This window comes from Microcoleus sp. CAWBG640 (genome assembly GCF_020883015.1).
Taxonomy (GTDB): domain Bacteria; phylum Cyanobacteriota; class Cyanobacteriia; order Cyanobacteriales; family Microcoleaceae; genus Microcoleus; species Microcoleus anatoxicus.
Window position 1 is genome coordinate 1 of record NZ_JAHRFC010000007.1, and the last position, 57,671, is coordinate 57,671.

Below are 57,671 nucleotides of genomic sequence, written 5' to 3' on the forward strand. Positions count from 1 at the left end.
TCCACCAACTCCACCAACTCCACCAACTCCACCAACTCCACCAACACCAACTCCGGCAACTCCGGCAACTCCAACTCCACCAACTCCACCAACTCCACCAACTCCACCAACTCCACCAACTCCACCGACGCCAACACCAACACCAACACCAACACCAACACCAACACCAACACCGTCGGTGCTACCGGTAATCATGCCTCCGACGATACCTGCTGGCATTACTGTCGATCCGACATCAGGATTAGTCACCACAGAAGCGGGAGGTAAAGCAACATTTACAGTGAAACTAAATACTCCGCCAACTGCTGATGTCAGAATTGATTTAGAAAGTTCCAATCCAGCAGAAGGCAGAATTTCTCCACCCTCGCTGAACTTCAACTTTGCTAATTGGAATCAAACGCAAACGGTGACGGTAACTGGTGTTGATGACAAGGTTGTTGACGGTGATAAAACTTACAGCATTGTTACCAAACCTGCTGTCAGCAACGATCGCAATTATTCCGGTTTAAATGCAGCAGATGCGATCGTTACCAGCACGAATAATCGCAGCAACAATTCAGAATTTCCGATCGATCGCGCAACTGGCATAGCATATAAACCGGGCGAACTGTTGGTCAAATTGAAACTAGGTGCAGGGAACGAAGCAATCCAGAGTGCTTTTCAGGTTAATGGAGCGATCGAAATTGAAAATCTAGTACCCCCAACCGAACAGTTAAGCTCAAAACCTCGCCGATTAGATCGGTGGCGAGTCGTCAAGTTTGCAACTGATGCAGACTTGTTGCAAGTTCAGAAAAACTTAGCTTCAGAGCCCAGAATAGAAGCCGTGCAACTGAATTATCTGGAATCTATCAACGCAGTGCCCAATGATGCCCTGTTCAGCGAACTTTGGGGTTTGAATAATACAGGAGTCAGTGGCGGAACCTCAGATGCCGATATTGATGCGCCGGAAGCTTGGGACACCGCAACAGGTAGCAGCAGAGTCATCGTCGCCGTTGTGGACAGTGGCGTGGACTACAATCATGAAGATTTGGCTGCCAATATGTGGACTAACTCCGGGGAAATTGCCGGCAATGGTATTGATGATGATGGCAACGGCTACACAGATGATGTTCGCGGCTACGACTTTGCTAACAACGACAGCGATCCGATGGATGACAACGGTCACGGCAGTCACGTTGCCGGCACAGTGGGAGCCGTTGGTAATAACGCTCTTGGCGTTACAGGCGTAAATCAAAGTGTCCGGCTCATGCCTTTGAAATTTACCGATGCGGTAGGCACGGGTTCGGTAGCCAATACTGCCAGAGCCATCCGCTACGCTACTGATAAGGGCGCGGACGCAATCAACTACAGTGCCGGCGGTTCTCGTCCTTCTGATTTCGACCCGCGTAGGGATGTTCGGTATGATGCGATCGCAGATGCCAATGATGCAGGAGTTCTTTTCGTCGCAGCAGCAGGTAACAGTGCTAATGATAATGACACCAATCCCTTTTACCCCGCCAGCTTCGATTTGCCCAATGTCATCTCTGTTGCAGCAACTAACCGTAATGATGGTTTATGGATCTCCTCTAATTTTGGGGCTACTACCGTAGATTTAGGTGCACCCGGAAGCAGCATTTTGAGCACGGTTCCCGGTAATAACTACGCTGTCTATGACGGAACTTCAATGGCTGCACCCCATGTAGCAGGTGCGGCGGCACTGCTATTAGCTCACGATCCGACTCTGACTGTCACTCAACTGAAAAATTCTCTTCTGTCAAATGTTGACCGGCTTCCTTCACTTGCAGGAAGGACTGCTACGGGAGGACGTTTAAATCTTCGCAAGGCTTTCAACCGTCCGCCAGTTGTGAATCGTTCGGTGTTTTCCCAAAGCGCGGCGCTGGGTTTTTCTCAGGCGGGAAATACCTTTACTTTAGCTGCCAATACTGACACCGATCCCGATCCGGGTGACAGCATTAATTATGCGATCGCCCTGGCAAATTTTAGCGATTTAAGTTCCTCTGCATTTACCTGGGAAACCGATCTTAATGGCGGTTCCTATCGCAAGCCGATCGCGGGTTCAAGTTTTCCAGAAATTCTTTTACCTTCCTGGCTGACTTTTAATTCTGCAACTCGCACGATTAATTTAGGATCGAGGCGTCCCGACTCGTTCAACTATTGGCTGAAAGTGACGGGAACTGATGAATCTGGCGCGAGGGTCAGCGAAATTATTCGGTTCAAGAGTTATGCCCTTGGCGGTTTTGTAATTGACGGTTATATTGCTGGCGCTACGGTGTTTTTTGACGCTAACAAAAATGGAGTTCTTGATGCTAGTGAACCTTCTGCTACTACTGGCGATAACGGCGAATACGACCTCGATCTCGATTCCAATGTTTTCGATAAAAATCAAAATGGCGAGCTCGATCCAGAAGAAGGCAATATTGTTGCTTTCGGCGGCATTGATACTGCTACGAATTTGCCTTTAGAAACGCCCGTTACTGCGCCGCCATACGCTACGGTTGTCACGCTGTTAACGAGTTTAGTAGCGGATTTAATTGACAAAGGAATTGACAGCGATCGCGCCGAATCTCTCGTCAAATCTGCGCTTTCCATTCCCGCGAATGTTGACATTACTAGCTTAGATCCGATCGCAGCTACCGAAAATGCGATCGCGGGCGGGTTAGAAACTTTGACTGCAATGGTCAAAGTACAAAACTTCATTACCCAAACTGCTGCTTTCCTAGACGGTGGGTCGATTCTGGACAATACCGATACGGTGAAAGCAGTTGTAAGTGCGATTTCTTCTCAAATTCAATCGGGTACAATTCTCAATCTTAACGATGCCTCTCAATTACAGTCGATCGTCCGGCAATCTATAACTATTGCACAACAGTTTGACTCGACTTTTAACGCCCAGCAATTATCGCAAATTGCCCCCGATGCAGCTAAGGTAATAGCCGCAGCAAATCAGCGCATTGACCAAGTTGTATCCAACACCGCAACAGTTTCAATTAACCGAGAAATTGCCCGCGTGCAAAAAGTAGCCCTCGGCAACACTTCTGCCGATTTAAAAGCCGTCGGTGCCGGTACAAAATCGATCGCCCAAGTTGTTGCCGAAAATACTGGTATTGCGTTAGATACCAAAATCCAACAAACTACTTTACCAGAAGTGCCTGCCGTTCCCGTGATTGCAGGAGAAATAGATGCGATCGCAGCTAACTCGAATCTCATCGGTACTGACGGCGATGACAGCCTTTCTGGCGACAGCGGCAGTGATACCATCAGCGGCAAACGCGGCAGCGATACTCTCACCGGTTTAGGCGGTAATGACTGGATACACGGAAATCAAGGCAATGATTTCCTCGACGGAGGTGACGGCGATGACACGCTTTATGGAGGTAAAGGAATCGATAGTTTGTTCGGCAATAATGGCGAAGATATTCTGTTTGGCAATCGCGGTCAAGATAGCCTGACTGGAGGTGAAGGCAATGACAGTCTTTACGGCGGCAAAGCTGGCGATATTTTGTTAGGCGGTAACGGCGACGATTTCCTGAACGGTGAAAATGGAGATGACAGTTTAATTGGGGGAAATGGGGGAGATCGCTTCTTAATTTCCGCCAATTCTGGCAGCGATATGATTGTCGATTTTGCCGACGGCATCGACTTCATCGCACTTGCTGAAAATTTAAGTTTTTCGCAACTGTCTATTATCCCTAGCAACAATTCAACCTTAATTCGACTGACGGCAACTAACCAAATTTTAGCTACTCTCAATGGAGTATCAGCCAACCAAATTACCATCGCCGATTTCAGTTAAAATTGATCTAGTTGCGATCGAACTCCCATTCAAGTAGGGTAAGTTTCTCTGAAAAAGCTCGCGGCAACCTCTAAAATCGAATGACCTTCGTTATATTAATTACAATCCGTTACTGAACTTCCTTCTTGCCTTGAAATTAAAAATCATGAAATAGCTTTCAGGAGGACAATTGTATGGTAGTTATCTGCGGTGACAATTTCGATAATTTCCTAGTAGGTGGCATTGACGATGATTCCCTGTGCGGACTTGGAGGGGATGATATTTTATCTGGTTTCGCCGGCAACGATACTTTAGATGGCGGAACGGGAAATGATAATCTCGCAGGTGGAGTCGGTAGCGATCGCCTTCTTGGTAGCTTTGGTAACGACAATCTGAGGGGTGGCGAAGGCAATGACAAACTTGAAGGAGGTGCCGGTAACGACACTCTTAACGGTGGATCAGATGACGATTTACTCAGAGGAGAAGACAATAATGACAGTATCTTGGGAGGGTTTGGCAACGACTCTCTTGAGGGCGGTCCAGGCAATGATATACTGCTCGGAGAAGATGGGGACGATCGCTTATTGGGTGGCAACGATAACGATTTCCAAATTGGTGGCAAAGGTAACGATCGCCTGTTTGGAGACAATGGTAACGACACCTTGCAGGGTGACTTAGATAATGATTACCTCAATGGCAATGCAGGCAACGATTTGCTTCAGGGAAATCAAGGTAACGATACCATAATTGGCGGTCCAGGTAATGACACATTATTGGGTTACGGCTTTTCATCAACCACAGCACAAATTGATTATTTAATCGGACAAAGTGGAGCCGACTTATTTGTTCTCGGTTCGTTATCCCGCCCTTACCTTTTCTATAGCGGTGACGGCGCTCATGCCATTATTCGGGATTTTGACCGCAGGGAAGGGGACAAAATTCAAGTCGTTGGCTTTGTTCGAGATGGTGACATTTCTCGCTTCTTCTCTTATCGATTTGAATCCTATGATGACGGTACGAGACGGGGAACTCGGATACTTGTCGGGTTAGATTTAATCGCCGACGTTCAAAATATTACTGATGTGAATCTATCAGATTGTGAACTCATTTCGACAGGGTTTACACCACCATCGCGAGACATTCCATTCATCCCATCTCTTCCAGAAATTCCCTTTCCCATAACGCCATTTCCCGATCCTTTGTTGCCAGAGTTATCAGTTTTTAGGGAAAGTTTGCCTGCTTTCCAATTGTGATATCGTATTCGATCGACCGCAATAATATCGGACACCGCAGCCGTTGAAACGGACGATCGCACGCTCTCCTCCCGATCGCCCTGTTTCTAGATCGATCGACCCAAAAAGTGAAGTTTTACGATCGATATGAAATTTCGCCACCCCCGCACACCCCAGGGCGGATCGGACTGCTTTCTGGAACTCAGTTCTCGCCACATAACAGCTTGGGCGAATGTTGAGATTGCTGAACCAGTCTTTTAAGTACGGAAAAAGCGATCGCTCCGTGAAATCTGCACGGCTATTATGTTACATTTTTTATCATAGTCAGGAATTCGATCGGGCAACGCCAGCAAAGGGGAGCAAGCTAGGGCTCCGTTTCCCAGCGCTAACAGCGACCGCACCATCGAGTGCCTCAGTCAGCTCCCAATTTAAAAATAGCCAAAGTCAGTTGCTAGTAAAAGCTTACTGGCGATCGCGGGGCGACAAAAATCCTTGTGGCTGCTGCCCTTAATCTCAACCACAGCAATATTCTTTTAGGAATTCTGGCTCCATGTTTTCTAAACAAATCACCGAATCAAAAACCTACCAGTGGTTTGACGAACGCCTGGAAATTCAAGCGCTCGCCGACGACATCACAACCAAGTACGTACCCCCCCACGTCAATATCTTCTACTGCTTGGGCGGAATCACTCTGGTTTGTTTCATCATCCAGTTTGCCACCGGCTTCGCCATGACGTTCTATTACCGTCCCACGGTAGCAGAAGCTTTTTCATCCGTCCAATACATCATGAATGAAGTCAGCTTTGGTTGGCTGATTCGTTCCATCCATCGCTGGTCCGCCAGCATGATGGTGCTGATGATGATTCTCCACACCTTCCGCGTTTACCTGACCGGCGGCTTCAAAAAACCCCGCGAACTCACCTGGGTTACAGGAGTAATTTTGGCAGTCATCACCGTCTCCTTCGGCGTGACCGGCTATTCGCTACCTTGGGATCAAATTGGTTACTGGGCCGTCAAAATCGTTTCCGGCGTTCCCGAAGCCATCCCCTTTGTCGGTTCTTTAATGGTTGAGTTACTCCGTGGCGGCGTCAGCGTCGGTCAAGGCACATTAAGCCGCTATTACAGCTTGCACACATTTGTGTTGCCTTGGCTGATTGCAGTATTCATGCTGGCTCACTTCTTGATGATTCGCAAACAAGGAATCTCAGGCCCGTTGTAAGTTTTGAGTTGTAGGGGCAATATTTTTTTTGCCCCCCGCTAAGTTTTGAGTTGAAAATTCAGAATTCATCGCTCATCATATTTATTTACAGCCAACAACCAAAAGGAGAACACTGTCGTTATGTCTATTCTCAAAAAACCGGATTTGAGCGATCCAGCGCTCCGCGCTAAACTCGCCAAGGGCATGGGCCACAACTATTACGGCGAACCAGCCTGGCCCAATGACTTGCTCTATGTTTTCCCTGTAGTAATCATGGGAACAATTTCTCTGTGCGTCGGTTTGGCTGTGCTTGACCCGGCTTTAGTTGGGGAACCTGCTAATCCTTTTGCTACTCCGCTAGAAATTCTGCCGGAATGGTATTTGTGGCCAGTGTTCCAACTCCTGCGCGTTTTACCTAACAAATTGTTGGGTATTGCTTGCATGGCTGGCGTTCCCCTGGGTTTGATTTTGATTCCGTTCATCGAGGGCGTTAACAAGTTTCAAAATCCGTTCCGTCGCCCTGTGGCTACTACTGTTTTCCTATTGGGAACAGCAATCACTCTGTGGTTGGGTATTGGCGCTGTTTTCCCGATCGACAAATCTTTCACTCTTGGTCTGTTCTAAGATTTAAGCTTGGTTGATTTTGACGCCCGCAGGTTTTCTAGAAGTGCTTTTGTACTTAAGGGAAACTTTTGCGGGCGTCATTTTATTTGGGATTAATTAAAAATAAAATTTTGCATTTATAGTCGATCGCATTATCGATACCAAAAAAAATGACTCTAATCCTGATACCACATCATTAGAGTCGGAAATCGATCGAGTGGTTTATATAGTCGAGATGACTTGAGCCACTTGTCAGCAAAGTAAGTCAGTCTCTCTTCCAGGCGATCGCACCCTTTCTTTTTCTTGACTTACGGATGGGGGATAACAAACCGGGTTTTTTACGAAAATAGTTCGTTGTAGCCCCGAGATTTGGTAAAAAACCCGGTTTCTTTGGTCGAAGTGCGTTTAGGATTTTTCATAACGGACTAGAAGATGCCAGACAAAAATATCCGGGTCGTCATGGTCGATCATCTCTTTAAACATGGAAACAAAAGGCTCATAGTCCAAAAACTCCATCTCCAAACTGAGTTGTTTTAATCCCGCTTCTTTAAAGATGCGATTTAACCGCAACGGAGTGTAATAAATTTGGGCAGTTTGCCACTCAGCATCCCAAACTTTATTGCCGTAGACATCGATAAATCCCTCTGTAACACAGTGAGCGTGTTTGCGACTAAAATAGGCAATTTCTAAGAAGCATAAGGTGGTTGGGAAATATCCGTATATCTTGCCACCTGGCTTGAGAACTTTTCCAAATTCCCGAATCATGTGGCGGTTGGTTTTATCTTCACTGGAAACCACGGAATTTGCGAGGAGGACGTAATCAAATTTATCGTTCCACTCCGGTTTTTGTTCGGTGATTCGCGTGGAGTCTACTTCCTCAAACACGATTTGCTGATTGTTGAGTCGGGAATCTCCATCTGCTTTTTCCCAATCTGCTCGTGCTTTTTCAATCGCTGTTTTGGAAAAATCGGTACAGTAGATTTGTCCAATTTGGGGGCAAAATTCTAGTAAGGTTTTCTGAAGATAAATTTCCGAGCCACAACCGGGAATTAGGACTTTGATGTCAGGCGAGTTGGGAATATCATAGCCGGGAGAACGCTCTGGACGGATTAAGTTTTTGCAGATTTTGGGGTCTTGGGTGATGCTGAAAGCGGTGTTGGTATAATCTTCGTGGTTTTTATCCCAGAGAGCTTTCTCTTCTTCAATAGATTTCGAGCCAAGGCCATGAGAAGAGGGAATGAGCCATTTGTAATCATTTGTGCCGGTCATAATTTTTAACTCCAAAATATTCAGTACAGGTCAAATCTGCGTATCAATCACTCACCACCAAGCCGCCGTTTTCCATCACGTAAGTCACATCCGCACGCAACGCATTAGCCATGCGGTGGGTGATGAAAATAACGGTGCGTTCTTTGGTAATACGCTCGATGGTGGTGAGGATTTTGGCTTCCGTGGCGGGATCAAGTGCGGATGTGGCTTCATCGAGAATCAGAATTGCTGGATTTCTCACCAACGCCCTGGCGAGGGCGATTCTTTGGCGTTGTCCCCCTGATAGCTGTCCGCCCCTGTCACCAACGGTAGTGTCATAACCTTGAGGTAAGGTCAAAATAAATTGGTGAATTTCTGTGGCTTTGGCTGCGGCTTCGACTTGTTTGTCAGTGGCTTCTAGATAGCCCATGCGGATGTTTTCTCGCACGGAGCAATTAAAGAGAATTACATCCTGAGAAACCAGTCCAATTTGAGAACGGAGGGAGCGTACTGTTGCATGACGCAAATCAACTCCATCAAACAGAATGCGTCCTTTATCTGGGTCATAAAATCGCGTCAGCAAGTTGACAATTGTACTTTTGCCTGCTCCACTTTGACCCACAAATACCGCGAAGTCTCCTTGGCGAATCTTTAGGGATAGATTTTTAACTCCTCCTCTATCTTGGGAGTAGCTAAAGCTAACATCGTCAAAGTAAATATCACTGGAAAAGTGAGGTAAATCAATCGCATCCGGTGCATCCTGAATCGCCGGAGTTTCTGATAAGATATCGCTGATGCGTTGCAGCCCTGCTACTCCATCAATAAATGCAGGTATTGACGAAGTTAAACCAAGTATATTGAGATTCAAACCTACCAGTAAAACTTGAAAGGAGGTAAGAGTTCCTACAGAAATTATATTCCTGTAGGTCATCACTGCACCAATACTTAAAACGATAAGCTGCGTCATGACAAAACCAATCATGGGGACTTTCTGCACTAAGTAGGAGAGAAAGGTTGCCCGGACATAAACCTGTTTTAAGTCATTCAAATCGGTGGAAAAATCCTTAGTCATTTGGTTTTCCAGCCCGAATATCTTGACAACGGTTTGCGAGAGGATATTCTCTTCGACAACGCTGGCAATCTGTCCTTCTTTTTGCAGCAACTTATAGCCGACTTCGGTGGCAAGGCTGGCAATTTTTGCTGGAGCAAGGGTACAGATAGTTAAACCAATTAAACTGAGCAGGGCTAATTGCCAGTTGAGGAAGAAGAGGAAAACCAGAGAAAATAGGAAGTTAGACAGTTCTAAAACAACGACTGTCAGCCCCATTGTAATTACACCATTTTCCACCTTTTGGACATCGGCGATTAGACAATTGACAATATCCCCGGCTGAACGTCGCCCAAAAAACTCCATTGAAAGGCTTTGGAGATGCTGGAATAGAGAGTGTCGGATATTGTTAGTTATCAAAATGCCCAAACGCGCTCCTAGGAAAATTCCTAGCAAACCGATGCAGGCATATAGAATTGCTCCAACAACTAGCAATGACAGGATTAGAACCAGAAGACTATAGTTTTGGGGAACGATGGCGGCATCGATGATAAATTTTAAGCTGGCTCGGAAGACTGAATCGAATGCTGCGTCGAATATTAGGCAGAGAAAGAGTAAAATGAATTGCCATTTGTAGGAGGCAATGTATTTGTTGAGGGTTTTAAAGAACCAAATAAGTTCCATGAGTTATGGGAGTTTGTCTACAGGCACGATTTATACTTTTACTTTTACCGTTATAATCTGGATAGCTTCTTACTAAGCAGGGTGATCGGTACCCAGTTGAAATCAATTTTTAATCACATTTCATCAGCTTAACAATGTAATTATGATGATTTAGTTGTTGATTTTATAGCCAGGGTCTGTAAAACATAATTACCCTCCTGTTTGATGAGTATATTTATTGTTTTTGATGGTGTTTTTTCTCAATCTTTTTGTAGATTAACCTATATAGAATTGAGTTGTCAAGTAAACAAGTAAGGTTTACATTAACTTTAACTTAAAATTATTTTATTTTAAAATTTAAATTAATTCAGTTGAGTGAATCTTAGATATTAGTTTGATAACTAGAGAAATATGTGCTTTTAAATGAGTCTAAATAAGTAAGCCTTGTCTTTATTAATAAGACAAGGCTTGACACCGAGTTGCACGGTTGTTTGCTACAAGGTGAAAATATCTGTATTAAGCATTCTGTTGAATTTGTTAGCTTCACTCCTGATCAACGCGGAGGCTTGTGTGAGAGATCGTAGGAATCACTTAGTTCAGGCATCAGAGACAAACGGGCAAGCTGAAACAACTCGCAGTAGTACTTATAGTTATCCGCGTTAACGAGTTTGTCTACATCAGAGAGATTGATGGAGCAACTGTTCATTCCGTATATCTTGTCGTCCGTCCCAAGTACTAGATGAGACAACTCATGGATTATTGTTCCAGCAGCAGAGTTGGTGCCGAGTACACTGTAATCTGCGATGAGCGGTTGACAGAAGTGCATGACAGGGTTGTAGTTTACGCTTTTACTTGTGGCACAGTCTTTACAGAATACATAAGCTTTCGACGAAGTGTCTTTTGGATCGTATTTGATTTGTATTGGCTTAGAGATTAATGCTTCTTTCAAAGATTTAAGTTTCTTGGCTACGATTTCTGGCTTATTATCTCCCCAAAATCGCTTAAACGCAGTTAATACATCTTTATATGCGTCGCTTGCTTTATTCATTGTCTGTAAAGAGTTGGCACTAGAGTAGGCTTTAGAGACAATGTTTTTGGCTTGGTTGAATGCGGCAATGTATTTATCCACATCCTTAGAGTTGAAATCAATTAATTCAGGCTGCATCTAAACATCTCCTTTATACAAAATAGGAATACAAGCGGTGAATAGTCATTCCGAGTTCGCGAGGCTTTACAACTTGCCTTGGTGTCATCAGATGGGAAAAATCTTTCTTAAGAGGCGGAAATTCTCGCCTTTGAGATGTAGGGTGAGCAGTGCCCACCCTACATCTATAAATCACATTTAATCAGCTTACAAATGTAGTTTTGCTGAAAAAATATTGGTTCTACCAGATTCTTCTTACTTTAAACATGATTAAGCTCCGTTGAGAGTTGTTTATTGTTGAGACAAACTTTTATTTTTGTCTCTATAATAAGACGAATCCAGAGGTCAATTTCTGAATTTTTCGAGTTAGAGGCTGTTTTTTCCTAACTCAATGCACTCTGAGAGGTTCAGATCCCCGACTTCCCTAAGAAGTCAAGGATCTAGGCTTTAGCCCGATCGCCCTTTCGCCTCTTACCTTTCAGCCGTTTCACAGCCTCCTCAACCTCCCCGCGAAAAGGGTAGAGCAACCGCCGACTCAGCGCACTTCGATAAGCCTCCACAGCCTCCGTCACATCCCCCAACCCCAACAACGCTCTCCCTTGCCAGTAACCAGCCATAGCTGGGTCAAACTCCATCAATTCCCGGAACTGACAAGCCTTTTCCAACCATTTCCGACTCGCCACCTCATCCCCCAACACTCCATAACTTTCCCCCAGCCACACCGCAGCAGATACAGATTGCAGATAACCCCCATCTTCTGGTAACAACTGCCATCCTTGCGCCAAAGCCTCCACCGCCTCCCGGTGTTTAAGAGCCAGCGCCAACACCCGCCCATAACCAAACCAAGCATCAGGTAACTGCGGCTCAAGTTGCGTCCCCTTCGCAGAGAGACTGCACCCCCGATCGATTTCCTGAAAACTTTCCACCAACACCCGCCCCGCCGTCGTCCAAACACTCCAGCGATCGGGAAAACGATCGAGCATCTCTTCTACTATTGATGTAAGGGTTACTTGAGGGTTCGATCCCCCTAAATCCCCCTTAAAAAGGGGGACTTCCAGAGGAGTTTCCCCCTTGCAATTAGAAGACTTCGCCTGCTCTAGCTCCCCCCTTTTTAAGGGGGGCTGGGGGGGATCTAGAGAGGCTGGGGGAGAGATAACAGACAAAATTTCACACAACGCCCGATAAATTTCACAATCCTGCGGATACAGACGATAAGCCTTCAGCATCGCCTCAGCCGCTTTCTGATATTCCCCCGTGTGGAACAAGTAACGCCCGTAGGAATACCAACCCCTAGGATGATTCGGGTGTTCCTCAGTAAACCGTTCCAACACCCCAACCCCGTTAGCCGACTCCCCCCGGAAAAGGTGATAATATGCCAGCAACTCGCGGGCATCCGCCGCATCAGGAGCCAGTTGCAGCACAGAAGCGATCGTCTTTTTAGTCTGCTTCCCCTCCTCACCCGATACCAATCTCATCCGGCAACGAGTATCCGCCAGTCGTTTGAGTACCCCGAAATCACTCGGAGCCACCTCTAGCGCTTTGCTCAACCGTCGCTGCGCTTCCCGCACATTCCCCCCCGCCACCAGAGCGTCATAGCAGCCGATCGACGCGACAATATCCTCCGGGTGCAGCGACAAAACGGCATCAAAGGCTCGCAAAGCTGCAACCGCATCGCCTCTCCCCACCTGCACCTGCCCCAACGCCAGCCAGTGAGCGGCATTGTGAGGTTCAAGGGTTGCCGCCGACTCAAAAGCCAGTATCGCTGCCTGAGTATCACCTCTACAGAGTGCGATCGAGCCGCTGATATGCTGTTGAGTCGCCTCATTGCGTGCATTGGCCAAGGCACTTTCATAAACCGCTACTGCCTCAACCTCTCGTCCCATAAGCTGCAAGAGTTTTGCCAATTGCAAGTGGACGGCGATCGATGGTGGTTGCTGTCGCTCGATCACTTGGCGATATTCCTCAACCGCCTGCTCGATATGACCGATTTCATACAGCAGATTCGCCAATTCCAACCGTTTCTTCCATCCAGATGGATACTGCTGCACGTACTCACTTAATGTTTTCAGCTTCTGCTCTTGTCGGGTTGGCTTGGAGTCTGCAACCAAGTAAGCGTTCAGTTCCACCCCAGAGGACTGAGTGAGGGATACCACCCGGAGTGTAGTGTTTCTAGACATATTGCTGTTACCTGATAATTAATTGTCTCGCCAATGTTCTGAGGGATGGGGGCGATCGAGTCGGATTGTAGGGGCAATCCCCCCGCGATCGCCCCACCCGCGATCGCCCCAACCGCGATCGCCCCAACCGCGATCGGCCCACAATCTTGACGGGGTAGGCACGGGGGCACTACCCCTACAGTAAAATCATTTGCGATCGAGGCAACGTCCCCCTTTTGAGAAGACTCGGAGGAATCTAACAGAGCATCATCCAACCCTGACAAATACCCGCTCAAACGCTTTTGCAGAATTTCTCGTGCCTGTTGGATGCGCTTGTAAACGTTATTGAGCGAGAGAGCAAGTTGTTGGGCAATATCTTGATAGGCAATCTGGTGGCAGTAACGCAGGATAAACGGATTGCGCAGTCGAGAAGGCAGAGTATCAATAGCGCGGCGAATGTATTTCCCTAACTCATGATGCAGAAGTGCCTCTTCAGGAGAGTCCAAACCAGAAATAAATGCTGAATTTCCTGTAGCAGCTATTTCTTCAATATCCTCGATCTGCATTGCTTTCCGGCGACGTTCTCGGTGTATATCTATACATAGATTATGGGTTAAGCGAATCAGCCAAGCTCGGAGGTTGGTGATTTGTGCGGCATAGTCTGGTAATTTATCCCAAGCTTTGAGCATGGCGCGACTGAGCACTTCTTCGGCATCAGTAGTATTCCCCATCCACTTGACACAGCAACGGTAAAGATAATCTCGGTTCTGTTCCCATAGCTGCCAAAATGCTTTCTCTATATCTTCACAGCCACCCCAAATGTCTTGTGCAATAACGGATTGAGAACTTGACATGATTTAAAAAATGGTGAAAGATAAATGTGAAGGAACATTCCTCTGTTCCTTTTTTCGTTGCACCCCAATCCCGCAAACATCTAGCTCACTGTGGTCTCAGTATTTATGCGGATAAAGATTGGATTCAGTTGCTCTTTTTTTGAGGCTGTATCTTTTCCATGTCTTTATCATGGCTCCCCTACCCTGTCCCTGTCAGTCGGAAAAGTCGGATCGTAAAGTCGGAAAAGTCGGATAATAGTTCTTAGAGCTTTCCCCACCGACTTACTTAACGCCAGGGATCGGCTTCAAAGTATGGTGCTGAATCGCCTACAATCAAAACTACGGTGCATAACTCAAAACTAGGGTGCAAAACTGGAAAAACCTTACCCGATGAGATGGATTTGTACATGACTTTTCAAGAAGCCCTAGAATTTATCGAAGCAGCCTTAGAGTTCAAGACCAGTAAAACGTTAAGTTTGCTTGAAAAAGAAATCTTAAAAGCTGCTTGGGAAAACGCAACTTATAGTGTCATTGCTGACAGCTTGTACCTCAGCGTAGGACATATCAAAGATTTAGCGGCCCTCCTGTGGCAGCGCCTTTCAGACGTAATGGGAGAAAAAGTTACTAAGAATAACTTCCGCTCTCTGGTAGAGAAGCAAAGCACCACAAGTGCGATCGCCCATGCCAAAGTCGAACCTATGACGATGACTGCGGGAGGAGGAAGAGACATCGATGAATTAGAAACTCCCAAAGGCAACATTTTAATTGTGGATGACCTCCCAGAAAATCTGCATTTCCTCACAGAAATTCTGACTAAGCATGGGTATAAAGTTCGCTGCGTCACCAATGGTGCGATGGCATTGAGGACAGTTCGCAATCATCCCCCCGATGCTATGTTGCTGGATATTAAAATGCCAGACATGGACGGCTATCAAGTCTGCGAAGCCCTCAAATCCGATGAAAAAACCTCAGAAATTCCGATTATTTTCTTAAGTGCACTTGACCAAGTTTTTGATAAAGTCAAAGCTTTTAAAGTAGGGGGAGTTGACTACATTTCTAAACCTTTTGAGCCGGAAGAAGTGCTAGTTCGCCTCGAAACTCACCTCACTATCGGGCGTCAAAAACGCCAGCTTAAAGAAGCAATCGAGCGACACCAGCAAACCGCTGAAATTGTCTACCAATCTCGCACCATGCTGGCAAATTTGCTAAACTCATCTCTGGATGGAATAGCCGCGGTGCAGGCGGTGAGGGGGGATATCGCTGGAGAAATTGAAGATTTTCGCTGCTTGGTAGTTAACCCTGTCTTTGCCAGAATCTTAGGGAAAAAACGAACCGAACTCGCAGGCGCACCCCTCATGAAAAAACTGCTTAATCAATTGAATCCCGGATTGTTTGATTTATTAGTAGAAGTTGTTGAGACTGGAGAATCGCTTGAAGGAGAGGTTCATCTAGAAAGTGATTACCTGGGCAAATGCTATTATTTCACTGCTGTTAAATTGGGAGACGGTTGCTCAATTACTATCCGCGATCTTACAGACTTAAAACAGTCGCCATTAAGGTCAATGATGGAACTGAACCAACCGCATACTAGCATCAAATAGGATAAACAGTGCTTACGCAATCTGACCCAAGAAACCTCGCTTTTAGCTGAGTCTCGATCCCCCTAAATCCCCCTTAAGAAGGGGGACTTTGAAATGCCTGAGATTTATCGCTTTTAGCTGAGTCTCGATCCCCCTAAATCCCCCTTAAGAAGGGGGACTTTGAAATGCCTGAGATTTATCGCTTTTAGCTGAGTCTCGATCCCCCTAAATCCCCCTTAAGGGGGACTTTGAAATGCCTGAGATTTATCGCTTTTAGCTAAGTCTCGATCCCCCTAAATCCCCCTTAAAAAGGGGAGTAGGGGTTAACTTTGAATACTCTTGTCCCCCCCTTCTTAAGGGGGGCTAGGGGGGATCGATCGCGGGCGTGTACTTCATAAACCTGCAATCTGCTGTCTCATCATTCACCAACCAAGGGTTCAGTTAAATCCAGAATCTTCTCAAATTGAAACTTATTCACCCAATTTCTGAGAGTTTGAAGCTCGAAAGCGTGAGATTCAGGAATTTCCTTAAGGAGTTGAGACACTAATTCCGAGTCCGCGTCAAGAGCTGCTTCATGCAATTTTACAATCCATTTTTTTGACATCGCTGCTAATAAATCAGTGAAATTTAACGGTTCTCCCGTCATAGGAGAAGGGGGAGACGGTGGCTGTTGTTCCTGATAAATATAACTGACACCCAAATGTTTAGCCATGATGTCAAAAATGGCTTCTTTGTGGAACGGTTTTCGCACAAAATCATCGCAGCCAGCCGATAAAATAACTGCCTTTTCTTCTTCCCACACGCTAGCTGTCAGGGCAATAACAGCAGTAGCTTGACCTTTAATAGTGCCTTTAATGCGTTTTGTGGCTTCATAACCATCCATAACGGGCATTCTCATGTCCATCCAGATGAGATGCGGTGAGTAGGAATCCCAAATTTCAAGCGCTTCAATACCGTTACTCGCTTCTTCCACTTCAAAACCAAGAGGTTTGAGGAGTTTAATTAACAGTTGCCGATTGTCATCTTTATCGTCCACTACTAGGATGCGATATTGGGGTTGGTTAGGCGCTAGGGCCACGACGCGACGATTGTAGGGTTGGTTTTGACTTGCGCTGGCATCAGCGATACCCACAGGAATGTCAAATCTAAATGTTGTGCCAGTTGTGTCTTCTAAAAATTCCTTGAGAGGCATTCCAGGGGTGAAAACTTTACCGTGACTAATGACTGTTATTTCACCTCCCATCAAGCGGACAAATTGACGGCTAATCGTCAGTCCTAATCCGGTTCCTTGCTGCACTTTTTGACCGGATGCTGTTTGCACGAAGGGTTGGAATAGTTTCTCCAGTTCGTCGGCAGCCATACCAAGTCCCGTATCTTTGACTTGAAAGGTAATGGTTGTTTGTTGTTGGTTGTTGGTTATTTGTGTTTTGGGTTGACTTTTGGCGTTTGCTTGTTTACTTTTTACTTCAACAGACACGCTTCCCGAAGAGGTAAATTTAACGGCATTACTTATCAAGTTAATCAGCACTTGCCGCAATTTGACTTCATCAGCGCAGATATATTTAGGAACATCGGCAGCACATTCAAATCGCAATTGTAAGCTTCGATCGTTTGCTTTCAACGCAAACATATCCTCGATATCAGCTAGGAAGTGATGGATGTGGAAATTATTTTCTGATAGCGTCATGCGTCCAGCTTCTACTTTGGAAAGGTCAAGCACCTGATTAATTAGAGATAATAAATGCTCTCCACTGCGATGAATAATGTTGAGGTTTTCTGTTTGTTCACTTAACAGATTTGTATCCTGATTCATCAGTTGAGAAAAGCCGAGAATGGCGTTCAGGGGAGTTCGCAATTCGTGGCTCATGTTGGCAAGGAAAGTGCTTTTGGCGAGGTTGGCGGCAACGGCTGTTTCTTTTGCTTGTTCGAGTTCTGTTTCTGTTTTTTTGCGATCGCTAATTTCCTGTTCTAAGCGGACATTTTCAATCAGCGTCATCTCGGCCTGTTTGCGATCGCTAATATCTTGAAAAGCTGCGATCGCATATTCTACATTACCCGTATCATCGAAAATCGGCGTACTCGTTGATTCTACAAAAATGCTCCCGTCGCTGTGGTGCAGTTCCAAATCATCCGCCTGCGCGGTTTCACCGCCAAGCGATCGCACTAGGGGTAGCTGTTCGACTGGATATATCTCCCCAGTGCCGGCGCGATAAACGCCATAGGTTTGTGATAGTTGCTGAGTTTCGGCTTTGGGTAAATCTTGAATATTCAGTAACTGCTGTGCAACTTGATTGGTGTAGATGATTTGTCCTTTGGCGTCGTGAACGGAGATGCCCAGGGGAATAGCATTGAGGAATTTATTCAGGCGATTTTGCGTGGATTGTACTTGGGTGTAGAGTCTAGCGTTGGTAAGGGCGATCGCCGCTTGTGTTGATAATAGTTTAATTAGTTCCAGGCGATCGGGTGTAAAAACGCCATCTGCTAAATTATTTTCCAAGTAAACAATCCCAATTAATTGCCCTTGATTCAGCAGAGGGGCGCAAAGAATCGACTTAGGTTGGTATGTTTTGATATAAGCATCTTGGGTAAATCTGCCTTCACGGGCAACATCGCTTTCAATCAGTCCTTCCTGAGTCCTTTCAACATAGTGAATAATCGACAAAGGCAGACAGGTTTCTATAGGAGTCGATTGCAAAACCATCACCTGATTTGAGTTAGCCTCGCCTGACGCTTCGACTCTTAGTTGTCCTTGAGACTCTAAAATTAGATAGCCAGTTTGTGCGCCGCAGCTTTCCAGCAGGATTTTCATCAAAGTCGTGAGGAGTTTATCCAGCTCAATTTCACTGGCGATCGCCCCAGATGCTTTCATCAATGCTGCCAAATCCAGGACTTCACCTGAAATACTACCCGACGAAGTATTAGGTAGGCTGTTGCGCGAATTTATGGACATATTGGCTGTAGTAAAACGCTTTAAAAGTTCTGGATACTGCCGTTTCAAATCTGTCATTTTAGCTGTAGCACCCCAACGTAAATAGCAGTAGTAAGCATTTGTCATATAGGCTTGGGCAACTTGCTCTTTTCCCCAAGCGAAGTAAAACTTGGCAGCCAATTCATTAGCCAAAGCCTCTTCGTTGATGTAGTCATGTTCTTTGGCTAAGGCAATGGCGCGATCGTAATAGTCTATAGCGAGAGTGGTTTCACCCAAAACTCGATATCGTTCTGCCTCCACTAGATAGAATTTATGGAGATGAGTCATCGGAGCAAACTCCGCCCATTTCTTGATCTTTTTCTGGTTGGCTTTCACCTTCTGGAGGATCAGTTTTTGCTCGGACTTGGGTGCGTCAGAATAGATGGCAAGATAAACTAAAGAATTATAGAAATGGTACAGAGGAATAGTACCTACAGCGCTATCGCTATATTTTTCGGCGGATTTAGCATTTTCTATAGCTTGCTGATAGTCTTGAAAAATATAGCAGAGAAAGAACTTAAAAAAATAGAGGGATCGACAAATATTTTGAGCCTTCGCTGACAGATGCAAGGGTAACATTTTCCTTTCGTCATAGCTTTTACCAATTAAAAGACACTTATCTTCAGCCTGTCCCATCAAGTTCAATAAAACCTGTCGATTGAGTTGGTTGTAGTAATATGATGTTTCTTGCTTCAGTTGGCTGAGGGTATTACTGTACATTGCCATCTCGGCCTCGACTGTTGCCAATTCCTTCCCCAATACATAGGAATGGTAGCAGTATACGCAAACTGAATAAGCTGCATATTCTAAGTCTCCAGTTTCTAGGGCTATCGAGTAAGCATTCTGCAAAGGGTTTAAAGTTTCCCTAAGATGTTCTTTCCAATGTTTGACAAAGTAATTAACAATAAATATTGTTCGGGATTTGAGTTCTTTAGTATTAAACTTATCGAGTAACAAGAGAGCAAGTTGCCCAAATTGATAACCAGTCTCAATGTCTCCTACGGTTTCTCCAGCCAGAATGAGTCCGTAAGTAGCATAGGCACAAGAAGACACAGAAGTATTCCCGTATTTGATGGATAAATTTACCTGTTTAAACACCATCATCGGCAGGAGTTCAGGTGTTGCAAAATGGGCGGCAGAAACGACTGTTGAGAGGATACGCATTGCTGCCAGTTTATCAGGATTAGTCATCACTGGTAGGTCGATTAAGTCCTCGATTCGCTTCCCTACTAAACTTAACTTAGTCTTCACCAGTTCAAGGAAAATATTGAATTGTGTTGGTTTTTGGGGAAAGCGAATCCCCAACAGCTTTAATACTGAAAGTGCCGTATCTATTGCTTCCAGAGGTTTGTTTTGTGCTGTATAGGCTTGAATCTTGACTTCATAGACTTTCACTTTGTCCAGCAACGAAGTAGCTTGTTGAAGCACAAGGTTAGCCAATTTTTCCATTTCCTCAACGTGACCACTCAAGATAGCAGCTTCTACTGTTTCCACATAAAGTGCCAGAGTGAGGTCATACTGACGAAGCCAACTATCTGCACTCAAGCAATTTATACCAATTCTTAAGTAATTCCAGGCGGGTTTCCAAGCTGCTGATGCCTTCGCTTTTTTGCCAGCAATCAGATTTAATTGAGCAAGTTTATCTCTTTGTAACTGAACGTCAATTGCTTCAATACCGAAGTTGAGTTGATTGACAATATCAAAAATCTTTTGTTGGAGGTTCTGTGGTGGTGTATTTTGTAACAACAGTTGCCCGATTTTCCAGTGAACCGCTTGCTTGGAGTCTGGGGGAATTAGAGAATAGGCTGCTTGCTGGATGCGATCGTGAGCAAATTTATAAGTAATGTTTAAGTCATTCGCCTCTCGGTTTGTTTTTAGGAATTTGTACTCATCCCCAACGGGTAATATCAATCCCGCTTGAATGGCATCCCATAATTCATTGGCCGTTTCTTTTTGAGAAGTTTCATTGATGGTTGAAAGCGTTGTCAAATCAAATTTGTTGCCAATACAAGCGGCTAACCGTAAAACTTTTTGTGTGGGTTCTGATAAAATTTGAATTTTATCTGCCATGAACTCAACAACGTTATCAGTAATATTCCTCGTTATAATTTGCTCGAAATCCCAATACCAAGCCCCAGCATTCGGATCAAATTTCAGCAATTGCTCTGTATAAAGTGACTTCAGAAACTCTTTGATAAAAAACGGATTTCCTTGTGTTTTTTGCCAAACCAACTCGGCTAATCTTTGCGTAGAGACGCACTCAGTTTTCAGCGTATCCGCAATGAATTCATTAACCTGGTTTAAATTTAAGGGTGAAAGGGAGAGATGATTAATTACTACTCCCTGTTTTTTCATCTCAGATAAAGTCAGCATAGTAGGATGAGTTGCACTGACTTCGTTATCTCGATAAGCTCCGATTACAAACAGATATTGAGTAGTAAAATTGGTCATTATCAACTGGAGCAATTGCAGCGTAGCGCTGTCTGTCCACTGAAGGTCGTCTAGAAATAGGACAAGGGGATGTTCTTTTTCGCAAAAGACATGAATCAAGTTTTGAAAAGCTAAATTAAACCGATTTTGTGCTTCTGTTGGCGGTAATTCGGGGACTGGATTCTGTTTGCCAATAATCAGTTCTACTTCGGGAATAACATCAATAATAATTTGTCCGTTAATTCCTAATGCGCGTTGAATCTTTTCTTGACACTGTTGTAATTGCGCTGGAGTTTCGGTGAGTAGTTGTCGCACCAATTCTTGGAAGGCACCGACTAAAGCTTGATAGGGAATATCGCGTTGCAACTGGTCAAATTTACCTGCAATAAAGTAGCCACGTTTTTGAGTGATGAGCTTATACAATTCCTGGACTAAAGCTGATTTTCCGATGCCAGAAGCTCCAGAAATGAGTATGAATTGAGTTTGTCCTTGTTGAGGATAATTTTGTTTTTGAGTTGTGGTTGGGTTATTTGACTCTACTTCTTGCTCTTCTCTAGCAGCTAGGCGCCGGAATGCAGCCAATAAGGAATCTATCTGTGCTTCTCTCCCGTACAGTTTTTGAGGTAGTTGTAGTTGAGGATAAATATCTCGGTTTCCCAAGGGAAAAGCTTTGACTTCACCAGTGCTATATTGATCCAGACAAGTTTCTAAATCTGCCTTTATTCCCCAAGCACTCTGATATCTATCTTCTGCCATTTTTGCCATTAACTTGATGACAATCTCTGAGAAATTTAAGGGTATTTCTGGATTGATTTCATGAGGCAAAATTGGTTGTTTGGCAATATGGCAATGGACTAACTCAAGGGCATCTGCTGATTCAAAAGGCAATTGATTGGTGAGCAGTTCGTAGAAAGTAACGCCGAGAGAATAGAAATCGGTGCGGTAGTCGAGTAATCGATTCATCCGTCCTGTTTGTTCGGGGGAAATATAAGCTAAGGTTCCTTCTAGAAGATTGGGACTTTTGAGGCTGAGATATTCTTGGGATAGGATGGTAGATAAGCCAAAGTCAATGATTTTTAATTGTCCGGTTTCAGCATTCAAGACAATATTAGATAAATTGATGTCTTTGTGAATTATATTATGTTTATGAATTTCACCTAAATTCTTGGTAATTTGGATGGCGATGTGGAGAATTTCTGATATTGAGAACCTACGGCGTTCCAAAATTTTTTTTAACGACTCTCCGCCAAAATCCTCCAACAAAATCAGTTGGGTATTCTGGTATTTTCTTAACTCGTAGGCTTTAATTGTTCCCTCTAGATTAAGACTGCAAGTGATTTCGTATTCTTGTTGATAGCGGTAGAGTTCGGCTGGTGTGGGGTAATCCTGTTTGAGGAGTTTCAAAATCACTGGTTGCTGATTTTGATTCAGGACGCCTCGGTATACGAGTGAATTAGCACTTTGGTAAATTTGGTCGATAATTGTGATATCTGGCAGTGAAATCATCTTGGGAATTACTTCTGCCTCAAAAGTATAACTAGGTTATTTTAGGTTGATAGTGCGTCTAGGACTTTGAGAATTGCAACTCTCGCACGTTGCGTATAAATACTGTAAAACCCGCTCATTGAGCGGGTTTTATGAATCGGAACGACAGGATTTGAACCTGCGACCCCTACTACCCCAAAGTAGTGCGCTACCAAGCTGCGCTACGTCCCGACAGCTTTAACAGCATATCATCAAATTCAGAAAAAAGTCAAAAAAAATCAAAAAACTTTTAAAATTTTTGCAGCTTGGGTCAAACCAGGTATCGCAGCCGGGGGCCAAAAACCCTCACACCTCCTACCAGCACTGAGGATGAACTGCACGCTGTAAGCTTGGGGATAGCCTTCTACTTGCACCCACACTAAATCGCTTTCGGCTTCGATCGCGATTTTTTCCTCTTCCATCAACTCACTGGCCATTTGAGTCATGGTGGCGGTTAATTGGGCTAGTAGGCTGCAAAAATCGTTCAACTCAGCCTCGGTGAGCTCGATCGCCCAACCATCGCCACCCACTAAACCCTGAAACTCGGTGCTGTTGGGGTTCCATCCCAAACGCCATCCGTCACCTGTCTTAATTACGCGATCGACCATGGAGAAATTTTTGATATCGGATGATTTAACCGCAGAGAACGCAGAGAACACAGAGGAAGAGAAGAGAGGGGCATAATTATGATTCTACCTAATCATTGAAACAAAATTTTAAGGTGCTAGCAACTTAGCGTCTCCTGGCTGGGGCTGAGGTATTGTCGGCGAGTTCGATCGCCCTTCTGGTTTTCCTCCCGCCGGTGTTTTGGGGTCTGATGAGCCCAAATCCCCTGTAAAAACATCAACTAAAGCTTGAACCAAAGCATCGCGCTGACTTCTATTTAAACTTTGAATCGCAGCCCGATCGCCCTCCAAGGGATTCGATCGCAAAACATCGTTTCCGGGATACACACTTTCGACCAAATAATCGGGAGTTACCCCCAAATAATCAGCTAAACTCAATTTCCAATCAAAGCGATAATTGGGTGGCCGTCCTTTGACAAACACATGATATCGAATCAAGCGTGCGACTAAAGTATTATTGGGGTCTACTTTTCCAGTTTCCTTAGAAATGTAATTATTGGCGAGGGGGAAATCAGGCAATTTTTGATAGACAAATTTCCAAGCATCTTGGACTCTCACTTGTTGCGCCTGCGGTTCTTGAGCAACCCGTACTTCAGACACAGATTGATTAGCCCGCAATACCGAAGGTTCCATCGCCGATAGACTTAGTTCGCCCGATTCCAATATCCAACTCAAAAGCGTGAAAATCGCCACACTCAAAGTAATTAACAAAAAACTCAAGGCCAGCTTTAATTTCTTCACGGTTTTGATGATTTGTTCAAATATAAAATAATTTCAGCAAGTTTTGAGTGTAATACCAATTTAATGTGAAGTTGCACATATTTCGATCCCCCTAAATCCCCACCCCCCCCTAGCCCCCCCCAAGGGGGGAAGGGGGACTTTGATCAGAATCTTGTCCCCCCCTTATTAAGGGGGGCTAGGGGGGATCGGATTCTATGCAGCCTCATAAAAAATTGGTGTGAGTCAAAATAATTGCTCGCACCTCAAAACTCTCCAAATAGCTAGATGTCTCCGATAATTTCCGGCTGTGTCAATTCGTCAGACATTTCAAATATAGCCCGCATCACTGGTTTCATTTGATGGTCGTCATTGTTGTCAAAATCTTCATAGCGACGACGTTTGGCGCGGTTCGCTACCTGTACCGTAATCCGATAGCGGTTGGATGCAGCACTGATCAACTCTTCTGCCCTACGGGTTAGCTGAGTTGAATCAAAGGGTGGACGCTTAGCCATGAGACTACCTACTTATCTGATGTTAGATTCTAGTTTACCAACAAATTCGGGTAAATCCACGGTCTAATACCAATTTTTTATGAAGCTGCATAGAATTCGATCCCCCCTAACCCCCCTTCAGAAGGGGGGGACAAGAGTCCAATCAAAGTCCCCCTTCTTAAGGGGGATTTAGGGGGATCGGAATATGTGTAACTTCACATTAAATTGGTCTAAGTGCGATCGGGTTGAAGGCGATCGAGTCGCATTGAAATATAGTGTCAATATGTTAATTATTCATTGAGTACCTTTTTGTTATGCAGGTAGCCACAGCCCATTCATTTAGTCACTTGCGTCCGATAACTTCTCATCCCCTAAAATTAGTGGCGTTTGGGGACAGTTTAATCTATGGTTTTGGCGATAGTGTGGGCGGGGGCTGGGTGGAACGACTGCGGCGCCAATGGATGTTGTCGGAGAGTCCTGGACACGTTCTGTATAATTTGGGGGTTAGGGGCGATCGCGCTTATCAAGTCTCTCAGCGGCTAGAGAATGAGTTTCGTCACCGTGGTGAGCTCAGAAATCGTGTCCCGGATGCGATGATTATTTCGGTAGGGCTGAATGATTCGGCGAGAGTACAATCTGCGATCGGGCGTAACTATACTGATTTTGAACATTTTAAAACAGTTTTGGATAACTTGTTAAATTTGTCACAACAACTTTGTCCAGTGATTTTTGTCGGGATGGTGCCGGTGGATGAAAGTAAAATGCCTTTTCAGGATTGTTTGTACTATAGTCATGCTGACCAGTATCGATATAAAGAAGCAACCAGAGTGGCTTGTTTGGAGCGGGGAATCCCCTATTTAGATATTTTTGACAAATGGTGCGATCGGGGTACTGATTGGTGGCGATCGCGCTTAATTGCAGATGGGCTTCATCCCAATGTGGCGGGGTATCAATCTTTGTTTGAAGATGTCACAAGTTGGGAACCCTTAACAGCGATCGGTCTTTAGTCCGCATTAGATATTAGATATTAGATTTGAGATTAAAAAATTAGGAATGATATCAAATCCGTTGGCATCCGAATTATTCATCTCTCTTCTCTGACTCTGCGGACTCTGTGGCCTCTGCGGTTTAATCATTCCGAAAAAAAACTATGCGATATCACAATCAACAATCAACAATATTTTAGCAGTGAGTTATGAAGATTCTGTTAGTAGAAGACGACGATCGCATTGCCCAAGCATTAGCAGAAGCCCTCACCGATCAACATTATGCCGTAGACATAGCCGCCGACGGTCAAGAAGGTTGGAACTTTGCAGAAACTTTTACCTATGACTTAATTCTGCTAGATGTGATGCTGCCAAAAATAGATGGAATCACCCTTTGTCAGCGCTTGCGCCGACAAGGTTTAAAAACCCCCGTTCTCATGCTAACAGCCAGAGACACCAGCAATGATAAAGTAATAGGACTAGATGCCGGAGCTGATGATTATGTCGTTAAACCCTTCGATTTACCAGAATTAGCAGCAAGAATTCGAGCCTTACTGCGGCGGGGAAGTACAACTTTGCCACCAGTATTAGAGTGGGAAAATCTGCGTTTAAACCCGAATACCTGCGAAGTTACTTATCGCGATAATTTGCTGCACTTTACACCAAAGGAGTACAGTTTGCTAGAATTATTCCTACGAACAGGAGGGCGCGTTTTAACACGGAGTGCTATCCTAGACCATATATGGGCTTTTGAAGACTCGCCAGGAGAAGAAACCGTAAAAGTTCATCTCCGGGGTTTGCGACAAAAACTGAAAGCAGCAGGCGCACCAGCTAATTTTATTGAGACTATTTATGGCATGGGTTATCGGCTCAACCAAAACCTCTAATCCCCAATTTCAAGCTTTGGGATGGCGTTTATTGCTATCTTACTTAACAGTTATGGTAGCTATTTTAGGAACTTCTGCTATTGCTGTTTATGAATTATTTACCAGCAGTCTGTATCAAGAATTAGACCAGCGATTGGAGGTTTTGGCTCAAGCAGCTTCTCACAGTTTAGTTGCGATCGAAAAGCAGCACCTTTCAGAACATCCAGAAAAAAAAGGCGATCTATCTCATCAACAAAGTGAACAGCGCAATGATGACTTTCAGATTGAACTCGATCGCGAAAAAGTAACGCGCCAGTTAGACAAAGACGGAGACTTAGACATTCCCTGGCAAAATCTGCGGGAACCAGATCAATCTGTAGAATGGTTTAATGAAGCAGGTAAAATGTTAGGAAATTCCGGCAAGAGTTTACCACCTGTAATAATAAAATCGGGTTTCCAAACCATACAAAACGGGCAAATTCGGTCGGCGACAATTCCAGTTTATATTTCTTATAATGATAAGAAACAAGAATTAAAAGGTTATATTCGCACCAGCGAATCTACTAAAGAAGTCGAAGAAGTTCTCAGCAGACTCCGCTGGAATTTGGGTTATGGGAGTATTATTTTTCTGAGCTTGACTGCGGTTGGTGGTTTGTGGCTGACTAAGCAATCTCTCAAGCCAATTGAGGATAGTTTTCAGCAGTTAAAACAATTCACTGCTGATGCTTCTCACGAGTTGAGAAGTCCGCTGACGGCGATTAAAACTTCAGTGGAAGTGATGCAGAGTCATCCTGAGAGAATTCATGCAGCGGATGTTAAGAAAATGGTGGCGATCGCCTCTGCTACTAAACAGATGACTCAGTTAGTTGAAGACTTACTTTTATTAACTAGAATGGATGCACCAGCAGCCATGATCGCCCGCGAGTGGATAGCGGTTCCGTTAGACGAACTATTAGAGGATTTGCTAGATTTGTGGGAACTGCAAGCTCAAGAAAAGCAAGTTATTCTCAAGTCAAATTTAGCCATTGATACGTCTGTAATGGGAGATGCTGCACAGCTAACTCGTTTGTTTTCTAACTTGATTGGAAACGCAATTCATTACACACCAGCGGGCGGAATTGTGACTGTTTCTCTGAGCAGACAGAACCGATCGACAATTGTGAGTGTAGAGGATACTGGTATCGGCATTGCTCCAGAAGATGTCAAGTTAGTTTTCGACAGATTTTGGAGAGCAGATCGAGCCAGAAATCGCCGCGCAGGGGGTTTGGGGATGGGATTGGCGATCGCCCAAGCAATTGTCCAAAGCCACCGAGGAGAAATTAGCGTTACCAGTCAGCTAGGAGTAGGTAGCTGTTTTCAAGTAAAATTCTCCTCAGTAGCTTAAGAGTTGATATTAATAGAAAACCTTAACTCTTCTCCAGATTCTCCTTTTTCACCGCTTTCTCCTTTTTCTCCCTCTTCTCCTTTTTCTCCACCTTCCCCGCCCTTGGAAGCTGTCATTGTGACATTACTATCTGTCAAGGAAAGTTCAGAAGTGAAACTACTTTTTTTCCGGGGTTTTGGTCTTTTTCCTTCGCCGCTTTCTCCTTGTTCGCCCCCACTGCTACTCATTAAGACGATGGGTTTAACTGGCTTGCTGTTGCTCATCGATGAATTAGCAGCATTACTTAAAAGAGAAATAGGGGAAAATTGATTAACACTGCTGTCATTCTGGGATGCGATCGCACTAGCAGCTACAGAGGTTAAAACGCAAGCTCCAATGCCGAGCCAAATCTTAGTTTTACTTTGCATCTTTAAAAAAGCCTTATTCTGGGTGATTACTGCTACTATCCCAGAAAAAAGTAAAGAACTCGGAAAGAACCAAAAACATCGAAAAATTGTTTGCACAGACATTACCTTATTGCTACAATGCGAGTCCATTAGCAACCTGTAGGAGTGTCCCCAATGATTATCTGTATGGCAAATATTCTGACTTCAGAGGAATTAGGATTAATTGTCGATCGCCTAAAAAATGCTGAATTTGTCGATGGGAAATTAACAGCAGGTTGGTACGCCCAACAAGTAAAAAATAATGCTCAACTAAAAAATGATGCGGCTCCAACTCAGGAACTCAGAAATTTAGTCAATCAAGCACTAAAACGCAATTCTTTATTCCAAATAGCGGCGCGCCCTAAAGCAATTCGTCCCATTATGTTTAGTCGCTATCAGGGAGGAATGTACTACGGGACACATATTGATAATGCGATTATGGGAGACGAAGAACTAATGCGATCGGATTTGTCTCTCACTCTATTTCTCAGCGATCCTGCCACTTATACGGGCGGGGAATTAGTGATTGAAAGTACCCAAGGCGAACAAGCTTTTAAACTTGATGCTGGTTCAATGGTTGTTTATCCTACTACAACTTTACATCGTGTGGAACCTGTCACTGAAGGTGAAAGACTAGCGGCGGTGACTTGGGTGCAGAGTTTAGTTCGGGATGCTCACAAACGAGAAATTCTCTTTGATTTGGATACGGTTCGCGATACCCTTTTTCAGAAGTCTGGAAAGACAGCGGAGTTTGACTTGCTATCCAAAAGCATTGCTAATTTGCTGCGAAAATGGGCTGATGTTTAGGTTGAGCAGGACTTACGCAAGAGACTAAGGGATTGGGGCAACCACGGGGATTGCCCCTAGATTAACACGAGATATAGATGTCGTGCATCCAGGACTATTGAGGAGGTTTTGGAGGCGGATGAAAGAAATTTTAGGTCTTTCCGAGTTCTTTACTTTGTTTTGTCACATTAGTAATTGTAAATGAGTTAAGCAACCAGGATCTAACAAATGAGCAACCAAACTAAAATTTGGACAGGCGTGGGACAGTCTTATGTGACACAAGACAATTCTATCGATGTCGATCCAGTATCATCGGAGAGATACCAACTCTCAATTGGTGAAAGTGGTGAAAGTGGTGAAAGTGGTGATGACAGCCGTTACGAAAATGGCAACGGCTATTCTGAGTACCAAAATGGCAACGGCTATTCTGAGTACCAAAATGGCAACGGCTATTCTGAGTACCGAAATGGCAACGGCTATTCTGAGTACCAAAATGGTAACAGCAATTCTGGGTACATAAGTAGTAGCAGCAATGATGGATACCAAAGTGGTTATCAAAACGGCACTTCAGCGAGTGTTAGTAATTATGGATACGAAAGCGGCGGCTATTTCTACGAGAATGAAATTAAAGGTACAGATAGTGATGACAACTTGACAGGAATTCTTGGCAATAATATTTTCAAAGGAGGCAAGGGCAATGATATTCTGACTGGCAGCAATGGCAATGATAAACTAGAAGGCGGCAAGGGTTTTGACACACTTAGCGGCGGTGCAGGAAATGATATCCTTGATGGAGGGAAGGGCAATGATATTCTGACCGGCGGCATGGGTTCGGATTTATTTGAGCTGGAAGGGCGAGGGGCTGCAAATACTCTCGCTCTCGCTGATATCATCACGGACTTTCAAAAAGGCGCAGACATACTGAAGCTCAAAGATGGCTTAGGATTTGCTAACATTAATATCACTCAAGGAACTGGAATTTATGCTAGCGATACTCTGTTAAGGATAGCAGGCACTGGTCAATATTTGGCAGTGTTGAAAGGAGTTAATGCTGGAAATCTTAACGCGACTGATTTTACTTTTTCATAATGCTAGGATTTGCGCCGAAGCCGGGTTTTTCACAACAGGACTTACCCACTTCGACCAAAGAAACCGGGTTTTTTACCGAATCTGCGGGTAACAACGAAATATTTTCGCAAAAAAACCCGGTTTCTGCCTACCCGTGCGTCCAAAACTATACAAAAGCGAAATATTTTCGCAAAAAAACCCGGTTTCTGCCTACCCGTGCGTCCAAGAATATCTGATTTGTCAACAACAAAATATCTAAAAAATAGGAGAATAAATAGATGGCAAGCGCTAACTTTCGCAAACTTCACCGCCAAGTTGCACCGATTATTTTCATCCCTTTACTATTGAGTGCATTAACTGGTGTTGCCTATCGGCTGGGAGAAGATTGGTTTGGCATAGAAGGTGATGCTGCCAAGATTTTTATGGATATTCACCAAGGAAGCTATCTCGGAAAGGAACTCAGACCATTTTATGTGCTTTTGCTGGCTTTGGGAGTGATTGGGCTGATAGTTACTGGTTTGACGATGACCAAATTTTTGGGTGGCGCACGCCCTGAAAGACCAGGTGCTAAACTTGATTTTCGTAAGGTTCACCGTATTGCTACACCGATTATTGTCTTGCCTTTAGCAGTCAGTACAGTCACAGGTGTAATCTACCGAGTTGGCAGAAGTTGGTTTAAGATGCCGAAAGAGGTAGGAGAAGTTTTTCTGAATATCCACCAAGGAGAATATTTGGGAAATTTTTTGATGCCAATCTATGTGTTTTTGGTAGGTTTGGGTGTGATTTTGCTGCTGGTAACAGGAATCAATATGACTGGTATTTTTCGGAAACGCCGCCAGCAAACAACAGAGGAAGATAGCTAATAGATTTTTTTTTCGGGGAATGACTGATGAATATCGTGGTTTTAATTCTCTCTACAGTTGCATCTTTTTTGGGGAACTGGTATACAATAATTCTCTGGTCGCTGACCTTTAATTAAGATGAAAAATAGAAGTATTGAAACGGCAAAATCAAGTCTTAAGTCAAAAATTGTATGGAAAAGTCTGCTACAAGGAAGTCGCACCAGTACATTTTTTAGTGAAGTATTAAGTAACAGCGGTCACTTTTTAATTCTGAAGAGTTTATCAGACTTAATATTAGCTGGTTTCTTCAAATTTATCACAGACCCAACTGAATATTTACTGATAGTAGCAATGCTTGTTCAGGCTTGGTATCTGTCGAACTCGAAATGCCACCGTTTTTGGGGAAACCTGATCTGCGTTGGCATCTATACGCTGATTGATGTGCCGATAGACGGGCTAGATTTTTTCCAAAATCCTAGTCACGTTGTCTTTTGGTTATTTTCTCTGATGATTGCTACTTTGCAAGGATTGCGATTCCATTGGGCTAAGGGTATTGATGATTGGCTGATTCCACTGGAAAGTTTGGTGAGGGCTCTGATGGTGGTAGCTTTTTATGTTGTGATTGGGATTAAGTCTCAATATTTAATTGCTAATCTAGAATTAATTGTGACATTTGCGGGGACGGCAACGCATTGGTTTCTTAGTTGGAGTATGGTGTTTATCGGTTTGCTTTTAGGGTTGCAGTCGGTACAGCTTGTCAAACAGAGAAAGCAGCTACAAAAAACTGCTCAACTACTGGGAAATATGGCAGAATGGGGGATGGGAAGTCATGTAGTAGAAACAGCGCTTAATAATCCAGCAGGTTTGGCTTTTCAAAAGTGCGATCGCACGATTTTATTTATGGATATTCGCGGTTTTACAAGTTGGTGCGAAAAAACTTCCCCTGAGACAGTTGCAGCGGTTCTAAATGAATATTACCGCTGTGTTGAACCAGCAGTTGCTCAGTTTAAGCCTTTAAGAATAACATTTACCGCCGATGAAGTCATGGCGATTTATGCTACGCCAGAGCAGGGAATTGCTGCGGCTAAATCTATGAGTAAAGCTGCTTTAGAAATGCTTGAATTATATGGAATTGGTGCGGGCTGCGGGGTGCATTGCGGGAGCGTTATTGAAGGGCTATTTGGTGGTGAAGATGTTCGGACTTATACGGTAATTGGTGATGTTGTCAATACAGCAAAACGCTTAGAAAGTGCCACGCCTGGTGGTGCGATTACTATTTCTGATGCTGTTTATCAAAGGATGTCACAAAATCTAAGGGTTGAACCTTGCGAACCGATCGCGGCTAAAGGTAAAACCGCGACTTTAATTGCATGGCGGTTAATATAGCTAGCCGTCATTCATGACGAATTTAATATTATTGGTTTTTCCGACCATCGGGCATGGTAGTTCCTCCCATACTGGCTCGATCGAGACTAGCACCATCCATGTTAGAATTACGGAGGTTAGCATTAGAAAGATTGGCATCTCTCAAGTCCGCAAAGCGCAAATCTGCACCGTCTAAATTAGTATTGGTCAAGTTAGCTTTCCTGAAATTAGTATTGCTGATTCTGGCTCCTATTAAAACTGAGCCACTTAAGTCGGTGCGTGCTAAGTTAGTGTTGACAAAATCTGCTATCTCGAAAGTACCTCCGCTGAGGTTGGCGTCTGATAAATCTGCTCCGGTAACGATCGGATTTTTTAAGGTGAGGTTAACTAATTTTACACCTCGGAGGTCGCAGCGGATGCAGCTTTGAGTTAGCAGCAGGGTTTCGACGTTGGCGTTGATTTGCTCAATTTCCTGTTGGGATACCTTTTCGGCAAATTCGGGGGAGACGTAGCCGAGGTTTTTGGGGTCGTCTTTTTTGGGTGGTTGGGGAGTTTTTGGTTGGCCGATCGCACTTAGCCCTAGTCCCACCTGGGGACACTCTGGAATTGCTGCAAACATCAGTAGCGAGATCGACAATATTGTAATTTTTTTCATTGTATTTTTTTTCATATATCGTTGACAAAATACCATTTATATTTTATCTTATAACTGAGCTAAATTGAGCTCAATAAATCCAAATTTAAATAAAAGACTTCGGAACCATCCGGTGCGCGAATTAATTTTTCAACAGCCGCAGGTAGTTGCTGTTGGCGGTACAATAGGGGAATTTCGCAAAAAGCTGCTTCGGAAATTTCTAAAATCTTCGGCATATCAGGAATGGGAATTCCCAACCGCTCGCCTTGATTGAAAGTGCAAACAATTAGGTAGTTGCAGTCAGCCATACTTTTAGTGGATTTAAATATTTTAGATAAATCAATTAGCGTAATTAGTTCTTCCTGATGCCTGACTAAACTATTACCACTATCTAAAAAACCGTAGGGATTAAAGTCTTTGACAACGCGCTGTACTCGTTCAATGGGAACAGCATAATAAACGCTGCCTAGGTCAAAGGAAACTAATTTGCGGGCCGGGGATCTGGCATTAGTTTGTTTCTGGTTGCGGAAGCGGCGATTGTAGTTGGCGTGAGTCATGTCGATTTGGGATTGTGGATTGAATATTATTGAACCGCGAAGGCGCGAAGGACGCGAAGGAAGAACCCCCCTGCCACCCTCTACTCCCCAAGGGGGAAGGAAGAAAATGCTGTTCTTTCTTCGCGCTCTTTGTGTCTTCGCGGTTCGTTAATCATATTGTTTGATGTTTGATTAGTTTGGGGATGGCTTCTAAAAGTTGGGCTTCGCTGTAAGGTTTGGTGAAGTATTGATTTGCGCCTAGTTCCATTGCCATTTGGCGGTGTTTTTCGCCGCTGCGGGAGGTGAGCATGGCTACGGGAATTTTAGCAAACCGTTGGGTCGATCGCACCGATCGCAAAAATTCAAATCCATCCATCCGGGGCATTTCAATATCCACAATCGCTAAACTGCAATCGAGACCGTTTTGCAACTTTTCCAGGGCGTCCAAGCCGTCCTTGGCTTGCACTACTCGATAGCGAGCTCTCGTCAGCATCAATGACAGCAATTGCCGAATTGTATAGGAATCGTCTACCACTAAAATTTGCGGTGCATGACTCGAAGTTGGTGCTAAATGTGGTACTTTACCAGACACAGGGGCGATCGAACTATTTGCTGAAGGTTGGCCCACCAAATCATCCACATCCAAAATAGTCACCACTCGCCCGTCTCCTAAAATCGTACTTCCCAAAACCCCGCGAGGCTTAGACAGAGGCGATGGTAAGGGTTTTACCACAATTTCCTGCTGACCGATGAGCCGTTCCACGGCAACCGCTAGCATTCCTTCGCTAGAAGCTAAGACTAGCACCGGAATGTGCTCTTGGGTTAAAGGGTCAGGAGAGGGGGCATCGGGGCCTAAAACGCTATATTCGAGCAAGTCTTGGAGTCGCACTAAACGAATAAATTCCTCCCGCCACCACAGCATGGGCTGATTTCCGGCGGTGTGCACTTCGGAGGCTTTGATGTGGAGAATTTCCTCGACTGCATCCAGTGGTACTGCTATTTTATTGCGATCGGTCTTCACCATCAAGGCGTCAGTAATCGACAGTAAAAGTGGCAGTTTGATGATAAAACTCGTGCCTTTTCCCAGGCGAGAATCCACCTTTACAGTGCCTCGAACCGTCCGCAAATTCGCCCGTACCACGTCGAGGCCAACTCCCCGCCCTGAAAGGTCGCTCACTTCTTCGACTGTGCTGAAACCAGGCCAAAATAGAAAATCGTAGAGTTCCGCAATCGAAAAATCTTCGGCTTGTTCCTCTGTCGCCAAACCCTTTTTCACAATTTTGCGGCGAATGATTTCCGGGTCAATTCCTTTGCCGTCATCGGCGACAGTGATAATAGTTTGGCCACCTTGGTGTCGGGCTTCTATTTCAATTTGACCGCTGGCTGGCTTGCCCATTTCCTGCCTAATTTCGGGGATTTCGATGCCGTGATCGAAAGCGTTTCTGACTAGATGTATTAAGGGGTCGCGCAAAGCATCAAGCAAACTTTCATCAATTTTAGTATCTCTTCCTAATAGCAGCAGGTTAACATCTTTATCGTAGGTGAGACACATATCCCTGAGTGCTCGCGGCAAGTGATCGACGGCGCGGCTGAAACTGACAACTCGCAACTGCATGACTCGGCTGCGTAGCTGTTCGGTGATGCGACGCAGTTGGTCGATACTGCGCTCGAATCTCATGGATAAGGAGTCTAATTTGGTGGCAGATTGAGCAATTGTTTCAGTGGTTTCGATAACTTCGGAGGCTGTAGAGTGGAACTCTGTGTATTGATCCATTTCTAAGACATCAAAGTGAGAATTGGGTCTAGAGGATTTGCCGTTAGTAATGGTGGGAATTTCTTGGTTTAGTTCTGCAAATTTTCCGATTCCTAGGTTGTCATGGGCACTTTTCCAGTCTCCAAAGCTCATCCTGTCATATTCTTCTCGCAACTGACCGCCGAATTGGTTCAAATCGATAATACTGCGACGGATGCGCTTGACTTCGCTGCGGAGTTCGGATTCTTGAAGTTCTAAGTTGGTACGGTTGATGACTAATTCCCCGACTAGATTGACTAATTCTGTCAAGCGTTCTAAGTCTACTCGGATTGTGGGGCGCTGGGGGCTGGGGACTGAGGATGGTGTAGGGGCGGTGGATGGTGCGTGGGTGTCCTTGGTTTTGGGTTCTGGTTGGCTTTCTTCCTGAGTGGGGGGGGAGATTTTGGGGGGGTCGATCGCCTTTCCTGCTAATATTTGCTGACGTGCGGTTTGTAGGTTTTGAGCAATCGCCCAACCCTGGGATTGCAACTGTTCTAGTGTTAAATCCTTTGAGTCGATCAAATCTCTGAGGGGTTCGGCAACTTTCCCAAAGTCTGGCAATTGCAACATTCCAGCTAAACCGGAGAGTTGGTAATAAACCTGGTTGAGTGCGGTGACGCTGATTGCTAAATCAGCCTCTGAAGCTTGGGAAAGTTCGGTTTCTAGGCGATTTAAGACTGGTGGTAATTCGTGTTCAAAAATCAATTTCAGGGTTTCTGGGGCGGGGGATTTGCTGATTACCGGAACTGCCGGTGGTTCTGGCCTGCCGTATTGACGCTCGAATTGAAGTTGAATTTGGGCGATTATCTCCAAGTTTTCTGTTTGATCGGGACTGCTGACATCGGAGTGGTGAATTGATTCGGTAGTAATTTTTTTGAGAGCATCCACACCTTGTAGCAATAGAGTTACTGTTGTCTGTTCTAGGGCTGACAAGTCTGTGCGATCGCGAAAAATGACAAAACACTCCTCCAGAGTGTGAGCTGCGGCAGATACGTTGTTAAACCCCAACATCGAACCAGCACCTTTGATGGAGTGAGCCGCTCGAAACATTTCTTTTACTGCGGCTTCTCGCTGTTTTAAATCACCAGATTCCATTCCCAATAAGTTGCTCTCCATTGATTGCAAAAACTCTTGGGTTTCAGCGGTAAAAGCATCTATTAATTCGTTTAAGTCGATATCATTCATATTAGTCAGTGGGCAGTGGCCAGTGGGCAGTGGGCAGTGGGCTGTTGGCAGTTGGCAGTTGGCAGTTGACAGTTAACCATCAGGACACTCCAAAAGCCCATTGGTGTCAACAACCAGGTTCATTCCACAGTCCGACAGGGGTTTAAACCCCTGCCTCAAAGCTAAAGTCCTCTTAAGAGGACTGAAGAACTCATGAGTCCTCTTAAGAGGACTTTAGCTATTAGACAGGGAATTCATTCCCTGGCGGACTGGCGGGTAGGCGAGAGGACTGGCGGTTGCTATAGCTTAAGTTGACACCAATGGGCATTGCCGTGTCCGACCTGCTGACAGTCAACTGACAACCGTCAACTAACTCCTAAAATTCGCGACTGACTTTTGCAATTTAGAAACAGAACCAGACAGATCGTCCAAAGATGCTTTAACATCCGAACCTTTTTGAGCAGTTGTATTCGCAATCTCATTCACTTGCTGCATACTGTTAGAAATCTCTTCAGCCGAAATAGTTTGTTTGGCTGATGCACGAGTAATATTTTGCACCAAAGCATTCATTTCGCGGCTAACTTCGATGATGGCATTCAGGTGAGTTTTAGCTTCGCTGGCGAGTTTAGTACCTTCCACTACTTCCAGTGTCCCTGATTCCATTGCCTTCATTACACGACTGATTTCTTCTTGAATTGTACCGACAATTTCGGAGATTTCTTCCGTCGCACCGGCGGATCTTTCTGCTAATTTTCGCACTTCTTCGGCTACAACCGCAAAGCCTAAACCTTGTTCGCCCGCGCGGGCTGCTTCAATGGTAGCATTCAGGGCTAACAAATTAGTTTGGGAAGCAAGTTGAGAAATAGATGTCACAATTTTGCCGATTTGTTGGGAAGACTCGCCCAAACGTTTCATCATTTTTGAGGTTGAGGCGATTGTCAATCGGAGTTCGTTAATGCCTTCTACAGCTCGATCGACCGCCATACCGCCAGCCTCAGCGGTGTGAGAAGACTGTTGGGCGACTGTTTCGGCACGCACCGAAACATCTCGCACGTCACGGATTGAATTGACAATGCGATCGATTTCTTGCATGATGGCAGATATTTTGGCTGCTTGAACTTCTGCTTGTTGCGTCAGTTGGCTGGTATTACTAATTGACTCATCGGTGGCTGATGTTACCTGTTCTGCTAAAGTTTGAATTCCTGTAACCACTTTTCGCAGGGAACCGATCAGGAAGTTGAAGGAGTCGGCGACAGCGCCTAAAACATCGTTATGAACTTCTGCTCTGACAGTCAAATCGCCTTGAGCCGCGCCTTTAATTTCTCCTAACAATTTGAGGACCTGCTGGGTCATTGAATCAGCTTCTGCTTTCCGTTCTGCTGCTAATTTTTCTAGTCCTTCTTGTGCTTCTTTTCGTTCATTGATGTCAAAGCGGATGGCAATATATTTAATAATTTTACCATGGGTGTCAAAGATGGGGGCGATGGTGGAATCTACCCAATAAAACGAGCCGTCTTTGCGCCGATTTTTTATTTCACCCTTCCATACCAAGCCGCGAGAAATCGTCAGCCACATTTCTTGAAAAAATGATTTGGGATGATAGCCGGAGTTGACGATGCGGTGGTCGCGGTTGAGGAGTTCTCCCATACTGTAACCAGATATTTGAGTGAATCTTTCGTTGACGTAGGTGATGATGCCTTTGAGGTCTGTTTCGCTGACGATTGCGGATTCATCGAGGGCATTTTGCCGCGTTTTGAGTTCTTGCAGTAAGCGTTCTTGTGACTCTGCTAACTGCTGCATTCGCTTGGTAGATGCTTTTTCTTCGGTGATGTTGCGACAGACAACTACGCCACCTTGGATCGCCCCTGTTTCGTCTTTGAGCGGCCGGCCGTTAATTTTTACCCACACACCCTCTGGCTTGCCTGCGTGCCTGGTGAAAACCTCTGCGTCGTCAACTATTTCTCCTCGAATGGCCCGCGTTAAAGGTATGTCGGCGGTGGGATAGGGAGTGACTCCATCGCTCAAAAATAAACCGTATTTTGCCGACCACTCGTCGGGCAGTGTGTCTGTTGAACCCAAGCCAAAGATATTTTCGGCGGCGGGGTTGAACAGGAAAAAATTGCCTTTTGTGTCGGCTGCAACTACGCCTTCACCAATGCTATCAATTAGCAGTTGCAAGAGGTTTTTTTGCTGTCTAAATTCGGATTCGGAACGGGCTAACTGGGCGGTTGTTTCTTGTAATTGACTAATTGCGTGTTTGCTGTCGGTAATGTCGCGAGCCACTGCATACATGATCTTTTCTTGGTGTAAAGGTCGTGATTTCCACGACAGCCACTTGTAGGAACCGTCTTTGCAGCGGTAGCGATTTTCAAACGCGATTGTTTCGACTCCCTGAGCTATTTTGTTAGCTTCGGATACGGTATGTTGGCGATCGTCTGGATGAACAAAATTGAGAAAAGGTTGTTCTTGTAGTTCTTCTAAAGTGTAGCCGAGGGTTGTTGCCCAGGCGGGATTGACGCGCTTGAATTTGCCTTCAAAATCGGCGATGCACAGCAAGTCTAGGGAAAGGGTGAAAAACCGATCGCGTTCTTGTTCTGCTTGTTTGCGATCGGTAATTTCGACTGCTACTCCGCCGACACCGATCGGCTGACCGGTTTCTCCTGGTAAAGGAAAATATGAGGCTAGCCAATATCGCTGTACGCCCGGTTGACTGACGGTTGTGCCGGAAACTTCTATGTTTAAAAACGGTTCGTTGGTGGCAAGAATCTGCTGCAACATGGGCTCTAGGGTGTGAACCATTTCGGGTACAACTTCCCTCAGCGTGCGCCCTAGGTGTTGGGCAATTGAAGGCCCGGTGGTTTCGGTCAATTTTTCATTTACTTGCACGAACCGCAGTTGGTCATCGAAGATAAACATGGCGGCTGGGGCGGCTGCAAAAAATGCGTCAAAGCGGGCTTGACGCAAGGCGAGTTCTCGTTCTAGGTTCTTGCGATCGGTCACTTCCAAAATGAAAGCCCCAATCCCGATCGGCTTGCCATCTTCTCCCGGTAGCGGAAAGTAAGATGATAGCCAATCCCGCATGACATCTGGCTGTGCGGTAGTTGGATTGGAGTGTTCCATGTTTAAAATGGCTTGGTTGCTACTCAAAACCTGCTGGTACAGAGGGAAGGTGGTTGATGCCATTGCTGGTTCAACTTCCCATAAGGTTTTGCCAATGTATGCTGAAACTGGCTGGCCGCCAAGTTCGGAGAGTTTTTCGTTGAACTGCACGAAGTGGAGTTGTTCGTCGGTGATAAACATTCCCGCTGGTGAAGCGGCGAAAAAGGCGTCAAAGCGGGCTTGACGCAAGGTTAGTTCTCGTTCTAGGGCAATGCGATCGCTGATGTCGCGGCCTTCTGGAATTAACAGCACGACTTTGCCGCTCTCGTCTTTGATGGGTTTGAGGGAGAAGTCAATGGTTGTGACGAAACCTCCGGTAACTAGGACTTCCGCTTCGTAGCGAACTACCTCGCCGCCGGCGGCTTTGGCGACAGCTTCTCGTACCCGCTGCTTGACTTCTGGGGAAATATCCCACCACGGGGTTTCCCAAAACGGCTTCCCTACTATGTCTTCAATCCCCACATCAGTGGCCCAGAGGGCTGTTTGGTTGACTTCTAACATCGTGCCGTCGGGTTCTAGCAGACCTATAAATTGGAACGATTGGTCAAAAATGGCTCGGAACAGTCTTTCCCGATCGCGCAACATCTCTTCTGCCCGCTTGCGATCGCTGATGTCGCGAGTAACCGTCGCTAAACCCAAAGGCTCTCCTGTTTCTGGGTGTTTAACTGTAAATAGACTGTAGTCAACGGGAATGCTCTTGCCGGTGCCAAAGTGCTTGAACCGAAACTCGCCACGCCAATAGCCCGTTTCCATGACTGTGGGCATAATTTCTGCGGTAAATTGCTGGAGGTCTTCTGGAAAAAAGAATTCCCCCGTATTCTTAGTTTTGAGTTCTTCGGGAGAGTTGAGTCCCACTAGCTTGATGCCAGCGGAGTTCAGGTAAAATGGCTCTCCCTCCATTGTTGCCATGCCGATAAAATCCGAGCTACTTTCGACGATCGATCTCAATCTTTGATTTTCGATTTCGGCTTGCTTGCGCCCTGTAATGTCGTTGTTAGTTTCTAAAATTGCTTTGGGTTTTCCCTGTTCGTCTCGCTGCAAATTCCAGCGGCTGAATACGGTAATTTTGGTGTGGTAATTTGTAGTATGAATCAGTTCTCCTTCCCAATATTCCCGATCCTCTAACTGTGCCAATATGGTTTCTAAAGGTTGGGGAAATATGGTAGTAAATAGAGTATGAGTGCATTTGCCTAAAGCTTCTTGTTTCGTGAAGCCGTACATTCTCTCAGCGCCTTGGTTCCAGTAATTAATCGTCCCGTCTAGTTCTCGAATAATCAAAGCATCGCTGGCAAGGTCGAGCATTTGCAAGTTTTGCTGCATGGCTTGTTCCGTGAGCTTGCGATTGCTAATGTTTCGGGCGATGGTTGACAAAAATTCCACTTCTCCATTTTCAGATTTGTGAGCAATAATTACTTGAGAAACTGGTATTTCTTTACCGTCTAAAGTCTGCCAAATTATCTCGCCACTCCACACTCCGTCTCGGCAAGCTGCGGGTATGCCGACTTTCACAATAGTGTCCTTACTTTTGGGAGATATCACGTCAGAAATGCTGACTCCTGCTAAATCGGTACTGTCTCCAACATTCAATATTTCTCTGGTGGCGCGGTTCATATAAAGACTGTGCCCTTTGGCATCTGCCATAGCTACCCAGTCTGTTGTTGCTTCTAAAATTGATTTGAGGCGTAATAGCTGTTTTTCGACTGCGGCGCAATCGCTAATTTCTTGTTGCAATTGTGCATTGGTTTGGGCAATCTGTTCGGTTCTTTCGTACACTCGCTGCTCTAGTTCTGCGGTTAGCTGCTGCAATTGAGCTTCGGTTTGTTTGTTTTCGGTAATATCCCGACCTTCGGCGAGGATTTGAAATACTTCCCCGGCTTCATTTAATAGGGGTTTCAAGGACAGGTCAATTACTGTCACTTGCTTATTGAATCCGGTGATTTCGTATTCTTCTCGGACAAATTTGCCGGCGGATACTTGTTTGATGTGAGTTTTTAGCTGTTGCTGGTTTGTTGAGGATGATGCCCACCAAGGTGTATACCAAAATTTCTGACCCAGCAAATCTGACGGTTCGTAATCACCAAATTCTAGGGCTGTTTGATTGGCTTCGATTAGAGTACCGTCTGGTTCTAATAGCGTTATTAATTGAAAAGCTTGATCGAAGATGGATTGAAATCGCTGAGTAGTTTCACTTAGGGCTTGTTCTGTGTCTTTTTTAGCTTGCAGAATTTGGGTGGAACCTACTAATAAGCTGTAGCGGTTGGAGAGGCTTAAAAAGGCGATCGCCGGAATTACAGTAATCCAATCGGACACTGTTTGCAAAACAGGGGAGTGTGGCAATCCTAAGTGTTCTGCTGCGTGGCCGCTGTGCCCCAAGGCACAACTCCAAAATATGAATGCTGTGACTGTGGCGAAGGTGTCGAAGCCGAATTGGCGGTTTCGCCACAAACCTAAGCTAATCAGTGAGGCGATCGCAAAGTAACACAAAGAAATGATACAATTGGCTACCCCAAGCAGTAATGGCTGGGAGATGTCTGGTAATGTTAGGGTAAAAGTTGTTGCCACAAAGTCATAGATAAGTTGCATAAGTTAGTTGTTATTGGTTATTGGTTAGTTGTTATTGGTTATTGGTTAGTTGTTATTGGTTATTGGTTAGTTGTTATTGGTTATTGGTTATTTGCAATTACCCATGAACCATTCCCCATTCCCAAATCAAAATTATGCTCCTTACCAGCGTTCGGAATGGGCGATCGCTTCTACATCCACAATCATGAGTAAGCGTCCATCACAATTGTACAAACCTTTGAGAAAGGGGGCGAGGTCAGAACTGACGTCTATGGCGGAGACAATGCGATCGGGATTCAGAGGTAAAACTCCTTCAACGCGGCAGACAGCTAAGCCAATGCGGATTTTAGACAGTCTTAAGTCTCGCGGATCGGGCGCTTCCACAACTAAGATGCGACTGCTGGAATGGTGGGTATCAACTGGTGCGATACCTGTGAATTTACCAAAGTCTGCTGTGGCTAAAATTTCGCCTCGCAAGTTGGTTAATCCCAGCAAAAATGACTGGGTGTTCGGCACCGGCGAAATGGGTTGTTCTTTGAGGGAAAGCACTTCCCGCACTGTTTCTAACTCGACGCCAAACAAACTGTCTGCTTGAGCGAAGACGAGAAATTGCTTTGTTCCATTTGTCTGATTCCCTGTACTGCCAGAAGCAGTTGTTTTCATGGCTTATTTTTAGTCTCTAGTGTAGCTTAAAAAAAGAAATTATGTGCTATCTGTTTGCCCTTAGTCGATCGCCGGAACTCGCCCTTGGCAAAATTTCGCCCTAGATCCCTGTGACACTATAAAAAAATATCTATCTTTGAGCAGGAGTTTATTTTGATAGCAAACGCTGTACAATGTTGACAAGTTGCTGAGGTTCAAAGGGTTTGCTGAGGTAAGCATCAGCCCCTAAATCAGTTCCCCAAGCTCGATCGATCTCGGTGTTTTTATGAGTACAAAATACTACGGGCAAATATGCGGTTTTGCGATCGCCCCGCAATTCTCGAATCACCTCAAATCCGTTCATTCGTGGCATTACTACATCTAAAACGACCAGATCCGGCGCTTTTTCTTGGATACGGGCGATCGCTTCTGCGCCATCTCCCGCCCGGATCACTTCGAGTCCCACATCTTGAAGAATGCGACAGATGATTTCTAGTTCGCTGGGAACATCGTCTACTACTAAGATTTTTGACATGGTTCTACACTTCTTTGCTATTTTTGACGGTATATCGGTTTTATTGGCGGCGCTGCGATCGCCTCTTTGACTTTAGCGCTTGACGGATCAATTCACCCCAATGCAAATACAAATATAACTCACATACCGATTTTAGATGTTAGAGGAGACTATTAGACATCTCCCAAAATGATGGTGGAACAGGCATCTTACCTGTTCTTTACCAGCTTTTGAGGAGAAGTCTCTTGAAGAAAGCAACCCCGTCAGTCTGTCGGCGAAGGAATAAATCTGTTCCCAAATCAATGGGATAGCAGGTTTTCTGTTTCTCCAGGGATGAATCCGCCGGTATGTACTGTGGATGCTGGATTGTCAAATCGATCGGTATGAGAGAGACTGCGATCGGTTACAATTCAGGGTTAGACAAAAAACAACACGGAGAACACGAAAGTATGGTAGCCATTGGAACCAATCTAAACATTGCGACCCTCGAAGCAGAGTACAGCACAAAAACACCGCGAGATATTCTTAAATTTGCCCTAGAAAAATTTGACAATATTGCAATTTCTTTCAGTGGCGCAGAAGATGTAGTGCTGATCGATCTGGCTTCAAAACTCACCAAAAACTTCCGCGTTTTCACCCTAGATACCGGAAGATTGCATTCCGAAACCTATCAGTTTTTAGAACAAGTTAGAAAACATTACGGCATTAAAATAGAAGTAATGTTTCCCGATGCAGCGGAAGTACAAGCCTTAGTAGACGAAAAGGGATTGTTTAGCTTTTATGAAGATGGGCACAAAGAATGTTGTGGCGTGCGAAAAGTCAAGCCACTGCGCCGGAAACTAAATACTTTAGATGCGTGGATTACTGGCCAACGGAAAGACCAAAGCCCCAGTACCCGCAACCATATTCCGATGATTGAACAGGATACTGCATTTTCTACTCCCGACCATGAATTAATTAAATTCAACCCCTTAGCAAACTGGTCTTCCGCAGAAGTTTGGGATTACATTCGTGCTTTGGATGTCCCCTATAATAAACTCCACGAACGCGGTTTTGTCAGCATTGGTTGCGAACCTTGTACGAAAGCAGTATTGCCAAATCAACACGAACGGGAAGGTCGCTGGTGGTGGGAAGAATCGACATTAAAAGAGTGTGGTTTGCACGCTGGTAACGCCCAAAAACAGTAACTGTGGCTGGGGAGTGGTTGCGCCTACAGTCTTTCTGGTGAAAGATGAATTACCATCGAGAATAGGTAATAGGTAATGGGGAATGGGTAATAGCTAATAAGTAATGGGTAATAGCTAATAAGTAATGGGTAATACCCTATGCTCTATGCTCTATGCCCGATTCCCGATTCCCGATTCCCCATTCCCGATTCCCGATTCCCCATTCCCGATTCCCGATTCCCCATTCCCCATTGCCCCCAACCAAAATTTATATACTACAATGTATAATACACAAACAGGAGCCAAAATCCTTGGAACTCAAAAAAATCCGAATCGAAGCCCCTTGAATGTGCAAAAATATTCAAGCAAACACTACTAAATCCTAAAAGGAGAAATTGTTGTGGATTCCAGATATAACCCCGCATCCATAGAAGAAAAATGGCAACAGACATGGGCTGAGCAAAACTTAGACCAAATGCCAGAAGATACCCAAAAGCCTAAATTTTATGCCTTATCCATGTTCCCCTATCCATCAGGAAACCTGCACATGGGCCACGTCCGCAACTACACAATTATTGATGTAATTGCCAGACTCAAGCGGATGCAAGGCTATCGTGTATTGAATCCGATGGGATGGGACGCTTTTGGTTTACCCGCAGAAAATGCGGCCATCGAGAGAGGAATTCCCCCCGCCCAATGGACTAATCAAAATATTGCCCAAATGAAAGACTTATTTCATCGCCTAGGCATTTCCTTTGATTGGACAAAAGAAGTTACAACTTGTTCATCCGATTATTATCGCTGGACTCAATGGATTTTCTTGCAATTTTTAGCAGCAGGATTAGCATATCAAAAAGAAGCGACAGTTAATTGGGACCCCATCGATCAAACAGTCTTAGCAAACGAACAAGTCGATAACGAAGGTCGTTCCTGGCGTTCCGGTGCCAAAGTAGAGCGCAAATTATTGCGACAATGGTTTCTCAAAATTACCGATTATGCCGAACAGTTATTAAATGACTTAGACAAATTGCCAGATTGGCCCGAAAGAGTCAAATTAATGCAAGCCAATTGGATTGGCAAATCCGTCGGCGCTTACTTAGAATTTCCCATTGTGGGGATGGAGGAAAAAATCGCTGTTTTCACCACTCGTCCCGATACAGTTTATGGTGTGAGTTATGTTGTATTGTCCCCGGAACATCCCTTAACTAATCGCGTTACTACACCGGAACACAAAACGGCAGTCGAAAACTTTGTGAAAGAAGTGGCACTGCAAACCGAAATCGATCGCACAGCCGAAGACAAACCCAAGCGTGGCATTCCCACAGGTGGCAAAGCAATCAATCCTTTCAATGGGGAAGAAATGCCCATTTGGATTGCCGATTACGTGCTGTACGAATACGGCACTGGTGCGGTGATGGGAGTACCGGCCCATGACACGCGAGATTTCCAATTTGCCACTCAATATGAACTGCCAATTAAAGTAGTAATTGTGGCAGATGATGAGATGCCGTTGACCGAAGCTTACACCGAACCGGGAATTATGATTAATTCTGAAAGCTTTAACGGTATGGATTCAATTAAAGGCAAAGCAGCGATTATTAAATATGCCGAAAATCAAGGTTATGGCAAAGCGCGAGTCCAATATCGTTTGCGAGATTGGTTGATTTCTAGACAGCGTTATTGGGGTACTCCCATTCCTGTAATTCACTGTCCTAACTGCGGAATCGTACCGGTACCTGCATCGGATTTGCCAGTAGTTTTACCGGAAAATGTAGAATTTACGGGCAAAGGTTCGCCGTTAGCAAAGCTGGAAGAGTGGGTGAATGTTCCTTGTCCGAGTTGCGGCACTCCGGCGAAGCGAGAAACCGATACGATGGATACTTTTATTGATTCTTCGTGGTATTTTTTGCGCTATCCCGATGCGAGAAATGAGGAGCAAGTATTTGATACGGCGAAAACTAATGATTGGATGCCGGTGGATCAATATGTCGGTGGAATTGAACACGCAATCCTGCATTTACTGTATTCACGGTTCTTTACTAAGGTTTTGCGCGATCGGGGTTTGATTAATTGCGACGAACCATTTAAGCGCCTATTAACTCAAGGCATGGTGCAAGCAATGGCCTATAAAAATCCCGTTACTGGCAAATATGTTCCTCCAGCCGAAGTAGATGCGGCAAATCCAAAAGATCCTCAGACGGGAGAACCTTTGCAAGTCTTCTATGAGAAGATGTCCAAATCAAAATACAACGGTGTTGACCCCTTGGATGTTATGGCAAAATACGGGGTTGATACGGCGCGGATGTTTATTTTATTCAAAGCGCCTCCGGAGAAAGATTTGGAGTGGGATGACGCCGATGTAGAAGGACAATTCCGCTTTTTAAATCGCGTTTGGCGGTTGGTGACAGAATTTGCTTCACCCCCCCCAACCCCCCCTTGCCAAGGGGGGGAGAAAGATAATTTCCCGTCTGCCACGCCTTCCCAAGGGGGGGAGAAAGAGGTTTTAAGTAAAGCTGAGCAGGATTTGCGGCGGGCGATTCACATTGCGATTAAGGAAGTGAGCGATGATTTGGAGGGTGAGTATCAGTTCAATACTGCGGTTTCGGAAATGATGAAATTGAGCAATGCTTTGACTGATGCTAAATGTAAAGATTCGCCGATTTATGCAGAAGGAATCAATACTTTGATTCGATTGTTAGCGCCTTTTGCACCACACATTGCTGATGAATTGTGGCATTTAATCGGTAACAGTGAATCGGTACACACGCAAACTTGGCCGATGGTGGATGCTTCCGCATTAGTTACTGATGAAATTACGCTGGTAATTCAGGTTATGGGTAAGACTCGCGGTACAATTCAAGTGCCTTCTGGTGCGGACAAAACTGCTTTGGAAAACTTTGCTCGCGAGTCAGATTTGGCTAAGCGGCATCTGGAGGGTAAGGAGATTAAAAAGGTGATTGTGGTGCCTGGAAAGTTGGTTAATTTTGTTGTTGCTTAGTTGTAACTGCTAATAGGTGTCGTGCACCTATAGGCTCTATACAAGCACAACCTAATTCAGGACTTACTGACTATCAATCTAAAAAACCCGGTTTCTCCGTCGTCAACCTAAAATGACGCAATTACGTTAAGAAACCGGGTTTTTGCGCCCAGGACTATAATTCTCAAAATCCAAGTTGTTGGCGGAGGGCTATTGTTGACTATCTGAGTAGACAAGTTGCCCCCGTCTAACTAATTTTAAGGGAATTTTAGGGTTATTAAGTGCGTCATTTCTAACTTTGAGCTTTTCTTCCCATTCTTTAAATTTTGGTTCTAGAAGTTCGGGTGTGAGTTTATAAATTTGCTTGAGAGTTATGCCTTCATACAATCCAATATACCAAGCTCCAACTTTGCGATATTTTTCAAGTATAATCTCATTCAAATGATGGTGAGTCGTCACGCCACCGCTGCGATTAAGTGAAATATTGATTGTTTTAAGCTCGTATTCTTTTCCTTCGGCATCAATAGCATCATTTCCTTCGCGACCAGGTGATATACGCAGCCCTAAAAGGATTAATAACTGTAAAGTCTTTCCTCCATTATCTTGAAAAATATCGGTAATCCCATATTCATTTGCGAGATTTTGCAATTCTTGGATGCTTTTCATCGCATTTTCTAGCCGTTTAGCATCTGAAATACGTTCTTCTTTTGTAGTAACAGCCTCTTCCACAGGCTCTACAACGGAAGGGGAAACTGGTTCAGCTATGAGTGTGTTAACGAGAGCTTTATTTTCACCGCTTTGACTAAAACTGATTAAATAAGTAGCGGGTACATCAAGGGCTTCAGCCAGAGAAAAAATAAGTTCAAAGGATGGGGATCTTTCACCGCGTTCCAATAAGCTGATATAGTCAGTAATCTTGTCTATAAGTTCTGCTAGTTCGTCCTGTGTTATCCTTTTTTGTCGGCGCAACTGGCTTACTTTTGCCGCAAATTGTCGTCTGGCTTCTTTGTAATTCATGCTCTTTACAATTCATAAAAACGAACTGAAAGTTCGCTTTGTGAATAGTACGAAGAATTTACGGACTAAACAACGTACTGAAAGTACGGATTTGGATGATAATTAAACCAGTTTGTGTCTGTTGTACCTTAAACTAAAATCTAAATTACAAATGAGTAACATTTTGCCGGCGCCAATTTACACCACCAAATACGGTCAATCTTATTTGGGAGATTCTCTTCATCTTCTGAATAGTCTTGCTAGCAATTCTGTAGATTTGGTGATGACATCTCCTCCTTTTGCATTGCAACGCAAAAAGAGTTATGGAAATGAAGATCAAGATTTATATGTTGATTGGCTGCTGGGCTTTGCTCCTGAAATTAAAAGAGTTCTCAAGGATACTGGAAGTTTTGTTATAGACCTTGGGGGTGCTTATCAAAAAGGAATACCTGTACGTTCGCTCTACAATTACCGCGTACTTATTAGGTTATGTGATGAATATGAATTTAAGCTTGCTCAAGAGTTTTTCTGGTTTAATCCTTCAAAACTTCCATCTCCTATAGAGTGGGTGAATAAACAGAAAATTCGGGCTAAAGATTCTGTAAATACTGTTTGGTGGCTTGCTAAAACAGAGCGGCCTAAAGCAAATATTACTAAAGTCAAAGTAGAGTATTCTGAGAGAATGAAAAAACTCTTGAAAAATGCTGATGAATTTTACACGCCCAAGGAACGTCCTTCCGGTCATAATATTAGCGATCGATTTGCTAAAGATAATGGAGGTGCTATTCCATCTAATTTACTAGAGATTGCTAATTCAGAAAGTAATTCTCAATACTTGCGTTGGTGCAAAGAGTTTAATATTAAGGTGCATCCCGCACGTTTTCCCGAAAGATTACCGTCATTTTTTATAAATTTTCTTACTGAACCGGGAGACTTGGTAGTAGATATTTTTTCGGGTTCTAATACTACTGGTCATGCCGCAGAAGAATTATCACGAAACTGGATAAGTTTTGAACAAGAAAAACAATATATTGCTGCATCAATATTTAGATTTTTGCCTCAAGACTCTTTTGGGCAAGCGAATAAATTATATAATCAACTGTTAACAGAGGAACCATCTAGATTTAGTTTACCTCAAAGTAGGCTACTTTTTGAGGTCAATAATTATTGTTTTTGATTTTGCTAAGTAGTCTAATTTTTATTCAGATATGAATCGGCGATTGAAATCGCTTCTACACGAACGAAGTCCGCCTGCACGGACTAAAAGAGATGATTTTAATTGTTAGTTTCAAAAACTAATTGCACGATCGCCCCACAGTCCAATTTTAGTAGAGATTGAGCGCTGCCGCCGTTAACGGAGATTTCTACCCAGCCTTCGGAACCTATTATGGAAATCAAATCTCCCGGCTGGCTGTCGCTGTAGCTTTGGCCGCTGGGTATGAATATTGTATTGTTAAAATTGCTAATTGTGATTGACCAATTTTCGGTTTGAATGCTATGTTTTGGGATATTAGTAATTAGATTGCCAAAGCGATCGCCATATTGAACACAGCCTTCTATACCAGTGGCTGTAATGGCACAATTTGGTATCTGTAACTGTACTAAACTGGCGGGGTCGATCGCCTCTCCCAATTCTTCCAACCGCACCCCAGTGGCCACATGAGCGCCCACAGCAGCGAAAATATCGCGACCGTGGAAAGTGCTGCTGGGTTGAGGTGTGCGCCAGTATTTGGGGTTGGTGAGTTGGACGCAGGCGATCGCCCTTTCCCGACTCAATACTCCGCTAAACAACCCGTTATCGGGCCCGACAAGGAAGCAATTCGCACATTGAATCGCGATCGCCCTTCTGCTACTCCCCACACCAGGATCGACGACGGCAATGTGTACGGTTTCTGTGGGAAAATAAGCATAAGCAGTCATCAGACAAAACCTAGCCGCGGCTATATTTTGAGGCCCAATGTTGTGGGTAATGTCGATGATTTTGAGTTGGGGGTTGATTTGGGCGATCGCACCTTTCATTACTCCCACATAAACATCGCTTAATCCAAAATCTGTCAGTAGAGTTATAGTTCTATTTTTTGACATAAGGAAGAAGGGGGAAGGAAGAAGGAAGAAGGAAGAAGGGAGAAGGAAGAAGGGAGAAGAACCCCCCCCTACCCCCCCCAAGGGGGGAAATAAGAAGGAAGAAGGGGGGAAATAAGAAGGAAGAAGGGGGGAAATAAGAAGGAAGAAGGGGGGAAATAAGAAGGAAGAAGGGGGAAAATCTATAGTTTAAGTAACTTAAAAAATCATATTTTCTGATAAGATTGGGAGAAAGTAAGAGGTAAAAATATGGTATCACAATGGGAAAACTTTCTGCAAAACTTGGGAGAATGGCAAGGTTCTTTTACTGAGTTATCGCCACGGGGAGAGGTGGTTTTAGATACTCCTAGTATTATTACTCTCGAAAGTCTTAACGATCGCAAAACTGTCCGATTACAACTCCGTCGTTTTTACCCAAATCCTAGTGGTGTCGGGGAACCAGAAGTCCGGGAAATTGTTCGAGAATATCAAAACTTGGGACGGGATATCCTATTTTTTGAGAATGGAGCTTTTTGTCAGGGGACTATTCAAATAGCGCCTTTTTCGGAATGCGGTGCTGAGTTTGGTTTTATCTATAATTATCGCCGATTGCGGTTAGTTCAGTTGTACGATACTAAGGGAAATTTATCAACTTTGACTTTAATTCGGGAACAGCAGCCGGATAAAAATGTGCCTGAACGTCCGCCTTTGACTATTGACGCTTTACTGGGAGAATGGCATGGGGAAGCAGTGACGATGTATCCAGATTGGCGCGGGCCTGATTGCTATCTTACCAAACTGCAATTGGATTTGGAAAGTGGCGATCGCCTGGTGCAGAAAATTAGTTTTGGCACGAATGCTGAGGCTAAGACGATCGCTTCGACAGGTATCATAGAAGGTTCGGTGATTAATTTTAAGGAAGGTACTACGCCGATGCAAGTTTTGCTGCTTCCTGACGGTGGTTCTTGCACATTACCTGTCCAAGTTGAACTCAGAAAATCTGTATTTTTAGAGGCTGGTTGGTTGGTTGAACCTGACTTGAGGTTGCGGATGATTCGCAGTTATAATGAGAAAGGTGAATGGGTAAGTTTGACTTTGGTTACTGAGCGTAAAGTTAATTAAAATTGACCAATCACAAACCAGAAACCACAAATAATTATTGGAGATTTCTAATACTGCGCAGCATTTCCAAATGTTTGTGCACAGGGGCGATGGAATTAGCTGCGATCGCCCCGCTAGCGGCCACAGCGGGCAAACCAATCCCCGGAAAGGTGGAATCTCCGCAGCAATACAGCCCCGCTAAAGGTGTTCCCGGCCCCGGAAACAAGCCCCTACCCGCCGGAATTCCCGGCCCGTAGGAACCGCGATGGCGGCGCAAAAACCGTTGGTGGGTGAGGGGTGTGCCGATGAGGGTGACTTCTGTGCGCGATCGAATATCGGGAATAATCCTCTCTAAGGCTTCCCACATGATCTCTGCCCGTGCTTGTTTTTGCTGTTGGTATGCGACGCTGGTGCGATCGAGATTTTGCCACAAATCGTAGGGCTCATTTCCGGGCGTGTAAGCGTGAATGACGTGCTTTCCGGCTGGGGCGAGTCCGGGGTCGAGGAGGGAGGGAATCGAGATGAGAACGACGTTCTGAGGTGCGCTAATGCCCTGTTCCCAGTCCTTGACAAAGATGTAGTGACAGGCTAAGTCCGATCGCACTCCCGTGGCGTCAATTCCCAAATGCAGGTGCATGAAACTGTCGCATTCGGGAGTTGCCTGTCGCTGTTGCCGAAAGCTTTTGGGCACGGAACTTTCAGGCAGCAGTTTTAGGGTATCCCACACCGAAGCGTTGGAGATGACGGCTTTGTGCGATCGAATAACTTTGCCCGATCGCAGCCGCACGCCCACAGCCCGGTTGTTTTCCACCAAAACCTCTGCGACGTGGGAATTCAGCAGCAACTGGCCTCCGTGGCGCTCTAAACCCCGTACCAGGGCATTTACCAAACCTGCACTACCGCCGATGGGATAGTCTAAAACGGCATTGGGGCGATACCAGTCGGCAAACATGAAGGCGACTTCGGCGGAGATAGTCCCGTCTGCCGGAAGTCCAGACAGCAGGAAACACAAAAGGTTCAGCCAATTGCGCACAAAGGGATCTTTGACATTTTCGTCCATAATTTGGCTGAAAGGGCCAGCCAGTTTCAGGGCATTGCCGGCGCTTTGCAGGAAAGCTGGGGCAAATTGGCCTAGGGTGAAAACAGCCCCTAAATCGAAGCGCAAAGCCAGGGGGGGCAAGGCGGTGGCTGCTTGGGCGTAGGGCTCCATGACGCGCTGGAGTTGTTGCCATTCGGCGACGGCGGCGGTGCCTCGCAGTCTGGCGAGCACTTCCCCAAATTGACTCGCGCCGACGGAAGTGTCGAAATCGCCTTCGGGCAAACAGCAGCCCCAAGTATCGTAGGTGATGCAGGGGAGTTGTTCGCCGATCGCATCCAAAACTTGTCGCAGCGGATTTGCCGAGGGGCTGTAAGATAGTCCTGAGTAGAGGGAGGGCCCGGAGTCGAAGTTAAATCCGCCCTTTTCAAAGCCGTGTGCAGCCCCGCCGGCGAGGGAATGACTTTCGCAAACTATAACCTCAAAGCCATAGCGGGCAAGCATTGCACCGCAACATAAGCCGCCGATTCCACTGCCGATGATGATGATTTCTGTGTTGTTTGGGGCGATCGTAACCATGTTTTTCTCCACTAATTAAGTAGATGAGCGGTAAAATACATCTGTAGTTAAATTTGTAGTCAGGACTTTAGTCCTGATTAGCGTCTAATTTCGCTGTTGAGGACTAAACTCATCACTCCCAAACTTCCTGCTACTATATTCTTGGTTAAATGGAACATATATCAATTCTAGAACAAGCCGCCAAATCTAATTCTAAACCATCTTCCAGCGCCGTAGTCACAGCCCTGCTAGCCGCCGAGAAAAACTCCAAAAAAACCAAACCTCGCTATAGTTTTCAGCAGCTAATCGGCAACTGGCAACTGTGCTTTATCACTGGTACAAAAAAGACTAGACAAAAAGCGGGAATTGTGTTGGGTGCGGGAAAATACATTCCTCAGTGGATTGCGAAAATTCAAATAGCTTACTCCGCAGCACCTGTGGCAGAAGGAGAAGACAATAGTGAAATTGGCAGAGTCGAAAATTCTGTGAAAATTGGTACTATGGAACTGACTCTTTCCGGGCCTACTAAGTTTTTACCTAATAATATTTTAGCTTTTGATTTTACCAGAATTATGGTGAAGTTGTTGGGGAAAACTGTATATCAAGGATATATTCGCGGTGGGGAAGCGCGGGAGGCGGAATTTTTGAGTTTGAGTGTGGGGAAACAGGCTTTTTTTGCTTATTTTCTAGTGGAAGATGGGATAATTACGGCTAGGGGAAGAGGTGGTGGCTTGGCTTTGTGGGGTAGGGTTTAACAGAAAAAGGGCGGTGGGGAGACAACAGTCTGTTTCCCTCACCTGGTGACTAAGCAATTTCATTTTAAGATATGTTCTTATTTTGTGAGACAATTTGTTAATTAATTTTTGGGGCAATTTAGGTTTATGAGTAATGATTCTTTGGGTAAGTCTGAGAGCGATCGCAATGGTTTGGTTCCCCAAGGCTGGCTGAGGGCGTTTTGGGAGTTTTCTCGGCCGCACACAATTATCGGTACTAGCTTGAGCGTGTTGGCTTTGTATGCGATCGCCCAAAGCGATCTACTGTTGGCGAATCCTGTAGTTTTACCGCTGGCGTTTGCCTGGTTAGCTTGTATTTGTGGTAATATTTATATTGTGGGATTGAATCAGTTAGAAGATGTTGAAATAGATAAAATTAATAAGCCTTATTTGCCCCTAGCATCCGGAGAGTTTTCTCAGAAAACCGGAGAATTAATAGTTGCTTTGACTGGTGCGATCGCAATTTTAACGGCGATTTTGCAAGGACCGTTTTTGCTGGCGACTGTTGGTGTCAGTTTGGCGATCGGGACTGCTTATTCTCTGCCGCCAATTCGGCTGAAGCGGTTTCCTTTTTGGGCGGCGCTCTGCATTTTTACGGTGCGGGGCGCGATTGTAAATTTAGGGTTATTTTTGCACTTTAATTGGGTGTTGAGTTTGGGAAGGGCGAAAAGTGTTTTTTCGGGCTGGGATTTGGAGAGTTTGTCTGTGGCGATTCCTGGGAAAGTTTGGGTACTGACGGTATTTGTAGTGGTGTTTACCTTTGCGATCGCCATTTTTAAAGATATTCCTGACATGGAGGGCGATCGGCAATACAATATTACGACGTTTACGATTAAAATGGGAAAGCCGGCCGTCTTTGATTTGTCTCGCTGGGTATTGACTGTTTGTTATGTCGGCATAATTTTAGCAGGAGTGTTAATATTGCCAAATGTTAATTTAGGATTTCTGGCGCTTACTCATGTGGTGGCTTTGGGTTTGATGTGGTTTTGGAGCATCAAAGTTGATTTGGAGGATAAAATGCAGGTAGCTCAATTTTATCAGTTGATATGGAAGTTATTTTTTCTAGAGTATATAATTTTTCCAGCAGCTTGTTGGTTGGGATGAGAGAAGAGGGAAGAAGCAAGAAGGAAGAAGCAAGAAGCAAGAAGCAAGAAGCAAGAAGAAAGAAGAAAGAGGGAAGAGGGGAAAAAAATGAAAGTCTTGCGGATGCGCGAGGAAATACAAAAAAGGAATAGTTAACAGATTACAACAAGTTGGCAACTACAAGTTAGCGAAATCCCAAACAACAAAGATAACTATGGCTTCTCAAAATAAATCACAACAACCTGTCAGTAAACTGAATGTGGAAGAGTCTTTGAAAATTGCTTGGGAATATCACCAAGCGGGGCGTTTGTTAGAAGCTGAAAGTTTGTACCGACAAGTCATAGCCGTACACCCGGAGTCTGCGAATGTGCTTTGTTTGTTGGGAATCGCTGTGAGACAGCAGGGTAAAATGGCCGAGTCGATCGCCTTTTATGAACAAGCGATCGCCCAACAGCCAGATTTTGTAGAAGCGCATTTAAACAAGGCTCATGTTTTGCTCGATCTTGGCGAACATCAAAGGGCGATCGCCTCCTACGAACAAGTCCTTCAAATCGCTCCCCATACAGCATTAGCCCACAAAAATATCGGCTGGCTAAAACAGCAACAGGGCGATACCAACGCCGCTATTAGCTACTACCAAACAGCCCTGAAACTAGAACCAACCTGGAGCGAAATCGCCCATAATTTAGGTAATCTTTTCAAAGAACAAGGTCAAACCCAGGCCGCCATTGCTTGCTACCAAAAAGCTTTAGAGACCAATCCTGATTTAATCAATACCATAATCGCTTTAGGAACAGTATGGCAACAGCAAGGTGAATTTCAAGCAGCCATTGACTGTTATCAACAAGCCCTAAAACTAGATTCCAACAATGCTGAATGCGTGAATAACATCGGCGCAGGATACCACGAACAAGGCAAAATACAGCTAGCAATATCCTATTACCAACAAGCTTTAAAATTAAAACCAGATTTAATCGATGCAATTAATAATCTGGGTCATGCTTTTGTCGATATCGGACAATTTAAATCAGCATTCTCCTGTCATTGTCGAGCCTTAGAATTGCAGCCAGAAAACAGTACAGCCCACGTAGAATTTGCCCTAAGTTTGTTATTATTCGGAGATTTGCGACGCGGCTTTGCTGAGTATGAGTGGCGGTGGCGCACTTCCCAACTACAACCGAGACAATTTACCCAACCAGTTTGGGATGGTTCGAGTTTACAGGGAAAAACTATTTTACTCCACGTTGAGCAAGGTTTCGGTGACTCGATTCAGTTTATTCGCTACGCGCCGATGCTTTACAGTCAAGGGGCAAAAGTGATATTGGTTTGCTATCCAGAATTGATGCGGTTATTTTCCACAGTTGCTGGGGTGGAATATTTGTCACTTAATTTTAAAGATTTGCCGGCCTTTGATGTTCACGCACCGTTAATGAGTTTGCCTTATATTTTGGGGACAACTTTGGAAACAATCCCGGCAAATATTCCTTACTTAGCCCCGCCTGCTGAATGCAAATTTGCCCTAGCTTCTGATGCTAAATTGAAGGTGGGAATTGTGTGGGCGGGAAATCCTAAACGCCGAAAAGATGCTCAACGCTCTTGCAATTTGAGCGATTTTATGCAATTTTTAGATGTGCCGGGAATCGCTGTTTATAGTTTACAAAAAAACTTGTCCGAGGACGATCGCGCTTTATTACATCAACACCTAGTCCCGGATTTAAGTCCCCATCTCAACGACTTTGCTGATACGGCTTCTGCTATCTCTCAACTGGATTTAGTCATCAGCGTTGATACCTCCGTTGCACATTTGGCTGGTGCTTTGGGAAAACCAGTTTGGGTGTTACTTTCCTTTGCTCCTGACTGGCGTTGGCTGCTAGATAGAGAGGACAATCCTTGGTATCCGACGGCGAGACTGTTTCGCCAAAGTCAGCCGGAAAATTGGCAAGCATTGTTTGAGGATGTGAAAGCTGCTTTAAGTTTATTGGTGTCTGCTAATATAGAAGCACAATTGCAGCAAGCAGACTCCTTAATGGAAAGTGGCGAAAAAGAAGAGGCGATCGCCCTTTATGAACAGATTATCTCTACTGTCCCCAATTGCGTCCAAGCCCGAATTAACTTGGGTTTTCTCCAACAAGAAAAGGGAGAATTAGATGCAGCAATCCCGCACTATAGAGAAGCTTGGAAACTCGACCAGAATATTCCTCAAACAGCTTACAATTTGGCAAAAATATTTGAAGAAAAAGGTCAAGCACAAGATGCGATCGAACATTACCAAAAAGCTCTGGCGGTGCAACCAGATTTCGTACCTGCACTGATAAATTTGGCGGTGGCGCTACAAGAAAATGGCGAACTTTTAGAGGCTGTAAATCTCTATCGGCGAGCGCTGGAAGTTCAACCCCATAGCTGGGAAGCTTTAAACAATCTGGGGACAGTATTGCAAGAACAGGGGAATTTAGAAGATGCCCTGGAATATTATCACAAAGCTCTGGAATTGATACCAGATTTTGTGGAAGCTATCAACAATTTAGGCCGGACTTTTCTGGAAAAAGGTGCGGTAGAAGATGCGATCGCCTGTTATCGACGAGTGATATCTTTGAATCCAGAACACGCTAGCGCTCGTCTGAATTTGTCCCTGGCTTTGTTGTTGGTGGGAGACTTAGAAAATGGTTTGGCTGAATACGAATGGCGCTGGAAAATTCAAGGATTTCACACAAGTCATTCCGGTTTCTTGACGGGGCCAGATGATACAATTTCCGCCAGAGAATATCGGCCCCTTTGGGATGGTTCAGATTTGCAAGGAAAGACGATTTTACTCCACGCCGAACAAGGTTTGGGCGATTCCATTCAGTTTGTGCGCTATGCTGCGATCGTCAAAAATAAAGGTGGACGAGTAATTGTTGGCTGTTACGCGCAATTACATCGCTTGTTTGCCACCGTTGATGGCATTGATTTACTAATAGTT

Annotated in this window: 41 protein-coding genes and 1 tRNA gene (1 of these 42 running past the window's edge); 21 read left to right on the forward strand and 21 right to left on the reverse strand. The window is 44.8% G+C overall.

The genetic code is table 11. The annotated features are described in order from the left end of the window. On the forward strand, positions 1-3,793 hold a 3,793-nt coding region (locus tag AAFP11_RS05535), incomplete at its 5' end, for a S8 family serine peptidase (RefSeq protein WP_341736120.1). Positions 3,794-3,966: 173 nt separating this feature from the next. Continuing rightward, positions 3,967-5,025: a calcium-binding protein gene (locus tag AAFP11_RS05540; RefSeq protein ID WP_341736121.1), complete on the forward strand. Its 1,059-nt coding sequence runs from the start codon at positions 3,967-3,969 to the stop codon at positions 5,023-5,025. On the opposite strand, the gene AAFP11_RS05545 is transcribed toward AAFP11_RS05540, so the two are convergent. Then, the gene (locus AAFP11_RS05545; RefSeq protein WP_341736122.1) at positions 4,987-5,166 is read right to left on the reverse strand and encodes a hypothetical protein; all 180 of its coding nucleotides are present in this window, start codon (positions 5,164-5,166) and stop codon (positions 4,987-4,989) included. The genes AAFP11_RS05540 and AAFP11_RS05545 overlap by 39 nt on opposite strands. Positions 5,167-5,236: 70 nt before the next feature. Between AAFP11_RS05545 and AAFP11_RS05550 the strand changes: the two genes are divergently transcribed. The 3 genes from AAFP11_RS05550 (at position 5,237) to petD (ending at position 6,826) form a co-directional block, all read left to right on the forward strand. Next, positions 5,237-5,515 (forward strand): hypothetical protein, encoded by a 279-nt coding sequence (locus AAFP11_RS05550; protein WP_341736123.1) that lies wholly within the window; start codon positions 5,237-5,239, stop codon positions 5,513-5,515. A gap of 39 nt (positions 5,516-5,554) precedes the next feature. Continuing rightward, positions 5,555-6,223 carry a cytochrome b6 gene (locus AAFP11_RS05555; RefSeq protein ID WP_340521812.1) on the forward strand — a complete coding sequence of 223 codons (669 nt, stop codon included), beginning with the start codon at positions 5,555-5,557 and terminating at the stop codon, positions 6,221-6,223. 120 nt (positions 6,224-6,343) lie between these two features. After that, positions 6,344-6,826: a cytochrome b6-f complex subunit IV gene (gene petD / locus AAFP11_RS05560; protein ID WP_341736124.1), complete on the forward strand. Its 483-nt coding sequence runs from the start codon at positions 6,344-6,346 to the stop codon at positions 6,824-6,826. 384 nt (positions 6,827-7,210) lie between these two features. Here petD and AAFP11_RS05565 read toward each other — a convergent pair whose 3' ends face one another. The 5 genes from AAFP11_RS05565 to AAFP11_RS05585 form a co-directional block, all read right to left on the reverse strand. Next, positions 7,211-8,074: a class I SAM-dependent methyltransferase gene (locus AAFP11_RS05565; RefSeq protein WP_341736125.1), complete on the reverse strand. Its 864-nt coding sequence runs from the start codon at positions 8,072-8,074 to the stop codon at positions 7,211-7,213. A gap of 43 nt (positions 8,075-8,117) precedes the next feature. Then, entirely contained in the window at positions 8,118-9,785 is a 1,668-nt protein-coding gene (locus AAFP11_RS05570; RefSeq protein WP_341736126.1) for an ABC transporter ATP-binding protein, read from the reverse strand. A 532-nt stretch (positions 9,786-10,317) separates the two neighbouring features. Next, the gene (locus AAFP11_RS05575; protein WP_341736127.1) at positions 10,318-10,929 is read right to left on the reverse strand and encodes a M35 family metallo-endopeptidase; all 612 of its coding nucleotides are present in this window, start codon (positions 10,927-10,929) and stop codon (positions 10,318-10,320) included. 419 nt (positions 10,930-11,348) lie between these two features. Further along, positions 11,349-13,085, reverse strand: coding sequence for a tetratricopeptide repeat protein (locus AAFP11_RS05580; RefSeq protein WP_341736128.1), 1,737 nt, complete (start codon positions 13,083-13,085; stop codon positions 11,349-11,351). Continuing rightward, positions 13,025-13,918 carry a sigma-70 family RNA polymerase sigma factor gene (locus AAFP11_RS05585; protein WP_341736129.1) on the reverse strand — a complete coding sequence of 298 codons (894 nt, stop codon included), beginning with the start codon at positions 13,916-13,918 and terminating at the stop codon, positions 13,025-13,027. Before AAFP11_RS05585 ends, AAFP11_RS05580 begins: the two co-directional genes overlap by 61 nt. Positions 13,919-14,304: 386 nt before the next feature. Between AAFP11_RS05585 and AAFP11_RS05590 the strand changes: the two genes are divergently transcribed. Next, positions 14,305-15,498, forward strand: coding sequence for a response regulator (locus tag AAFP11_RS05590; protein WP_341736130.1), 1,194 nt, complete (start codon positions 14,305-14,307; stop codon positions 15,496-15,498). A gap of 397 nt (positions 15,499-15,895) precedes the next feature. On the opposite strand, the gene AAFP11_RS05595 is transcribed toward AAFP11_RS05590, so the two are convergent. The 5 genes from AAFP11_RS05595 to AAFP11_RS05615 form a co-directional block, all read right to left on the reverse strand. Further along, positions 15,896-22,381, reverse strand: a complete 6,486-nt coding sequence (locus tag AAFP11_RS05595; protein WP_341736131.1) for an AAA family ATPase — start codon at positions 22,379-22,381, stop codon at positions 15,896-15,898. A gap of 136 nt (positions 22,382-22,517) precedes the next feature. Beyond that, a tRNA-Pro gene (locus tag AAFP11_RS05600) sits at positions 22,518-22,591 on the reverse strand. A gap of 47 nt (positions 22,592-22,638) precedes the next feature. Next, the gene (locus AAFP11_RS05605) at positions 22,639-23,007 is read right to left on the reverse strand and encodes a DUF1818 family protein (protein ID WP_341736132.1); all 369 of its coding nucleotides are present in this window, start codon (positions 23,005-23,007) and stop codon (positions 22,639-22,641) included. A 108-nt stretch (positions 23,008-23,115) separates the two neighbouring features. Continuing rightward, positions 23,116-23,766 (reverse strand): hypothetical protein, encoded by a 651-nt coding sequence (locus tag AAFP11_RS05610; protein ID WP_341736133.1) that lies wholly within the window; start codon positions 23,764-23,766, stop codon positions 23,116-23,118. A 260-nt stretch (positions 23,767-24,026) separates the two neighbouring features. After that, a complete protein-coding gene (locus AAFP11_RS05615; RefSeq protein ID WP_340521819.1) occupies positions 24,027-24,257 on the reverse strand; it encodes a DNA-directed RNA polymerase subunit omega in 231 nt (76 codons plus the stop codon). Between the two features lie 293 nt (positions 24,258-24,550). Between AAFP11_RS05615 and AAFP11_RS05620 the strand changes: the two genes are divergently transcribed. From AAFP11_RS05620 to AAFP11_RS05630, 3 genes are all read left to right on the forward strand, one after another. Next, entirely contained in the window at positions 24,551-25,243 is a 693-nt protein-coding gene (locus tag AAFP11_RS05620; RefSeq protein WP_341736134.1) for a GDSL-type esterase/lipase family protein, read from the forward strand. Between the two features lie 188 nt (positions 25,244-25,431). Continuing rightward, entirely contained in the window at positions 25,432-26,109 is a 678-nt protein-coding gene (locus AAFP11_RS05625; RefSeq protein ID WP_293251332.1) for a response regulator transcription factor, read from the forward strand. Further along, a complete protein-coding gene (locus AAFP11_RS05630; RefSeq protein WP_341736135.1) occupies positions 26,075-27,472 on the forward strand; it encodes a HAMP domain-containing sensor histidine kinase in 1,398 nt (465 codons plus the stop codon). Before AAFP11_RS05625 ends, AAFP11_RS05630 begins: the two co-directional genes overlap by 35 nt. Here the strand turns inward: AAFP11_RS05630 and AAFP11_RS05635 are convergent. Beyond that, positions 27,469-27,879 carry a hypothetical protein gene (locus tag AAFP11_RS05635; protein WP_341736136.1) on the reverse strand — a complete coding sequence of 137 codons (411 nt, stop codon included), beginning with the start codon at positions 27,877-27,879 and terminating at the stop codon, positions 27,469-27,471. The two genes, AAFP11_RS05630 and AAFP11_RS05635, sit on opposite strands and share 4 nt — an antisense overlap. Before the next feature lie 153 nt (positions 27,880-28,032). On the opposite strand from AAFP11_RS05635, the gene AAFP11_RS05640 reads away from it, so the two are divergent. From AAFP11_RS05640 to AAFP11_RS05655, 4 genes are all read left to right on the forward strand, one after another. Next, on the forward strand, positions 28,033-28,704 hold the full coding sequence (locus AAFP11_RS05640; protein WP_341736137.1) for a Fe2+-dependent dioxygenase: 672 nt from the start codon (positions 28,033-28,035) through the stop codon (positions 28,702-28,704). 207 nt (positions 28,705-28,911) lie between these two features. Continuing rightward, entirely contained in the window at positions 28,912-29,772 is an 861-nt protein-coding gene (locus tag AAFP11_RS05645) for a hypothetical protein (protein WP_341736138.1), read from the forward strand. A gap of 257 nt (positions 29,773-30,029) precedes the next feature. Continuing rightward, complete coding sequence (locus AAFP11_RS05650) at positions 30,030-30,614, forward strand: PepSY domain-containing protein (protein WP_341736139.1); 585 nt, start codon at positions 30,030-30,032, stop codon at positions 30,612-30,614. Between the two features lie 117 nt (positions 30,615-30,731). Continuing rightward, positions 30,732-31,979: an adenylate/guanylate cyclase domain-containing protein gene (locus AAFP11_RS05655; RefSeq protein WP_341736140.1), complete on the forward strand. Its 1,248-nt coding sequence runs from the start codon at positions 30,732-30,734 to the stop codon at positions 31,977-31,979. A gap of 28 nt (positions 31,980-32,007) precedes the next feature. On the opposite strand, the gene AAFP11_RS05660 is transcribed toward AAFP11_RS05655, so the two are convergent. The 6 genes from AAFP11_RS05660 to AAFP11_RS05685 all read right to left on the reverse strand — a co-directional run bounded on the left by AAFP11_RS05660 (position 32,008) and on the right by AAFP11_RS05685 (position 42,982). Continuing rightward, a complete protein-coding gene (locus AAFP11_RS05660; protein ID WP_341736141.1) occupies positions 32,008-32,613 on the reverse strand; it encodes a pentapeptide repeat-containing protein in 606 nt (201 codons plus the stop codon). 59 nt (positions 32,614-32,672) lie between these two features. Beyond that, a complete protein-coding gene (locus AAFP11_RS05665; RefSeq protein WP_341736142.1) occupies positions 32,673-33,149 on the reverse strand; it encodes a chemotaxis protein CheW in 477 nt (158 codons plus the stop codon). Between the two features lie 151 nt (positions 33,150-33,300). After that, positions 33,301-36,105 carry a hybrid sensor histidine kinase/response regulator gene (locus AAFP11_RS05670; protein ID WP_341736143.1) on the reverse strand — a complete coding sequence of 935 codons (2,805 nt, stop codon included), beginning with the start codon at positions 36,103-36,105 and terminating at the stop codon, positions 33,301-33,303. A gap of 348 nt (positions 36,106-36,453) precedes the next feature. After that, positions 36,454-41,826 carry a PAS domain S-box protein gene (locus AAFP11_RS05675; protein WP_341736144.1) on the reverse strand — a complete coding sequence of 1,791 codons (5,373 nt, stop codon included), beginning with the start codon at positions 41,824-41,826 and terminating at the stop codon, positions 36,454-36,456. 141 nt (positions 41,827-41,967) lie between these two features. Continuing rightward, positions 41,968-42,468 carry a chemotaxis protein CheW gene (locus tag AAFP11_RS05680; RefSeq protein WP_341736145.1) on the reverse strand — a complete coding sequence of 167 codons (501 nt, stop codon included), beginning with the start codon at positions 42,466-42,468 and terminating at the stop codon, positions 41,968-41,970. 148 nt (positions 42,469-42,616) lie between these two features. Continuing rightward, positions 42,617-42,982, reverse strand: coding sequence for a response regulator (locus AAFP11_RS05685; RefSeq protein ID WP_340521844.1), 366 nt, complete (start codon positions 42,980-42,982; stop codon positions 42,617-42,619). A 326-nt stretch (positions 42,983-43,308) separates the two neighbouring features. On the opposite strand from AAFP11_RS05685, the gene AAFP11_RS05690 reads away from it, so the two are divergent. Both AAFP11_RS05690 and leuS read left to right on the forward strand, forming a co-directional pair. Next, positions 43,309-44,148: a phosphoadenylyl-sulfate reductase gene (locus AAFP11_RS05690; protein ID WP_341736146.1), complete on the forward strand. Its 840-nt coding sequence runs from the start codon at positions 43,309-43,311 to the stop codon at positions 44,146-44,148. Positions 44,149-44,527: 379 nt separating this feature from the next. Beyond that, positions 44,528-47,125: a leucine--tRNA ligase gene (gene leuS / locus AAFP11_RS05695; protein WP_341736147.1), complete on the forward strand. Its 2,598-nt coding sequence runs from the start codon at positions 44,528-44,530 to the stop codon at positions 47,123-47,125. 189 nt (positions 47,126-47,314) lie between these two features. Here leuS and AAFP11_RS05700 read toward each other — a convergent pair whose 3' ends face one another. Further along, positions 47,315-48,121 carry a helix-turn-helix domain-containing protein gene (locus tag AAFP11_RS05700; protein ID WP_341736148.1) on the reverse strand — a complete coding sequence of 269 codons (807 nt, stop codon included), beginning with the start codon at positions 48,119-48,121 and terminating at the stop codon, positions 47,315-47,317. A gap of 151 nt (positions 48,122-48,272) precedes the next feature. On the opposite strand from AAFP11_RS05700, the gene AAFP11_RS05705 reads away from it, so the two are divergent. After that, positions 48,273-49,277 carry a site-specific DNA-methyltransferase gene (locus AAFP11_RS05705; RefSeq protein WP_341736149.1) on the forward strand — a complete coding sequence of 335 codons (1,005 nt, stop codon included), beginning with the start codon at positions 48,273-48,275 and terminating at the stop codon, positions 49,275-49,277. Positions 49,278-49,375: 98 nt separating this feature from the next. Here the strand turns inward: AAFP11_RS05705 and AAFP11_RS05710 are convergent, their stop codons facing one another. After that, entirely contained in the window at positions 49,376-50,185 is an 810-nt protein-coding gene (locus AAFP11_RS05710) for an SAM-dependent chlorinase/fluorinase (protein WP_341736150.1), read from the reverse strand. A gap of 246 nt (positions 50,186-50,431) precedes the next feature. Between AAFP11_RS05710 and AAFP11_RS05715 the strand changes: the two genes are divergently transcribed. After that, positions 50,432-51,283, forward strand: a complete 852-nt coding sequence (locus AAFP11_RS05715) for a DUF3598 family protein (protein WP_341736151.1) — start codon at positions 50,432-50,434, stop codon at positions 51,281-51,283. 34 nt (positions 51,284-51,317) lie between these two features. Here the strand turns inward: AAFP11_RS05715 and AAFP11_RS05720 are convergent, their stop codons facing one another. Continuing rightward, positions 51,318-52,877, reverse strand: a complete 1,560-nt coding sequence (locus tag AAFP11_RS05720; RefSeq protein WP_341736152.1) for an NAD(P)/FAD-dependent oxidoreductase — start codon at positions 52,875-52,877, stop codon at positions 51,318-51,320. A gap of 149 nt (positions 52,878-53,026) precedes the next feature. Here AAFP11_RS05720 and AAFP11_RS05725 point away from each other — a divergent pair, with 149 nt between their 5' ends. From AAFP11_RS05725 to AAFP11_RS05740, 4 genes are all read left to right on the forward strand, one after another. Continuing rightward, the gene (locus tag AAFP11_RS05725; RefSeq protein ID WP_341736153.1) at positions 53,027-53,611 is read left to right on the forward strand and encodes a hypothetical protein; all 585 of its coding nucleotides are present in this window, start codon (positions 53,027-53,029) and stop codon (positions 53,609-53,611) included. Positions 53,612-53,737: 126 nt separating this feature from the next. Continuing rightward, the gene (locus AAFP11_RS05730) at positions 53,738-54,733 is read left to right on the forward strand and encodes a homogentisate phytyltransferase (RefSeq protein ID WP_341736154.1); all 996 of its coding nucleotides are present in this window, start codon (positions 53,738-53,740) and stop codon (positions 54,731-54,733) included. After that, positions 54,730-54,864 carry a hypothetical protein gene (locus AAFP11_RS05735; RefSeq protein ID WP_341736155.1) on the forward strand — a complete coding sequence of 45 codons (135 nt, stop codon included), beginning with the start codon at positions 54,730-54,732 and terminating at the stop codon, positions 54,862-54,864. The genes AAFP11_RS05730 and AAFP11_RS05735 overlap by 4 nt, the downstream gene beginning before the upstream one ends. Positions 54,865-54,926: 62 nt before the next feature. Then, positions 54,927-57,671: the start of a tetratricopeptide repeat protein gene (locus AAFP11_RS05740; RefSeq protein ID WP_341736156.1), read on the forward strand. Its footprint extends 7,245 nt past the window's final position; only the first 2,745 of its 9,990 coding nucleotides appear in the window; the start codon lies at positions 54,927-54,929; its stop codon lies off the right edge, out of view.

Bases quoted from the DNA above. Each gene is read 5' to 3' on its own strand.
- AAFP11_RS05540 (WP_341736121.1), top strand. From the start codon at position 3,967: ATGGTAGTTATCTGCGGTGACAATTTCGATAATTTCCTAGTAGGTGGC.
- AAFP11_RS05550 (WP_341736123.1), top strand. From the start codon at position 5,237: ATGTTGAGATTGCTGAACCAGTCTTTTAAGTACGGAAAAAGCGATCGC.
- AAFP11_RS05555 (WP_340521812.1), top strand. From the start codon at position 5,555: ATGTTTTCTAAACAAATCACCGAATCAAAAACCTACCAGTGGTTTGAC.
- petD (WP_341736124.1), top strand. From the start codon at position 6,344: ATGTCTATTCTCAAAAAACCGGATTTGAGCGATCCAGCGCTCCGCGCT.
- AAFP11_RS05565 (WP_341736125.1), bottom strand. From the start codon at position 8,074: ATGACCGGCACAAATGATTACAAATGGCTCATTCCCTCTTCTCATGGC.
- AAFP11_RS05570 (WP_341736126.1), bottom strand. From the start codon at position 9,785: ATGGAACTTATTTGGTTCTTTAAAACCCTCAACAAATACATTGCCTCC.
- AAFP11_RS05575 (WP_341736127.1), bottom strand. From the start codon at position 10,929: ATGCAGCCTGAATTAATTGATTTCAACTCTAAGGATGTGGATAAATAC.
- AAFP11_RS05580 (WP_341736128.1), bottom strand. From the start codon at position 13,085: ATGTCTAGAAACACTACACTCCGGGTGGTATCCCTCACTCAGTCCTCT.
- AAFP11_RS05585 (WP_341736129.1), bottom strand. From the start codon at position 13,918: ATGTCAAGTTCTCAATCCGTTATTGCACAAGACATTTGGGGTGGCTGT.
- AAFP11_RS05590 (WP_341736130.1), top strand. From the start codon at position 14,305: ATGACTTTTCAAGAAGCCCTAGAATTTATCGAAGCAGCCTTAGAGTTC.
- AAFP11_RS05595 (WP_341736131.1), bottom strand. From the start codon at position 22,381: ATGATTTCACTGCCAGATATCACAATTATCGACCAAATTTACCAAAGT.
- AAFP11_RS05605 (WP_341736132.1), bottom strand. From the start codon at position 23,007: ATGGTCGATCGCGTAATTAAGACAGGTGACGGATGGCGTTTGGGATGG.
- AAFP11_RS05615 (WP_340521819.1), bottom strand. From the start codon at position 24,257: ATGGCTAAGCGTCCACCCTTTGATTCAACTCAGCTAACCCGTAGGGCA.
- AAFP11_RS05620 (WP_341736134.1), top strand. From the start codon at position 24,551: ATGCAGGTAGCCACAGCCCATTCATTTAGTCACTTGCGTCCGATAACT.
- AAFP11_RS05625 (WP_293251332.1), top strand. From the start codon at position 25,432: ATGAAGATTCTGTTAGTAGAAGACGACGATCGCATTGCCCAAGCATTA.
- AAFP11_RS05630 (WP_341736135.1), top strand. From the start codon at position 26,075: ATGGCATGGGTTATCGGCTCAACCAAAACCTCTAATCCCCAATTTCAA.
- AAFP11_RS05635 (WP_341736136.1), bottom strand. From the start codon at position 27,879: ATGCAAAGTAAAACTAAGATTTGGCTCGGCATTGGAGCTTGCGTTTTA.
- AAFP11_RS05640 (WP_341736137.1), top strand. From the start codon at position 28,033: ATGATTATCTGTATGGCAAATATTCTGACTTCAGAGGAATTAGGATTA.
- AAFP11_RS05645 (WP_341736138.1), top strand. From the start codon at position 28,912: ATGAGCAACCAAACTAAAATTTGGACAGGCGTGGGACAGTCTTATGTG.
- AAFP11_RS05650 (WP_341736139.1), top strand. From the start codon at position 30,030: ATGGCAAGCGCTAACTTTCGCAAACTTCACCGCCAAGTTGCACCGATT.
- AAFP11_RS05655 (WP_341736140.1), top strand. From the start codon at position 30,732: ATGAAAAATAGAAGTATTGAAACGGCAAAATCAAGTCTTAAGTCAAAA.
- AAFP11_RS05660 (WP_341736141.1), bottom strand. From the start codon at position 32,613: ATGAAAAAAATTACAATATTGTCGATCTCGCTACTGATGTTTGCAGCA.
- AAFP11_RS05665 (WP_341736142.1), bottom strand. From the start codon at position 33,149: ATGACTCACGCCAACTACAATCGCCGCTTCCGCAACCAGAAACAAACT.
- AAFP11_RS05670 (WP_341736143.1), bottom strand. From the start codon at position 36,105: ATGAATGATATCGACTTAAACGAATTAATAGATGCTTTTACCGCTGAA.
- AAFP11_RS05675 (WP_341736144.1), bottom strand. From the start codon at position 41,826: ATGCAACTTATCTATGACTTTGTGGCAACAACTTTTACCCTAACATTA.
- AAFP11_RS05680 (WP_341736145.1), bottom strand. From the start codon at position 42,468: ATGAAAACAACTGCTTCTGGCAGTACAGGGAATCAGACAAATGGAACA.
- AAFP11_RS05685 (WP_340521844.1), bottom strand. From the start codon at position 42,982: ATGTCAAAAATCTTAGTAGTAGACGATGTTCCCAGCGAACTAGAAATC.
- AAFP11_RS05690 (WP_341736146.1), top strand. From the start codon at position 43,309: ATGTACTGTGGATGCTGGATTGTCAAATCGATCGGTATGAGAGAGACT.
- AAFP11_RS05700 (WP_341736148.1), bottom strand. From the start codon at position 48,121: ATGAATTACAAAGAAGCCAGACGACAATTTGCGGCAAAAGTAAGCCAG.
- AAFP11_RS05705 (WP_341736149.1), top strand. From the start codon at position 48,273: ATGAGTAACATTTTGCCGGCGCCAATTTACACCACCAAATACGGTCAA.
- AAFP11_RS05710 (WP_341736150.1), bottom strand. From the start codon at position 50,185: ATGTCAAAAAATAGAACTATAACTCTACTGACAGATTTTGGATTAAGC.
- AAFP11_RS05715 (WP_341736151.1), top strand. From the start codon at position 50,432: ATGGTATCACAATGGGAAAACTTTCTGCAAAACTTGGGAGAATGGCAA.
- AAFP11_RS05720 (WP_341736152.1), bottom strand. From the start codon at position 52,877: ATGGTTACGATCGCCCCAAACAACACAGAAATCATCATCATCGGCAGT.
- AAFP11_RS05725 (WP_341736153.1), top strand. From the start codon at position 53,027: ATGGAACATATATCAATTCTAGAACAAGCCGCCAAATCTAATTCTAAA.
- AAFP11_RS05730 (WP_341736154.1), top strand. From the start codon at position 53,738: ATGAGTAATGATTCTTTGGGTAAGTCTGAGAGCGATCGCAATGGTTTG.
- AAFP11_RS05735 (WP_341736155.1), top strand. From the start codon at position 54,730: ATGAGAGAAGAGGGAAGAAGCAAGAAGGAAGAAGCAAGAAGCAAGAAG.